The organism is Brachybacterium vulturis, from assembly GCF_002407185.1.
Taxonomy (GTDB): domain Bacteria; phylum Actinomycetota; class Actinomycetes; order Actinomycetales; family Dermabacteraceae; genus Brachybacterium; species Brachybacterium vulturis.
In genome coordinates this window covers 1,760,174-1,817,844 of the sequence record NZ_CP023563.1, presented here as the reverse complement: position 1 = coordinate 1,817,844, position 57,671 = coordinate 1,760,174, and the positions used below count along the sequence as shown (strand labels likewise).

Genomic DNA, 57,671 nt, shown 5'->3' with positions numbered 1-57,671 from the left:
AGACGGTGAACAGCTCCGCGTCCCGCTGGTCCTTGAGGTACCCGCGGAACTCCGACAGCGGGGAGACGTACTCGCGCGGGTCGAAGGGCGGAGCGATGTGGTCGCGGACCGCGTAGCGGATCGTTCCCGAGGGCGGATCCAGCAGGGAGTGCGCGGCGAGCGCGCCGCCTCCGGCGAGCGCCATGATCACCGCTCCCCCGATCACCCGACGACGCAGCACGGGGTTCTGCCAGGAGCCGGGCCGCACCGTGTCGGAGATGATGGTCGACTGCGCATCGGCGAGCCGAGCTCCCTCGAACCTCCAGGTCAGCCACGCCACCGAGATGATCGCGTAGAGCACGCCCCGCAGCACCGGCGAGACGGCCTGGTGGGTGCCGAAGACGATCGAGACCCCGAGCAGCGCGAGCGGGAACAGCCAGGCCAGCAGGTAGAAGCGGCTGCGCATCACCACGCTCATCCCCAGCAGCGTCAGCAGCAGGACGCTGATCCACACCACGGCGAGAACGCCCTGGGCGACGCCCACCGGCGGCGCCACCGTCAGCACCGACTTCCAGCTCGTCACGGGCGCCTCGAGCAGCTCCCACAGCGCGCCGGGGCTGGGGATGATCCCCCAGATCGCGCGCGTCGGCGCCGCGAACATCGGCCCGAACAGGAAGTAGACCAGCAGCACCAGCGGGGTGAGCCGCAGCGGTCCCCAGCGCCAGCGCGCGCCGATGAGGGCGATCAGCGTGCCGAACACCAGCGCCATGATCCCGGTCAACAGGTACTGGATCCCGCCGAAGATGTCGTGGAAGCCCAGCATGGCGAGGACGAACAGCGCGGCGAGCGCCGTGATGTCCAGGGCACGACGGCCGTGGGTGACGGTCGAGAAATAGCTCTGAGGGCGCTGGGCCGCGGCTCTGGTGCTGCTCATCGACCCACCGCCCGCAGCGCCTTGGCCAGGGTGTCGAGGGAGCCCAGGGTCACCACGTCGAGGCCACCGATCGCGGACCGCTTCACCTCGGCCTCGTCGACGCAGCGGATCGCGACGGCCATCACTCCGATCGGCAGCTGGTTGGCGGCGGAGTTCAGCTCCCGCGCCGTGGTGTGCGAGCCGACGACCATCATCACCGCGGAGGCGTTGGGGGCGAGATCAGCGGCCTTCTGCCCGAGCTCGTGGAAGGGGATCCGCTCCTTGAGCTGCTCGACGACCGTGTAGTCGTCCATCATCTGCCGCAGGGTCCGGGTGCTCTGGCGCTCATCGAGGGTGAAGGGCGTCAGCTCCTTCTCCTCCCGGAAGGTCTGGCCCGAGATCGAGGCCGCGATGGAGACCGCGAGCTCGAACTCGTCGACGCTGGCGTAGTGCTCGGCGAGGTTGTCCAGCGCCACCACCACGTGGGAGCGTCGGGTCTCCTCGAACTGGCGCACCATGAGCTTGCCGGTGCGGGCGGTGGTGCGCCAGTGGACGTGGCGCCGGTCATCGCCGGGTGCGTAGTCGCGCAGGGCGTGGAAGGCGATGTCAGAGCTCGAGAGGTCCGAGGAGGGCGTGCCCTCGAGATCGCGCAGGAAGCCGCTGGCCGCCTCGTCGAGCCGCACGGTGCGGGGGTGGACGAACAGTTCCTGCTCCTTCGCCCAGGTGACCTGCCGCCGCATCAGCGAGAGCGGGTCGTCGCGCACGGAGCGCACCGGGCCGACGACCAGGACGGCGCGTCGCTTGGTGGGCACGGCGAACAGCTCCTCGTGCTCGGCGTCCGCCGCCAGTCTCGGCACCATGAACTGCGCGGTCGCGGAGCCGACGGCGAGCTCGATGCGCGAGGGCAGGATCGTGCGCTGGGTGGGGTTGGCGACCTCGACCCGGCCGACGGCACGGGTGCCCACCACCACGCGATGGGTCTGCAGGTCGAGGGTGACCCGGTAGGACGCCTTGCCCAGCACGAACAGCGCCGCGATCGCCAGGGGCACGGTGAGTGCGAAGGCGATCACGTTCAGCTCGGTGAGGTGCAGGACGAGACCCGCGATCCAGCAGACGACGGTGACGGCGAGCACCGTCCAGCCGATGGGTGAGACAACGTCCAGCACGGGGTGGATGCGCCGCAGCCACAGTTCGACCACGCGATCGCGCAGACCGGCCAGCCCGGTGCTGGAGGCGCCGTCGGGCACAGTTCCCTGACCGCTCGCCGTACCGGGGGCGGAGGGCGTGCTGCCGGAGGACCGGTCGCTCCTGGACCGGAGGCGCCGCCGACGGGAGGCCGCCCGGGCATCCGCCTTGGCGGCGCTGCGGCGCTTCTTGGCCTCGGCCTTCGCCGCCTTCGCGTCGGCGGTGTCGGCGGGGACGGTGTGCGGGGAGCTCATGCCGTCTGCTGTCGCGCCTGAGGCGGTGCCACCTCGCTGAGGATCTTGGTCATGACGCTCTTGGCGGTGGTGCCCGCGAACTCGGCCTCGGGGTCGAGCACGAAGCGATGCAGCCAGACCGGCTCGACCAGGTGCTTGACGTCGTCGGGGATGACGTAGTGGCGTCCGTTGACCGCAGCCCACACCTTCACCGCCCGCATCAGGGCGAGCGCGCCACGGATGGACACCCCGACCCGCACCTCGGGAGCCAGGCGGGTCTCCTCCATCAAGCGGGAGACGTACTCGAGCACCGCCGGGTCGACGTGCACGGTGGAGGCCAGCTCCGTCATGTCGTTGACGGCCTGCAAGGAGATCCTCGGGGTGAGCTGGCTGCTGCGGTCGCGCAGCGCGGAGCCCTGGAGGATCTGCACGCTGGAGGCATGATCGGGGTAGCCGATCGAGGTCTTCATCAAGAAGCGGTCCAGCTGGGCCTCGGGGAGGCGGTAGGTGCCGGCCTGCTCGATCGGGTTCTGCGTGGCGATCACCATGAACGGGTTGCCGACCTCATGGGTGACGCCGTCGACGGTGACCCGCCCCTCCTCCATCACCTCGAGCATCGCCGACTGGGTCTTCGGCGAGGCACGGTTGATCTCATCGGCGAGCACTACGTTGGCGAAGACCGGGCCCTTGTGGAACTCGAAGGACTTGGTGTTCTGGTCGTAGATGGTCACGCCGGTGACATCGGAGGGCAGCAGGTCCGGGGTGAACTGGATGCGGGTGCTGGTGCCCTGGACGGTCGCGGCGATCGAGCGGGCCAAGGAGGTCTTGCCGGTGCCGGGGGCGTCCTCGAGCAGCACATGACCGGGGGCCATCATCGAGGTCAGCACCAGGCGCACCACCTCGTTCTTGCCGAGGACGGCCTGACCCACGCTCTGGACGAGCTTGTCGAAGGTCTCGGCGAACCAGTGGGCCTGTTCGGGGGTCATGCTCATGCGGGATGTGTGTCTTTCTGCTGGAAGGGGTGAGATGGGCGCTCCGGGACGAAGGGCGGGCTCGTCAGTATGGCCTGTAGATGCCGTCCGCGATCTTCACCCATTTGCCGTTCACGGTGGCTTCGACGGTCATCGGCCAGGAAGGCACGCCGCCGCGAACGTATCCGTAGAAGTTCGATCTCGGCGCCGAAGTCGCCGTACCGTTGCTGTCCGCCCGCAGCTCGATGGTCTTGTATCGGGTCTCCCCCTCGTTGGAGAACGCCACCCGGTATGTCTCCCCAGGCGTCATATTGCTCAAGGTGATGCGGAACCATTTGCAGTTGTTGTTCGAGCAGCCCTTGGTCCCCGGAGGGGTGTCCCCACCCCAAGAGACTTTGGACATCTTCGGGGTCCGCTGCCACGATCTCGCCTTCTGCGAATCCGATACCGTCGCGCTCTCCAGCCCTTCATCGATCGAGACATAGGCTTCAGCCTTGACCGACGAACCCGCCTTGACGTTCTTCGGCACCGAGATCGAGCCGTCCGTCGTGGTCCGGAACTCCCCGCCACCGATGCGGTAGTGGATGGTCCTGCCGGAACCGCCTCCATCACCGTGTGCAGTGAACGTGAAGGTCACCGGGCATTTGCTGGCACCGGTGCATTTCGCGCTCGACGACGAGATCGACGGTTTCGCAGGGCCCGTGTAGGGACGCACGGAGTTGGACTGCTTCGACAGGTCGCTCACCCCGCCGTTCGCCTCGAAGCCGTTGCGGGCCTCGACTGTGAACCGGTAGGAGGTGCCGTTGTTCAGGCCGGAGAGGGCCACGCTGGTCTGCGACGCGTCCACGGTCTTCGAGCCCCCCTTCCACCGCACCACGTACTTCGTGACCGTGGTGCCGTTGCCGTTCGCCGGTTCCCAGTGGACGGTCGCCCGGCCGTTCGGGCCCTCCCCCTTGCCCTCACTGGGCATGGTGGCGCGAACCCCGGCGGGGGCCGAGGGCTTCGCCCACGGCGTGACCGCGTTGGAGGATCCCGACGCATCGACCCCCCGGCCCACGGAGTTCACGCCGGTGTAGGTGAAGCTGTACTCGGTGTCGGGGTCCATCTCGAGGAACCTGGTGGACGTCCTCGACGCATCGACGGTCTGGGACTGGCCCGAGGAGGCCGTGATGATGTAGTCCGTGATCGGCTCGCCGTTGGCTTCCTTCGTCGTCATCGCCGGCCAGGTCACCTCGATGCCGCCGCCGCGCGGATCGTTGACCCGTTCTGCGGTCGGGGTGCCGGCCGGCACCATCGGCTTGCCCGCTGGGTGCTCCGGCCGTGACCACCCGGACCAGTCGGAGGGCTCCTCCGCCAGGTTGCTGGCCCGGATCCGGAAGCGGTAGTCCACGCCGTTGACCAGTCCCGGGAACACGGTCTGAGTGGTCCCGCCGGAGATCTCCTGTGCGGAGATCTCCTGGGTGGCGGTGTTCTGCAGCTGGACCTCATAGGTCTGGATCGCGGAGCCGCGGTTGACCGGCGGGGTCCAGGTGACCGTCAGCTGCTCGTCCCCCCGCTCCACGGCAGGGGCCGCTGGCTGCTCGGGTCGCACATCCGGTCGCGCCACCGCCGAGGCCACCGACGGATCCGACGGACCGACGTCGTTGGTCGCGACCACCTGGAAGGTGTACTCGGTATCGTTCGTCAGTCCCGTGATGGTGCATGAGGTGGAGGCGCACTCCTGGGAGACCGCAGGACCGCTCGCGGAGGAGACGGTGTATCCCGTGATCGGGGCGCCGTTGTCCACCCCGGCGTTGAAGGTCAGCTCCACGAATCCGTCGCCGACCTCCCCGATCCGCGGCGCCGACGGCGCCTCCGGATACCCGCGCACGGTCACCCGGATCTCCCCGGACGCCTCCCGGTCCGGATCCTCCGTGTCATCCAGGACCGTGTACTGGGCGGTGAGGATGCCGTGGAAGTCCTCGGCCGGAGTGATCGTGACCTGGTTCCCGGTCGGCGAGACTTCCCCCTCGCCGGAGACCAGTGACGCACTGGTCAGGGTCCGGTCGCCTCCCGGGAAGGGGTTCGAGTCGTTGGCGAGCACATCGACCTTCTCGGTCCGGCCCGCATCGATCGCCGCTTCGTCCAGGGCGGTGGAGATCTCGGGGCGCTGCGAGCCGCCCACGGTGAGCTGGACGGTGGCCGGGACGGCGGGGTTGGTGCCGTCCGTGACACTGACCGGCACGTCGACGACGGTGCCCTTGGCCGACTTCGACGCCGCGGTCGCGGTCAGGGTCGCGCCCTCCAGAGCGATGGTGACCCCCGGAACCGCCTCGTACTCGCCCAGGGCGTAGGTGAGATCGTCACCTTCAGGATCCTCGGCACCGGCCGAGAGGTCCAGGGTCGAGGCGGGGCCGCCCTGCTCGACCTCGAGCTGAGCGCCCTGGAACGTCGGCGGGAGGTTCGTCTCCTCGGGCGCGACCTCCACCGGGATCGCCAGTGTCGCAGTGGCCGCTGAGGGATCGCCCACGGCACCGTCGGTGACCTCCACGGTGATGGTGTCCTTGCCGGAGAAGCCCTCGGCCGGCCGGTAGACCAGGGTGGACTCGTCCGCCACCAGCTGGCTGCCGTCGCTGTGCAGTGCGGTGACCAGGCTGGGGTCGGTGATCTGCACGGACTCCGCCCCGGGGCGGACCCGCACGTTGTTCGGATCCGCGAGATCGATGGTCCCCTCGGAGCCGGCCTGGACCGTCAGGGGCGGCCCCACCCACACGGGAGCCTGCTTCGCGGTGCCGGGGACCCAGATGTAGCCGGCCGACTCCAGATCGTCGACATCGGTGATGAGGTAGCGGATCCGCTGCTGCTGCTCCTGCGGCACGATCCGGATGGTCCCGTCCTCACGCAGCTCGGCTCCCTCGAAGGTGCCGTCGATCTCGAGCTCGAGATCGTTGGTGCTGCCGTCGGGATCCGAGTCGTTGGCCAGCACGTCGACATCGATGAACTGCGTCTCCGGATCCATGACAGCTGCGGCCTCGACGAAGTCGTCCCGGGCCACCGGGGAACGCAGCGGCGCGTTGCTCGCCACCTTGATGGTGGCGGTCGCGGAGCTCTTCAGCTGACCGTCCGTCGCGGAGTACAGCACCGTGTGGGTGCCGGGCTCCGAGGGGGTGACGACGGTGAGGTAGCCATCCTCCTGCCCCTCGCCGGGTGGGATCTCCTTGATCTCGGTCATCGCCTCGACATCACTGCGGACGATCCCGAGATGGTCGCCCTCGGGATCGGTGTCGTTGTCCAGCACGGGGATCTGCACCTCGCGGTCGGGCCGCACCTCCACGACGTCATCGACCGCATAGGGGGCCTGGTTCGTGTCATTCGGGGCGGCCACCCCCACCAGCACTTCCGCGATCCCGATCGCGCCGTGGCGATCCATCACCTGGTAGCGGAACCGATCTGTGCCGCGCGAGTCGTCGTAGGGCAGGTATTCGATCCATTCCCCGTTCGCGCTGACGATCTCACCGAGCTCGGGCATCGGGCTGGCGATCCCGGTGAGCATCACCGAGTCGCCGTCGGGGTCGATGCCGGTCGTGGACACCGGGATCCTCACCGAGGTCCCGGCCACGGTCCGAGCGGTGAGGTTCTTGGGCTGGGGGGCGGTGTTCTCCGCGTCCCGCGGCACGATCGTGATGTACACCAGCGCGGAGCCGGTCCGGCCCGTCTCGTCGACCACCTGGTACTGCACGACCGCTTCGCCGCCGGCGTCGTCGTCCGCACGGAACCGGAGCTGGTCCTGGTTCGGTTCGGTGTGGCCGAGATCGTCGGCCCGGGAGGTCCCCATCTCGCTGCCGAGGTGCATATCGGAGCCGGTGGGCGAGATGTCGTTCGCGATCACGTCGATGTTGACCATGTCCCCGGCGCGCACCACCGCCCGATCCGGCACCGCCTCCGGATTCGCGAACTGGGTGTCCGTGCTCACCACCATCACCCGGATCGTGCCGGTGGTGGTCCCGGAGGAGTTCGCGACCTCGTAGGTGACCGGGACCGGTTCATCGGTGACCATCGCCCCGGGCTCCGCCTCCACCCGGACGAGATGGTGGTTCACGACGGTGGCCTTCAGCCCGCTCTCGGCAGGGACATCGATCGAGTTGACGACGAGGACGCCGCCGGTGGGGTCGACGTCGTTCTCCAGCGGGTCCAGCAGCGTGTCGGTGCCGGTGGTGACCGTGCCCATGTCATCGACCGCGACGGGTTTCAGCTCATCCGTCGTGGGCTCGACGATGTCCACCCGCACCAGACCGAGCGACGCGGTGCTGGCGCCGCTCGCTGCGACCGTGTACTCGAGGTAGTAGGTGCCCGGGGTGCTTCCGGTGATCTCGATGGTCCCGGCCTCCAGCGCAGGCTCGGCCTCCACGCCGTCGGTCTCGCTCACGCTGAGCAGTTCGAGGTTGCCCCCATTGGGGTTGAGGTCGTTGACCAGCGGCTTGATGGTGGTGCTGCGGCCGGCGACGACGCTGGCGTGATCCGCCGTGGTGATCGGCGCGAGGTCGGACTCGGTCACGGACTCGATCTCGACGATGCCCTCCGCGGCGAGGCCGTTCTCGTCGCGGAAGGTGAGCTGGATCTGTTTGGTGCCCGGGGCCAGGCCGGCGTCGTTGAAGGTGATCAGCCCATCAGGACGGAACGTGACCAGGTCCTCGGGGGGCACCGTGGCATTGGCGAGATAGAAGGCGTCGCCGTCGGGATCCTCCCAGTACGGCAGGATGTTGAAGCTGATCTCCTCACCCGAGCGGACCTGCACCTTCGTGATGGTCTTCTCGGCCGGCTCCGGTGGCGAGTTCTCGCCCTCCGCCCGCACCTCGAGGTTCACCCTCGCGGTGTCCGTGCCGCCCCGGCCATCATCGGCCTGATACGTGAAGGTGCCGGTGCCGGTGGCGTCGGCGGCGACCTCGATCTGCAGCTGGGTGCCGCCGCGGATCGGGGAGACGGTGCCGATGCTCGGCTGGTCGCCCTGCACTGCGACGGTGAGGATGTCTCCGTCGGGATCGGTGTCGTTCTTCGTCACCGGCAGCACGATGCTCTTGCCGGGCCGCACGCCGAAGGTGTCCTCGTTCGCCGTCGGAGGGCGGTTCTCCTCGTCTCGCTCGGCAGCCGTGTTGGTGATCGTGGTGGTGAGGGTCTCCTTCTCCTTCTCCTCCTCCTTGCTGGTCTGGATGTCCTGGTTGATCACCCAGTTGTCCACCAGCTGCATGCTGTCCATGAGCTCCCAGGACAGGCCGAACTTCTGGTCGTTCAGGACCACCAGATCCTGATTGACGCGCAGGGTGAGGTCGGCCGCGCTGTCCGCCTGCGGGATGCTCTCGGCGATGGGGTCCTGGCCCTCGCAGGCGCGGACGTAGCGCTTCGATCCGCCCCAGGCGCCGTACGCGCAGCCGTCGACCTGGGCCGGCTTGACGACGTCGGTGCCGGTGCCACCGGCATCGATCTGCAGTGCCTTCCCGCCGTCGAACGGGATGATGAACAGCGAGTCGACCGTGGAGACGACGAAGGTGTCCGCGGCGGGCCCGGACTGCTGCAGCTGCGCCTTCTCCAGGGAGGCGACCCCGTAGTCGGCGAGGCTGTACTCGTCCCCATCGGTGCCCACGCGCAGCAGCTGGTTCTCGCGGTCGAGGATCACCGGCCGATTCCCGACGGCGGAGAGCTGAATCGCCTCGGTCTTCTGAGAGACACCGGGAACCTCGATCGGGTCCTCCGCCGTGGTGTCCCGGGTGTCCGACGCCCGCGGGTAGGTCAGCAGGTTCGACCCGTCCAGGACGAAGACCACGCCTTCGTCCGAGACGGCGACCGGCCGCTGGCGGTTTCCGGCCTCGAGCACGGGTTCCACGGATCCGGGGCTGAAGGCCGCGGCCTGCTCCGGGGACACGATCCAGACCCGGCCGTCCGGAGCGGCCATCACGATGCGGTCTCCCCCGATCTTGACGGTCGTGCCCGTCGGCAGCTCGACCAGACCGTTGCGAGTGACCGACGCGGTGTTGATCGGCGTGAACCCACGCGGCCCGGTCTCCAGCACGGTGTATCCGGACTGGATGATGTCGAGGTCCTGGCCGGTCGAGGACAGCCGTGCATCGAGCTCACCGGCGTCGACGTTCAGCCGGCCGAGCAGGCCGAGCTGCTCGTTGGTGACCCAGACACCTCCGTTGGAGACCTCCACGTCGGAAGAGGACAGGCCCGGATAGCGGATCGCGAAGCCCGTCAGCACCAGCGCCACCACCGCCAGCACGGCCGAGGAGACGACGGTCAGTCGTCTCCCCGTGCGCCGCTTCGATCCAGCGGTGTCGGACATGCTCATACCCCCAGGGCCTGTTCGATTCGTGGCACGGGCGCCGCCGACCTCGCTGCGTCTGCCTGGAGACGCGCCCCCGAAGTCGAACCGGCCACATGCGCGACCTCGTACAGGGTACTCGCCGGGCGCTCAGGGCACCACGAGTCGCGGATCACGACGCCGTGCGCACAGTGCCCAGCGCGGTGCCGCAGCGGAGGCTCGGGGGCGGCTCAGCGACTCCGGCGCACAAGGGTGGTGGTGAAGCCCTCCAGCGCGTCGCGCACTTCCCCTGCCGGCAGTTCTGCCAGGATCGCGATCGCTTCATCGGCTGTCCGGCCTGCGAGCTGCCTGGTCTCCTCGAGCGCGGGGTCGGCACGCAGCAGTGCGACCAGCTCGTCGAGGGAGGACTCCGAGCTCAGGTCGCCGTCGAGACGCTCGATGATCTCCAGGCTGTGCGCATCCGGATGCTCCGCGGCCCGGCGCCGCACCAGCAGCGTCGGCATCGTGGGAACACCCTCGCGCAGATCGATGCCAGGAGTCTTCCCGCTGGTGGCGGCGTCGCTCTCGAGGTCCAGGACATCGTCTGCGAGCTGGAACGCCACCCCTACCTTCTCCCCGTAGCGACGCATCACCTCCGCTGTCCCCTCCGGGGCGCCGGACAGCGTCGCACCGAGGCCACCGGCGAGAGCGAGGAGAGAGGCGGTCTTGTCCGAAAGGACGGAGACGTAGTGCGCGAAAGGGTCCTCGCCCGCCTTGGGACCGACGGTCTCGTGAAGCTGACCCAGGCAGAGTCGTTCGAAGGTCTCCGAATGGAGCCGAACCGCCTCGGACCCGATCCGGGCGCTGAGCCCGCTCGCACGAGCGAAGAGGAAGTCGCCGGTGAGGATGGCGACGTTGTTCCCCCACAGGGCGTGGGCGCTGTCGGTGCCGCGTCGGGTGGGAGCGGAATCCATGACGTCATCGTGATACAGGCTCGCCAGATGCGTCAGCTCGACCAGGACCGCCGCATCCTGAACACCTTCGGCATCGACGTCGCCCAAGGACGCGGCGAGCAGCACCAGCATCGGTCGCACGCGCTTGCCGCCGGCGTCCATGAGGTGCCGGCCCGTCCACCGCATCATGTCATCGGAACTGGACACCGAATCACGCAGGCGGTGCTCGATGGCTCCGAGGCGCTCGACGATGCGGTCGGCGAGGTCCTCGTCGATGTCGGGGACGCCCGGCAGCGTGGACGGCATGGCTCTCCTGGAACTCAGCGGGGCACCGACCAGGTGCGCCCGAGGCGTGGTCTGCGTACGGCACGGGGCGGAAGGCCGCTCCGGGATCCTCCGACACCGGCTCGCAAGGCGGGACGGATCCGACAGCTGAGTCTACCGGGAGGCGAATGCATCGTGAGGGCCGAGGGGCCCGAGGTGAGCGGAAAGACGCACCACCCGCACCGCCGGCTGCTCCGCACCGAGTGCGGACTCCCGCTGCCCCGTGCGGGCATGAAAACGGGCATGAAAAAAGGGAGTGGAGGAGGCGAACACCCCGCAGGGGTTCCAGCACTCCTCCACTCCCAGTGAAGATGTCCGGCGGCGACCTACTCTCCCACACCCTTCCGAGTGCAGTACCATCGGCGCAATCGAGCTTAGCTTCCGGGTTCGGAATGGAACCGGGCGTTTCCTCGACGCTATGACCGCCGTAACACGATGAGACCAACCAGCCCCCACACCCCACACACCCCACAAGGGAATGCCCGGGTTGTCGAGGTTGTTTCTCGAGAACCGCACAGTGGACGCAAACACACACAGTAAACAACAAGCACGAAGAAATGTTGTTGTAAGTCATCAGCCATTAGTACCAGTCAGCTCCACACATTGCTGTGCTTCCACATCTGGCCTATCAACCCAGTCATCTACTGGGGGCCTCTCACACCCAAAGGGTGTATGGATATCTCATCTCGAAGCAGGCTTCCCGCTTAGATGCTTTCAGCGGTTATCCCTTCCCGACGTAGCCAACCAGCCATGCCCTTGGCAGAACAACTGGCACACCAGAGGTCAGTCCATCCCGGTCCTCTCGTACTAGGGACAGGACTTCTCAAATATCCAACGCGCGCAGCGGATAGGGACCGAACTGTCTCACGACGTTCTAAACCCAGCTCGCGTACCGCTTTAATAGGCGAACAGCCTAACCCTTGGGACCAACTCCAGCCCCAGGATGCGACGAGCCGACATCGAGGTGCCAAACCATGCCGTCGATATGAGCTCTTGGGCAAGATCAGCCTGTTATCCCCGGGGTACCTTTTATCCGTTGAGCGACACCCATTCCACAATGAGGTGCCGGATCACTAGTTCCTGCTTTCGCACCTGCCCGACATGTCTGTCTCGCAGTCAAGCTCCCTTGTGCACTTACACTCAACACCTGATTGCCAACCAGGCTGAGGGAACCTTTGAGCGCCTCCGTTACTCTTTAGGAGGCAACCGCCCCAGTTAAACTACCCATCAGACACTGTCCCTGATCCGGATCACGGACCGAGGTTAGGAATCCAGAACGACCAGAGTGGTATTTCAACAATGACTCCACACTCACTAGCGTGAATGCTTCCCAGTCTCCCACCTATCCTACACAAGCCGTCCCGAACACCAATATCAAACTATAGTAAAGGTCCCGGGGTCTTTCCGTCCTGCTGCGCGTAACGAGCATCTTTACTCGTAATGCAATTTCGCCGAGTTCGCGGTTGAGACAGTGGAGAAGTCGTTACGCCATTCGTGCAGGTCGGAACTTACCCGACAAGGAATTTCGCTACCTTAGGATGGTTATAGTTACCACCGCCGTTTACTGGGGCTTAAATTCTCAGCTTCGAACTCCGAAGAGCTCTAACCGGTCCTCTTAACCTTCCAGCACCGGGCAGGCGTCAGTCCGTATACAGCGTCTTACGACTTCGCACGGACCTGTGTTTTTAGTAAACAGTCGCTTCTCCCTGGTCTCTGCGGCCCTCACCGCTCTCACGGTTCGGGCCCCCCTTCTCCCGAAGTTACGGGGGCATTTTGCCGAGTTCCTTAACCACGATTCTCTCGAACGCCTCGGTATTCTCTACCTGATCACCTGAGTCGGTTTAGGGTACGGGCGACCGTATTCGTCACGCCGGAACTTTTCTTGGCAGTACAGGATCACTCACCTACGCCCATACGGGATCCCCATCACGTCTCACCCTCATGGCCCCAGCATTACCCGGGGCCGGGCTGCACGCTTAGACGGACTATTCCATTAAGTCCGCGGAAGCTACCTCTCTGCGTCATTCCTCGCGCTGACCTACTACAACTTTGGTTCCCAGCCTCACCACTCTCCACACCCCGAAGGGTATGGGAACAGCTCGGGTGGTTAGCATCGACTGCCTCGGTATGGGTCCTCCTACGATCGGTTCGGGAATATCAACCCGATGTCCATCGACTACGCCTGTCGGCCTCGCCTTAGGTCCCGACTAACCCAGGGCGGATAAACCTGGCCCTGGAACCCTTGATCAATCGGCGGACGGGTTTCTCACCCGTCTTTCGCTACTCATGCCTGCATTCTCACTCGTACAGCCTCCACCACTGGGTTCCCCCGCAGCTTCGCTGGCTGTACGACGCTCCCCTACCCACCCAGACACTAAGGTCTGAGTGACACAGCTTCGGCGGTGTGCTTGAGCCCCGCTAAATTGTCGGCGCAGAATCACTTGACCAGTGAGCTATTACGCACTCTTTCAAGGGTGGCTGCTTCTAAGCCAACCTCCTGGTTGTCTCAGCAACTCCACATCCTTTTCCACTTAGCACACGCTTAGGGGCCTTAGCTGATGTTCTGGGCTGTTTCCCTCTCGACTATGAAGCTTATCCCCCACAGTCTCACTGCTGCGCTCTCACGTACCGGCATTCGGAGTTTGGCTAAGGTCAGTAACCCGGTGGGGCCCATCGCCTATCCAGTGCTCTACCTCCGGTACGAAACACGCAACGCTGCACCTAAATGCATTTCGGGGAGAACCAGCTATCACGAAGTTTGATTGGTCTTTCACCCCTATCCACAGGTCATCCCCTCCATTTTCAACTGAAGTGGGTTCGCGCCTCCACGCGGTCTTACCCGCGCTTCACACTGCCCATGGATAGATCACTTCGCTTCGGGTCTAGAGCCGGCGACTGAACGCCCCGTTCAGACTCGCTTTCGCTACGGCTACCCCACACGGGTTAACCTCGCCACCGACCACTAACTCGCAGGCTCATTCTTCAAAAGGCACGCCGTCACCCCAAAAGGCTCCGACGGATTGTAAGCGCACGGTTTCAGGTACTATTTCACTCCCCTCCCGGGGTGCTTTTCACCTTTCCCTCACGGTACTTGTCCGCTATCGGTCAAGAGGTAGTATTCAGGCTTACCAGGTGGTCCTGGCAGATTCACACCGGATTTCACGGGCCCGGTGCTACTCGGGAACAGCATCACGCCATGCAGCAGTTTCGTCTACGGGGGTCACACCCTCTACGCCATCGCACTCAACACGACTTCGACTACCACTGCACGTCCACGCCGAACCGCCGGCAGACAGTTCTGATACGTCCCACAACCCCCAACCTGCAACCCCTGCCGGGTATCACACAGACCAGGTTTAGCCTCCTCCGCTTTCGCTCGCCACTACTCACGGAATCACTATTGTTTTCTCTTCCTGCGGGTACTGAGATGTTTCACTTCCCCGCGTTCCCTCCACACCACCTATACATTCAGTGATGGGTACCACGACATGACTCGTGGTGGGTTTCCCCATTCGGACATCCTCGGATCACAGCTAGGTTGTCAACTCCCCGAGGCTTAACGCAGACTCCCACGTCCTTCGTCGGCTCCTCTTGCCAAGGCATCCACCGTGCGCCCTTTAAAACTTACGGCAACACAAAGACTCTTCGCGCTCTACAAATATTGCTTACAAGATGCTCGCGTCCACTATGCAGTTCTCAAAAAACAACCCCACACCCACACCACCCCGCCATAGCGGCAGCGATGCAAGGGAGGACCAGCCACACACCCCAGAAAAGACCCACCCGAAGGTAGGCCTCGTCGGGGCCGCGTGCAGCCTCACAACCCAATAGCGTGTCTCCACCTCGAACCAGTCACACCACTCGTTCCAGACCCGAAGGCCGTACTGGAGCCGGTATCACCAGCGAAGTGCCCATTCATTGATGTTCCACCCTTGAGCAACCATCCCCACCACACTCGGGTGAGAAAATGGCCACCATAATTGGTGATGCTCCTTAGAAAGGAGGTGATCCAGCCGCACCTTCCGGTACGGCTACCTTGTTACGACTTAGTCCCAATCACCGATCCCACCTTCGACAGCTCCCTCACGAGGATGGGCCACTGGCTTCGGGTGTTACCGACTTTCGTGACTTGACGGGCGGTGTGTACAAGGCCCGGGAACGTATTCACCGCAGCGTTGCTGATCTGCGATTACTAGCGACTCCGACTTCATGGGGTCGAGTTGCAGACCCCAATCCGAACTGAGGCCGGCTTTTTGGGATTCGCTCCACCTCACAGTTTCGCAACCCATTGTACCGACCATTGTAGCATGCTTGAAGCCCAAGACATAAGGGGCATGATGATTTGACGTCGTCCCCACCTTCCTCCGAGTTGACCCCGGCAGTCTCCTATGAGTCCCCACCATCACGTGCTGGCAACATAGAACAAGGGTTGCGCTCGTTGCGGGACTTAACCCAACATCTCACGACACGAGCTGACGACAACCATGCACCACCTGTGCACCAGTCCGAAGAAAACCCCATCTCTGGAGTCGTCCGGTGCATGTCAAGCCTTGGTAAGGTTCTTCGCGTTGCATCGAATTAATCAGCATGCTCCGCCGCTTGTGCGGGCCCCCGTCAATTCCTTTGAGTTTTAGCCTTGCGGCCGTACTCCCCAGGCGGGGCACTTAATGCGTTAGCTACGACGCGGAGAACGTGGAATGTCCCCCACATCTAGTGCCCAACGTTTACGGCATGGACTACCAGGGTATCTAATCCTGTTCGCTACCCATGCTTTCGCTCCTCAGTGTCAGTAATGGCCCAGAGACCTGCCTTCGCCATCGGTGTTCTTCCTGATATCTGCGCATTTCACCGCTACACCAGGAGTTCCAGTCTCCCCTACCACACTCTAGCCTGCCCGTACCCACCGCACGCCCGAGGTTGAGCCTCGGGTTTTCACGGCAGACGCGACAAGCCACCTACGAGCTCTTTACGCCCAATAATTCCGGACAACGCTTGCGCCCTACGTATTACCGCGGCTGCTGGCACGTAGTTAGCCGGCGCTTCTTCTGCAGGTACCGTCACTTTCGCTTCTTCCCTACTGAAAGGGGTTTACAACCCGAAGGCCGTCATCCCCCACGCGGCGTCGCTGCATCAGGCTTTCGCCCATTGTGCAATATTCCCCACTGCTGCCTCCCGTAGGAGTCTGGGCCGTGTCTCAGTCCCAGTGTGGCCGGTCGCCCTCTCAGGCCGGCTACCCGTCATCGCCTTGGTGAGCCATTACCTCACCAACAAACTGATAGGCCGCGAGTCCATCCTTCACCGATAAATCTTTCCAGCACCCGCCATGCGGCAGGAACTCATATCCGGTATTAGCCACGATTTCCCGAGGTTATCCCGAAGTGAAGGGCAGGTTACTCACGTGTTACTCACCCGTTCGCCACTAATCAGACAGGGCAAGCCCCGTCGTCATCGTTCGACTTGCATGTGTTAAGCACGCCGCCAGCGTTCGTCCTGAGCCAGGATCAAACTCTCCATGAAAAAACATGAAAAACAATATCCTGACAAAATAACCAAACAACCAGCAAATTAAACTGCTGTATCATCCGTATACTTGCCATTCAAACAAATGGCATCAATAAACAGACACGCTATTGAGATATCAAGCAACACGCGCACATCCATCTCGTCCCGCTGCTGCGGTTCGAGTCAGAGGCTCGGAGTGCCGGGGGAAGGATTCCTCCGACGAATTTTTGCTTCGTCGTCCCGGCGCGAATCACCACTCTAGCAGTGTTTCGCGGCCCAGTCCAACTCCGCGGGGCGTGTCCCCGGTCTCGTTCGGATCGGCGTGCGATCCTCCCGGCGACCTGGTCACCCGCGCCGTCCCGGTCTCCCGATCCAGCGGCCCTCAGCCGTCCCGCTCCGCGTCGTTCCGTCCGCTCTCCGTGAGGAGGCTTCCGGCCCGCCGTGTCTGCGTTCTCGCTGCTGACAAGAAAGAACATTACGGGTCGCCCGGGGGTCCGTCAAGCCGGCCGATTCGCCCGTCGACCACCTCCCTGCAAGTGTATTCGTGCAGGTCAGCGGCGCTTTCCTGGTCCGCGGAAAGCGCTCGCGCGCCACGATGTGACCCACGTCTGAGAGGGGGGTCACCGACCCTTATCGTCGACTTGACAGTTTCGGTGGCGGTCCCGTAGCTCCGCCGGCTCCGTTGCTCGGTCATCATCCTCCGGCCCGGATGCGTCACCGGTGCGTGGTGCGCTCGGAATGCTCCTCGAGAACGGGACGAGCCCCGGATGACGTCAGGTGGACGTCTCCCGGGGCTCGTGCGTCGGCGCGGTGGCCGGCCTGCGAACTATCGCTGGGCGAGGCGGATCATCGCCGCGTTCTTGCGACCGCGACGCAGCAGCAGATGCCCGCCCGGCAGAGCTGTCAGGTCACCTGCTTCGCTCTGCAGGTCCTCGGAACTGATCTTCTCGCCATTGACGGAGAGCCCTCCGCCGTCAGCATCCCGACGCGCCGCGCCCTTGGAGGCGGCGATCCCCGCTTCGAGGAATGCCTCCACCAGTGGGGTGGTGGGCGAGATCGTGGCCCCGGGCAGTTCGCGCGCGATCGCCTGCAGCGTCGGGCCGTCGAGCTCGCGCACGTCTCCGCGGCCGAAGAGCACCGCAGCCGCGGCCTTCGCCTGGGACGTCGCCTGCTCACCATGGACCATCGTGGTGAGGTCGTCGGCGAGCAGCTTCTGCGCGGTGCGCTGATGCGAGGACTCCGCGGTGACGTGCTCCAGCTCCGCGATCTCCTCGCGGGTGCGGAACGTGAAGTACTTCAGGTAGTTCACCACGTCCGCATCGGCCGCATTGAGCCAGAACTGATGGAAGGCGTACGGGCTGGTGAGCTCGGCGTCCAGCCAGACGGCCCCGCCCTCGCTCTTGCCGAACTTCGAGCCGTCCGCCTTGGTGACCAGGGGCGTGGTCAATGCATGGGCGTCATGGCCCTCGACCTTGTGGATCAGGTCGACTCCCGCGAGGAGGTTCCCCCACTGATCGTTCCCGCCGTACTGGAGGGACACCCCGTGCCGGCGGTGCAGCTCGAGGTAGTCGATGCCCTGGAGCACCTGGTAGCTGAACTCGGTGTAGCTGATCCCCTCATCGCTCTGCAGTCGCCGCGCCACGGTGTCCTTGGCGAGCATGGTGCCCATGCGGAAGTGCTTGCCCATGTCACGCAGGAAGTCCAGAGCACTCATCTGCCCGATCCAGTCGAGGTTGTTCACCATCGTCACGGCGAACTCGCCCTCGAGGTCGAGGAACCGGGAGATCTGCCCGCGCAGGCTGTCCACCCATTGCCCGACGATCTCGGAGTCGTTGAGCACCCGCTCGCCGGACATCCGAGGATCGCCGATCAGACCGGTCGCTCCGCCCACCAGAGCGTAGGGATGGTGGCCGGCCAGCTGCAGGCGGCGCATGGTGAGCACCTGCGTCAGGTGGCCGACGTGGAGCGATGCCGCCGTCGGGTCGAAACCGCAATACAGGCTGACCGGTCCGTCCGCCAGAGCGCTGCCGAGCGCCTCGCGCCCGGTGGTCTGCACGACGAGTCCTCGCCAGGCGAGCTCGTCCAGGACGGAATGCATCGTTCGGTTCCTCTCGGTGGGGCACGGGACACCCGTGTGCGGGGCCCGACGGTCATCATCCCATCTCCCGGCGGCGGGGCGTGGCTCCGGCCCTGACCCGGCCCGAGCCGGCGGGCCGAACGCCGGGCCCGGTCCGGGGCCGGTGCGGGTCAGCGGTCGCGGGTGAAGCGACGCAGGGCAGCGGCTGCCGCGTCCGCGGCGTCCTCCTGCTCCGCGACGCGCACCGGTGCGGTGCCGCCCTTGGCGTCCCGGGAGGCGATCGAGCCGTCCACCGAGAGCACGGAGCGGACGGACCCGTCGAGATGCTCGGAGACCGAGGTCAGCTCCTCATCGGTGAGATCCCACAGCTCCTTGCCCTGCTCCTCGGCGACCTTGACGCAGGCCCCGGAGATCTCGTGCGCCGAGCGGAAGGGCACCCCGCGACGCACCAGGTGATCCGCGATGTCCGTGGCGAGCGAGAAGCCCTGTGGGGCGAGCTCGGCCATGCGCTCGGTGTGGAACACCAGCGTCGCCATCATCCCGGTGAAGGCCGGCAGCACCAGATCGAGCGAGTCGACCTGGTCGAAGACCGGTTCCTTGTCCTCCTGCAGGTCGCGGTTGTACGCCAGCGGCAGCGCCTTGAGCGTGGTCAGCAGGCCCACGAGGTCACCGACCACCCGGCCGGCCTTGCCGCGGGCGAGCTCGGCGATGTCCGGGTTCTTCTTCTGCGGCATGATCGAGGAGCCGGTGGAGTAGGCGTCATCCAGGGTGATGAACGAGAACTCCTTGGTGTTCCACAGGATGATCTCCTCGGCGAGACGCGACAGATCGATCCCGATCATCGCCAGGACGAAGGAGAACTCGGCGGTGAGGTCGCGGGAGGCGGTCCCGTCGATCGAGTTCCACACCGAGTCCGAGAAGCCCAGCTCCGCCGCGACCGCCTGGGGGTCCAGGCCCAGGCTGGAGCCGGCCAGCGCGCCGGAGCCGTACGGGGAGCTGTCGGCCCGCTCGTCCAGATCCCGCAGCCGCTCCACGTCCCGCAGCAGCGGCCAGGCATGGGCCAGCAGGTGGTGGCTGAGCAGCAGCGGCTGGGCGTGCTGGAGGTGGGTGCGGCCGGGCATCGGGGCGCCGTGCACCTCCCGGGCCCGTCCCACCAGCACGTCGACCAGATCGAGCACCTGGTCGCCGATCGCGCGGGCCTGATCGCGGAGGAACAGCCGGATCAGGGTGGCGATCTGGTCGTTGCGCGAACGGCCGGCGCGCAGTTTGCCGCCGAGCTCCGTGCCGGCCCGCTCGATGAGGCCGCGCTCGAGGGCCGTGTGCACATCCTCGTCCTCGGGCGCGGCGGCGAAGGTGCCGGAGGCAACATCTGTGGAGAGCCGGTCCAGCGCGTCCTGCATGGCGGTGAGCTCGTCATCGCTCAGCAGTCCGGCGGCGTGCAGCACGTTCGCGTGGGCCTTGGAGCCCCGCAGGTCGTACTGCGCCAGGCGCCAGTCGAAGTGCGTGGACACCGACAATGCGGCCAGGGCCGCCGCCGGGCCGGAGCCGAAGCGTCCGCCCCACAGGGAGGCGTTCTCCGTCGCGGCCGACGGATCGGCGGCGGTTGCCGGGCCCGAGCCGGCCGCCGACCCCGCACCGTCCGCGGCGGCCGACGACCCGGTCGGCGCGGTGCCGTCCTGGCTCATGCCCGCCCCTCGCCGGCGTCGAGGTCCTCGCCGTTGCCGAAGGCGACGTCGCGTGCCGCGGCCTGCTTGGCGGCCAGGCCGTAGATGTCGATGAAGCCGCGGGCGCTGCCCTGGTCGAAGGTGTCGCCCTCGTCGTAGGTGGCGAGGTGGAAGTCGTACAGGCCGGTCTCGGTGCGGCGGCCGGTGACGGTCGCGCGGCCGCCGTGGAGGGTCATGCGGATGTCGCCGCTGACGTAGCGCTGGGTGTCCGCGATGAAGGCGTCCAGGGACTTCTTCAACGGCGAGAACCACTGGCCGTCGTAGACCAGGTCGGTCCAGCGGTCGCTGACGGTCCGCTTGAAGCGGGCCTGCTCGCGTTCGAGGGTGACGCGCTCGAGCTCCTGGTGGGCGGTGATCAGCGTCATCGCGCCGGGAGCCTCGTAGACCTCGCGGGACTTGATGCCCACCAGGCGGTCCTCGACGATGTCGATGCGGCCGATGCCCTGGGCGCCGGCGCGGCGGTTGAGCTCCTGGATCGCCTCGAGCGCGGACACCTTGCGACCATCGATGGCGACCGGGATGCCGCGTTCGAAGGAGATGACGACCTCGTCGGCGACCGGCGGGAAGGCGGGGTCGTCGGTGTAGCTGAAGACGTCCTTGGTGGGCTCGTTCCAGATGTCCTCGAGGAAGCCGGTCTCGATGGCGCGGCCCCAGACGTTCTGGTCGATCGAGAAGGGGTTGTGCTTGGTGGTCTCGATCGGCAGGCCCTTGCGCTCGGCGTACTCGATGGCCTTGTCACGGGTCAGGGCGAGGTCGCGCACCGGGGCGATGCACTTGAGCTCGGGGGCCAGCGAGGTGATCGAGACCTCGAAGCGGACCTGGTCGTTGCCCTTGCCGGTGCAGCCGTGGGCGACCGTGGTGGCGCCGAACTTCTTGGCGGCCTTGACCAGGTGCTTGGTGATCACCGGGCGGGAGATCGCGGAGACGTTCGGGTAGGCGTCCATGTACAGCGAGTTCGCCTGCAGCGCGGCCATGCAGTACTCGTCGGCGAACTCGTCGCGGGCGTCGGCGACGTAGGCCTCGACGGCGCCGCAGTCCAGGGCGCGCTGGCGGATGACCTCCAGGTCCTCGCCGCCCTGGCCGACGTCCACCGCGCAGGCGATGACGTCGGCCCCGGTGGCGTCGTGGATCCAGCCGATGGCGACGGAGGTGTCGAGGCCGCCGGAGTAGGCGAGGACGATCTTTTCAGTCACGGGAGTTGCTCCTAGTCGTGGGTGGTGCAGTCGTACGGGGTGAGGTCGTGGGTGGTGCGGGGTGTCGGTCAGGGGTGTCGAGGGCGCCGTGCGCCCGAGGTTCACAGGGGTGGGGCGTCCTGCTCGGAGGCATATCGTCGGCCGTCCGCGAGGTCGAGCAGGCGCTCGGCGAGCCGGTCACCTCCGGCGGGGTCCCGGGAGACCAGCAGCACGGTGTCGTCCCCGGCGATCGTACCGAGGACGTCGGGCATGACGGACCGGTCCAGCGCGGAGGCGAGATACTGCGCACCGCCGGGCGGGGTGCGCACCACCACCAGGTTGCCGCTGGCCTCGGCCGAGACCAGCAGTCCTTCCGCCAGGCGCGGCAGTCGCGCCTCGAGCAGCTCGCTCTCGGGCGCCGGACCGGCCGGCCGCGGGGACCCGCCCTCCGGCGGGAGCCGGTAGACGAGGCTGCCGGCCGAGCCGCGGACCTTCTCCGCCTGCAGCTCGACCAGGTCCCGTGACAGCGTGGCCTGGGTGACCTCGATGCCCTCGGCGGTCAGCAGCTGCGCGAGCTGGGACTGGGAGGACACCTCCTGGTGGGTCAGCAGCTGGACGATCCGCTGCTGGCGGGAGGTCTTGGTCTGCGGCAGGGCGCCGCGCCGTAGGTCGCTCATCGCCGCTCCCGCGCCGGCAGCGCATGGGACGCCGTGGCCTCGTCGGGGTGCTCGAGCAGCCAGGCCAGCAGGGCCTTCTGGGCGTGCAGGCGGTTCTCCGCCTCGTCCCAGACCACGGAGGCCGGGCCGTCGATCACGGAGGCGGCGACCTCCTTGCCGCGGTAGGCGGGCAGGCAGTGCAGGAAGAGACCGCCGGAGAGCCCCATCAGCTCCTCGGTGACCTGGAACGGGGCGAAGGTCGCCTCGCCGCGACCGGCCTCGCCCTCCTGTCCCATGGAGACCCAGGTGTCGGTGAGCACGGCGGAGGCACCGGTGACCGCCTCGCGGGGATCCGTGGTGACGGTGATGGAGCCGCCGGTCGCGGCGGCGATCTCCTCGGCGCGCGCCCGGATATCGGGGTCCGGCAGGTGGCTGGCGGGGGCGGCGATCCGCACGTCCATGCCGGCGGTCGCCCCGCCGAGGAGGTAGGAGTGGGCCATGTTGTTCGCGCCGTCGCCGAGGTAGGCCAGGGAGCGACCGGCCAGTGCGGCGTCGCCCGCTGCCAGTCCCCCGGTGTGCTGGGCGATCGTCTGCAGGTCCGCGAGGATCTGGCAGGGGTGGAACTCGTCGGTCAGGGCGTTGATGACCGGGACGGTGGCGACCGCGGCCATCTCCTCGATGCGCTCCTGCCCGAAGGTGCGCCACACGATCGCGGAGACCATCCGGGTGAGCACCTGCGTGGTGTCGGTGATGGACTCGCCACGGCCCAGCTGGCTGGACCCGGCCTCCACCACCAGCGGAGCGCCGCCGAGCTCGGCGACGCCGGTCGTGAAGGAGATCCGGGTGCGGGTGGAGGACTTGTCGAAGATGATCGCGACGGTGCGCGGCCCCGCCAGGGGGCGCCGGGCGAAGCGGTCGCCGGCGAGCTCGAGGGCGAGGGCGAGGACCTCCTTCTGCTCGGCCGGGCTCAGGTCGTCGTCGCGCAGGAAATGGCGGGGCATCTCAGTGCTCTCCCTTCGGGATCGAGGCAGCGGTGGCGGCATCCGACGCGCTGACGGCATCGAGCAGGCCGGGCAGGGCGGCGGTGAACGTCGCGAGCTGCTGGTCGGTGATGATCAGCGGCGGGGCCAGGCGCAGGGTGGACTCATCGGGCGCGTTGACGATGAAGCCCGCCGCGAGCGCGGCGGCGGCGAGCTGCTTCGCGATCGGTGCGCGCAGGGCGATGCCGAGCAGCAGGCCGGCTCCGCGCACCCCCTCGATCAGCGGGTGCTCCAGGGCGAGGATCTCGCGGGTCAGCTGCGCGCCGACGGAGCGGACGTGCCCGAGCAGGTCGTCCTCCAGGATCGTGCCGAGCACGGCCAGGCCGGCGGCGGAGGCCAGCGGGTTGCCGCCGAAGGTGGTGCCGTGCTGGCCGGGCTGGAGCAGTTCGTGCACCTGGGGGCCGAAGCTGATCACGGCTCCGATCGGGAAGCCGCCGCCGAGGCCCTTGGCGAGGGTCATGACGTCGGGCTGGAGGTCCTCGATCGCCTGGTGGGCGAACCAGTGACCGGTGCGGCCCACGCCCGTCTGCACCTCGTCGAGGATCAGCAGGGTGCCGTGCTCCCGGGTGAGGCGGCGCAGAGCGCGGAGGTACTCGGCGCTCAGCGGGCGCACCCCGGCCTCGCCCTGGATGGGTTCGGCGAACACGGCGGCGACGTCCCCGGGGGCGAGGGCGGCGGCGAGGGCCTGCTCGTCCCCGGCGTCGAGGAACTCGACCCCGCCGGGCAGCGGCTCGAACGGGGCGCGGTAGGCCTCCTTCGAGGTGAGCGCGAGCGCGCCCATGGTGCGGCCATGGAAGGAGCTGGTCAGCGCGAGGATGCGGGGCCGACCGGTGCGGCGGGCGATCTTGAAGGCGGCCTCGTTCGCCTCGGAGCCCGAGTTCGCGAAGAACACCCCGGAGCCCTGCGGCGCCTGCGCGAGCTCGAGCAGCTTCTCGGCGAGCTCGATCTGCGGGGCGGAGGCGAAGAAGTTCGAGACGTGGCCGAGGGTCTCGGCCTGCTTGGTGATCGCGGACAGCAGCGCCGGGTGGGCATGGCCGAGGGCGTTCACGGCGATCCCGGCGAGCAGGTCGAGGTACCGGGTCCCCTCGGTGTCCCACACGTGCACGCCCTCGCCCCGGGCGAGGACCCTCTGCGGGGTGCCGAAGACCGGCAGCAGCGCTCGGTCGTAGCGTCCGGCGTAGTCGCCGCTCGTCCCCTCCGACGGGATGGTCTGCTCAGACATAGTCGTCCCTCCTCACCATGGTGCCCACGCCCTTGGTCGTGAACACCTCCAGCAGCACGGCGTGCTCGATGCGGCCGTCGATCATCGCGGCGGTGCGCACTCCGGCGTCGACCGCGCCCAGCAGCGCCTCGGCCTTCGGGATCATCCCGGCGGTCAGCGCGGGCAGCATCGCCCGCAGCTCGGTCGCAGAGATCTCGGGGATCAGCGATCCCCGATCGGGCCACTCGCGGTACAGGCCCTCGACGTCGGTGAGCATCACGAGCTTCTCCGCGTCGAGCCCTTCGGCGAGCGCGGCGGCGGCGAGGTCCGCGTTGATGTTCAGCACCTCCCCGGTGGGATGCCCGGTGGCGTCCACCTCGGGGGCGATCGAGGAGATCACGGGGATCCGGCCCGCCTCGAGCAGGTCGCTGATGGCGGTGATGTTGACGTCCTCGACGGCACCGACGTGGCCGAGGTCCACGTCCTCGCCATCGACCACGGTGCCGCGGCGGGTGGCGGTGAACAGTCGGCCGTCCTCCCCGGACATCCCGATCGCGAAGGGGCCGTGGTGGTTGACGAGCCCGACGAGCCGGCGACCCACCTGTCCCACCAGCACCATGCGGGCGATCTCCATGGTCTCGGAGTCGGTGACGCGCAGGCCGCCGCGGAACGTCGACTCCTTGCCGACGCGCTCGAGCATGGCATTGATCTGCGGCCCGCCGCCGTGGACGACGACCACGTGGATGCCGGCCAGGCGCATGAAGACGACGTCGGCGGCGAAGCCGCGGCGCAGCTCCTCGTCGACCATGGCGTTGCCGCCGTACTTGACCACCACGATCTTTCCGCGGAAGCGCTGCATCCAGGGCATCGCCTCGATGAGGACCTCGGACTTCTCGCGCGCCTCGGTGCGGGCGGCGTCGAGCTGCGCGAGGGGGTTCTTGCCCACCAGCGGAGCGTCCGCCGGGGCGATGCCGGCGGCGGGATCGGCCGCGTCCGCGGAGGTGGCCGCGGCGGGGTCGGGAGGGGTCGGGGCGGTGCTCATGAGGAGTAGGCGCTGTTCTCTTCGACGTAGTCATGGGTGAGGTCATTGGTCCAGATGTCCCCGGTGGCGATGCCCGCGCCGAGGTCCACCTCGATGAGGGTCTCGCGCGGGGTCATGTCCACCTCGGAGCGGTCGCGGTGGGCTCCCCCGCCGCGGCACACCTCGACACCGTTGACGGTGACGGAGAGGTCCTGGACCGCGAAGGGGGCGACGGCCTCGGGGACGCAGCCGGCGGCGGCGACGATCCGGCCCCAGTTGGGGTCGTTGCCGAAGATGGCGGCCTTGACCAGGTTCGAACGGGCGATCTCGCGGGCCACGGCGAGCGCGGCCTGCTCGCTGCTCGCGGCGCGCACGATCACGTGGACGTCGTGGCCGGCGCCCTCGGCATCGGCGACCAGCTGCCGGGCCAGGTCCGCGCTGACGGCCCGCACGGCCTCGGTGAGCTCCTCGAGGGGGGCCGCGATGCCGCTCGCCCCGGAGGCCAGCAGGATCACGGTGTCGTTGGTGGACATGCAGGCGTCGGAGTCCACCCGGTCGAAGGTGGTGGCGGTGGCCGCCCGCAGCGCGGCGTCGGCGGTGGCGGCGTCCACGTCCGCATCGGTGGTGAGCACCACCAGCATGGTCGCGAGCTGGGGGGCGAGCATGCCCGCGCCCTTCGCGATCCCGCCCACGACGACACCGGATCCCGTGGTGGCCGCGGCGGTCTTGGGGACGGTGTCGGTGGTCATGATCGCCCGCGCAGCGGACTCGTCGGCGTGCTCGCCGGCATCCAGCTGTCCGGTCGCGGCGGTGATGCCCCTCAGCAGCGGCTCCATCGGCAGCCGCTCCCCGATCAGCCCGGTCGAGCAGACCAGCACGTCCTGGGCGGAGATCTCCAGCTGCGCGGCGAGGTGCTCGGCGGTGCGGTGGGTGTCGGCGAAGCCCTCGGGGCCGGTGCAGGCGTTGGCGCCGCCGGAGTTCAGCACCACTGTGCGGGCACGGCCATCGGCGACCGCCTCGCGGGACCACAGCACGGGCGCCGCCTGGACGCGATTGGCGGTGAAGACCGCGGCGGCGGTGTCACGGGGACCGTCGTTGACGATGAGGGCGAGGTCCGCGCTGCCGGAGGACTTGATGCCGGCGGGCAGGCCGACGGCGCGGAAGCCGCGGGGGCGGGTGATCGACACGGGTGCTCCTGGAAGAGGTGTGGTCGCGGGATGCGGAAGCAGGGGGAGGCTCGTCGGACGGCGCCGGACGCCTCCGGCGAAACGGTCTCAGGGGGCCAGGGCGGTGCGGGTCAGTCCCGTGGCCTCGGGCAGGCCGAGCGCCAGGTTCAGGGACTGGATCGCCGCGCCGGCGGTGCCCTTGACCAGGTTGTCCAGGGCCGAGATCACTGTGGCCTGACCGCTGCGGCGGTCCACCACGGCCCCGATGCGGAGCGTGTTCGCGCCGGCGACCTCACCGGTGGAGGGGAAGACACCCTCGGGCAGCACGGTGATGAAGTGCTCCTCGGCGTAGTCCGCCTGCAGGGCCGCGAGGAGATCGGCGGTGGAGGTGCCCTCGGCCACCGGCGCCGTGCACACGGCGAGGATCCCCCGGCTCATCGGCACCAGCACGGGGGTGAAGGCGAGGCGCTGGCCGTCCCTCCCGGTGGCGCGGCGCAGGTTCTGCAGCACCTCGGGGACGTGGCGGTGGCTGCCGCCCACGGCGTAGGGTGCCGCGCTGCCGTGGGCCTCGCTGAACATCAGGTGCTGCTTGGCGGCGCGACCGGCGCCGGAGTATCCGACGGGGAGCACGGCGCTCAGCCGCTCGGCGTCGAGCAGTCCGGCCCGCAGCAGGGGCGCGAGGGCGAGGGAGACGGCGGTGGCGTTGCAGCCGGGCACCGCGATCTCGCGGGCCCCGACCAGGTGGTCGCGCTGGCGGGTGCCGTCGGCCAGCGGCAGCTCGGGCATGCCGTAGGTCCAGGTGCCGGAGTGCTCGCTGCCGTAGTAGTCGCTCCACTCCTGGGCGCTCTCCAGGCGGTGGTCGGCCCCGAGGTCGAGCACCAGCACGTCCGGGTCCTCGGCGCGCAGCGCGGCGGCGATCTGCCCGGACTGGCCATGGGGCAGGGCGAGCACGACCACGTCGTGACCGCGCAGGGTGTCCACGCCGGTCTCGACCAGCACCGGGTCGTGGCCGAGGTCGAGGTGCGGGGCGACCTCGGAGAGATGCCTGCCGGCGCTCGAGTGCGCGGCGACGGTCGCGACCTCGAGGCCCGGATGCCCGGCGAGCAGGCGCAGCGTCTCTCCCCCGGCGTACCCGGAGGCGCCGACGACGGCGATGCGAGGACGGCGCGCGGCACCGCCCGCAGGGGTCGCGGGAGCCTCGCTGGACAGGGGCGCGTCGCCCGGAGTGGAAGCCATGCCGGAAGTATATACAACCAACTGCATGATCAGCCACTCGGGATGCCCTCGATCGACGTCACGACAAAGACACGACGAGATGGCATTGACGCGAGATCCCCTGGAGCGGTTAAGCTCTGGTTCACCGGTTAAGTAGCGTGCTTCACACATCCCATGATCCCGAGGCTCGGCAGTGCCACTGGCGGCACACGACAGGAGAAGCAGTGACCACGAGTGCGACATCGACGTCGCCGGCGAGCGCAGCGCCCGCCCTCGACGAGACACCATCCCGCGGGCGACGCCGCGTCCCCCCGAACCTGATCTTCCTGGCCAAGCGAGCCGTGACCTACCTGGCGGTGTTCCTGGTATCGGTGGTGCTGAACTTCGTGCTGCCGCGCCTGATGCCCAACGACCCCGCCCAGTCGATGATCCGCGACATCTACGACAAGACGGGCCAGCGCCCGTCCGAGTACCAGATGTCGATCATCCACAACATGTACGGGGACCCCAACGCCTCGATCTGGGAGCAGTTCTGGAACTACCTCGTCCAGCTCGCGCACCTGGACCTGGGACGCTCGATCATGTACTACCCGATGAAGGTCACGGACCTCATCGTGCAGGCCCTGCCGTGGACCGTGTACCTGGGCCTGGTCTCGACCCTGCTGGGCTGGCTCATCGGCACCTACCTCGGGGCGCGGCTGGGCTGGCGGCCGGGCCGGCTGCTGGACACCATCGTCACTCCGTTCGCGATGTTCTTCTCCTCGATCCCGCCGTTCTGGCTGGGCCTGCTGCTGGTCTGGTACCTGTCGTACTCGAAGGGCCTGTTCCCGGCACAGGGCGCGGTGAACCAACGGGTCCGCCCCGCCGAGCTGACGAATCTCGACTGGGTCCTGAGCATCGCCTACCACTCGCTCCTGCCGCTGGTCTGCCTGATCGTGGTCGGCTTCACCGGCTGGCTGTTCAGCATGCGCAACATGATGATCACCACCGTCAATGAGGACTACGTCCACCTGGCCCGCGCCAAGGGGCTCACCCCCGAACGCGTGCGCAACGCCTACGCCGCCCGCAACGCGCTGCTGCCCAACGTCACGGGCCTGGCGATGTCGATGGGCGGGGTGCTGATGGCGGTCGTGCTGGCCGAGGCCGTGTTCATCTACCCCGGCCTGGGCGGCCTGATCGGGGCCTCGACCGCGGTGCGCGACTACCCGCTGATGCAGGCGCTGCTCCTGATCGTCATCGTGCTCAGCCTGATCTTCAACTTCATCGCGGACAGCGTGTACGTGCTGCTGGATCCGCGCACCCGGGAAGGGAGCTGAGATGCTGCGACGATTCCTCGGAAACCCGAAGGTCGGCATCGGCCTGGCCATCATCGGCCTGTTCACCCTGGTCGCGCTTCTGGGCAAGCCCTTCGCCGCCGAGATCATGGGCCGCACCCCGCAGTCGATCTTCCCGGAGGCGATGGGAGCCTCGCCGAGCTGGACCCATCCGCTGGGCACCACGTCCTCCGGACAGGACGTGTTCACCTGGATGCTCTACGGCACCTACAACTCGATGTTCGTGGGCTTCGCGTCCGCGATCATCGCCTCTGCGATCGGGATCGCCATGGGCACCGCCGCCGGATTCCTGGGCGGCGCCGTGGACCGTCTGCTCAACGGCATCATCCTGATCTTCCAGAACCTTCCCTCCTTCCCGGTCCTGATCATCGCGGCGACCTTCTGGCGCGAGATGCCGCTGCTCGTGGTGTCGGTGCTGATCGGGCTGTTCGAATGGACCGGCGGCGCCCGCCGCATCCGCGCCCAGGCGCTGAGCCTGCGCGGCCGCGACTTCACCACCGCCCTGCGCACGATCGGCGAGTCCAAGCTCCGGATCGTCTTCGTGGAGGTCATGCCGCATCTCTTCGGGATCCTCTCCCCCATCTTCCTCACGCTCATCGCCGCCGGCGTGGGCATGCAGGCCTCGATGGCGATGCTCGGCATCGGCAACGCCGCAGAACCCAGCTGGGGGCTCATCATCAACTACGCCTTCGGCATGAACGCCCTGTTCCGCGGGATGTGGTGGTGGTTCGTACCTCCGGGGCTGTGCCTGGCGCTGCTGGGCTTCGCCACCACGATGGTCAACTTCGGCCTGGATGAGATCACCAACCCGACCCTCAGCACGAGGCGGATGACGCTGATGCGCAGGTTCCTCAAGCAGAACCGTCGGATCACCCCGCGCGCCGACGCCTCGACCACTCCGACGGGAGCCGTCTCATGACCACCGCGACCACGCACACCGCCGACCAGGACGCCCGCACCGTCGCCGAGGCCCCGCTGGTCCCGGTGGAGACCACGCAGCAGATCATCGAGCGCCTCGAGGGCTCACCGCTGCTGCTCGAGGCGGAAGGGCTCGACGTCACCTACGTCGTCGAGGAGGGCGAGGTCCCGGCCTGCCGCGACATCGACATCCAGCTCCGCCGCGGAGAGATCCTCGGCATCGCCGGCGAATCCGCCTCGGGGAAGTCCACCCTCCTCAATGCGCTCTCCCGGCTGCAGCGGCCCCCGGCGGTCACGAGCGCCGGCTCGGTGCGCTTCCATCCCGACGGCGGCGACCCCGTGGACCTCACCGCGCTCAGCGAGGACCAGCTGCGTCGCTACCGCTGGGACTCCCTCTCGATCGTCATGCAGTCCGCGATGGCGTCTTTGAACCCGGTGCTCCGCCTGGAGACCCAGTTCATCGACGTGATCATGGAGCACGACCGCTCGATGACCAAGGCCTCCGCCCGGGCTCGCGCCGGTGAGCTGCTCGAGATGGTGGGCATCCCCTCCGGCCGGCTGCGCTCGTACTCCTACCAGCTCTCCGGGGGCATGCAGCAGCGCGCCCTGATCGCCCTCTCGCTGGCCTCGAATCCCGAGGTCGTCTTCATGGACGAGCCGACCACCGCCGTGGACGTCGTGATGCAGCGGCAGATCCTCACCCAGATCCTCCAGCTCCAGGCGACCCTCGGCTTCGCGATCGTGTTCGTGACCCACGACCTCTCCCTGCTGCTGGAGATCTCCGACCGGATCACGATCATGTACGGCGGGCGCATCGTCGAGGTGGGGATGCCCGAGCAGCTGTACTCGGCGGCGCAGCACCCCTACACCCGCGGACTGCGCGCCGCCTTCCCGCCCCTGTCCGAGCCGGTGCGTCGGCTGCGGGGGATCCCGGGGAACCCGCCGGACCTGCTGGATCTGCCCACCGGATGCTCCTTCGCCCCCCGGTGTCCGCTCGTGATGGACCGCTGCCGCACCGAACGACCGGAGCTGGTGAGCACGGCGACCGGCGTCGTGGCCTGCCATCGTGCCGGCGAGGGCGTGGACGAGGTGCTGCCGGACGCCGCTGCGACCGGGGCGACGCGGAGCGCCGCCGAGACGTCCGCCTCCGCGAGGGCGACCACCGAGCACCAGACCCCCACCCCGACGGAGGATGAGCGATGAGCATCGCGAGCCCGAGATCCCGATCGACTCCGACGACGCCGGAGGGCGCCGGCCACCCGGTCTTCGAGGCCCACGACCTGTCGGTGCACTTCCGTGTCGACAGTCCCGAGGGCAAGGTCACCGTCCGTGCCCTGGACGGGATCGATTTCACCCTCCGCGAGGGTGAGATCGCCGCGCTGGTGGGCGAATCCGGGTCGGGGAAGACCACCCTGGCCCGCGTGTTCTCCCTGATCCACGCACCGACAGGGGGTGACGTGCGGGTCGGCGGCGTGCCGCTGAAGAAGGCTGCGAAGGACGAGCGGCGCTACTACCGCGACGTGCAGCTGATCTTCCAGGATCCCTTCGCGTCGCTGAACGCGCTGAAGAAGATCCGCCACATCGTGGAGCGCCCGGTGCGGATCCACCGCCTCGCCGCCGGTCGCCGGGCGATCGCCGAGAAGGTGACCGAACTGCTGGAGCGGGTGAACCTCACCCCGGCCTCGCGCTACATCGACCGCTATCCGACCGACCTCTCCGGCGGGCAGCGTCAGAGGGTGGCGATCGCGAAGTCCCTCGCGGTCAACCCCAAGGTGCTGCTGGCCGACGAACCCACGTCGATGCTCGACGCCTCGATCCGCCTGGAGGTGCTGAACCTGCTCTCCGACCTGCGGGAGAGCGAGGGCCTCGCCGTCCTCTACATCACCCACGACATCGCCAGCGCCCGCTATGTCTCGGATCGGATCCATGTCATGTACGGCGGCCGGATCATCGAATCCGGGCCGACCGAGCAGATCGTCTCCGACCCCGTGCACCCGTACACGCGCCTGCTCATCGATTCCGCGCCGGATCCCGCGCACTTCAAGGGATCGGGACATTCCGCAGCGCTGAGGAGCTCGACGGCCGCTCCGGTGGACAACTCGATCGAGGTGGTCGGCTGTCGCTTCGCGAATCGCTGCCCGCTGGTCCGCCCCGAGTGCACGAGCGCACCGATCCCCCGCTCCTTCGGACCGGACGGCCGCGACGTGCTGTGCGTCCTGGCCGATGAGCGCCCCGACTTCACCTGCCCGACCCCCACCCCCGCCGCAGATGCGGCACGTTGAGAAGGAACGATCAAGGATGATCTCACCGAAGATGACCCGTCGCAGTGTGCTCGGCGCTCTCGGCATCGGCACTCTCGCCGCCACCGCCGCGGCCTGTTCGAGCGACAGCGGAGGCGGCGCGGGAGGCGGCGGAGGCGGCGAGGGCGCCCTGTTCGTCGTCGGCGCCACGGTCACCGCCACCAATCAGTTCGCCAGGAACTTCAACCGCTACGGCGGCGGCGATACGGCGCCGGGGCTCGACCTCGTCTACGAGCCGCTGTTCCGCCTGTCCTCGAAGGACGGCGGGCAGCTGCTGCCGATGCTCGCCGAGTCCGCAGAGCACTCCGAGGACGGCACGGAGGTCACCTATCACCTCCGCAAGGGCGTGACCTGGTCCGACGGTGAACCTTTCACCTCGAAGGACGTGCTGTTCACGCTGGGCTCGATCTACGGGACCCCGAACCCCGAGCCCGCGGAGGACGAGTTCGTGTGGCTCTCCGCGCCGATCGAGACCCCGGACGATCACACCGTGACCGTGAAGTACAACGAGGACCAGCGTCAGCAGGAGGTGAATCTCGCCCTCTACTACCCGATCGTGCCTGCGCACATCTACCAGGACGGGGACCTGCTGGAGTTCCCCCAGGACATCATGGAGGACCCCATCGGCACCGGACCGGCGACCCTGGAGTCCTTCGACACCCAGCTGGTCACGTTCGCGATGCGCGAGGACTACTGGGGCGGCACCTCCGAGGTCGGCCAGCTGCAGTTCGTCCCTTCCGGCCAGGCAGGGAATATCGAGACCCAGATCAGCCAGGGCGAGGTCGACTTCGCGGAGGGCGGCGCGCCCGGCGTGGTCAACGGCTTCATCGGCATGGCGGAGACCAACAAGTACGCGTGGATCGCCGATGGCGCCTCGGAGGGGATCATCTTCATGACCGCCCGTCCCGAGTCGCCGATGGCCGACGAGAACATCCGCAAGGCCTTCCGCGCCGCGGTCGACTACACCTCGGTGATGGAGGCCTCCGGCATCGGCTACACCATCCCCAACGCCGCGGGCGTGGACCCCGTGATCAACGAATCGCTCCAGCAGCCTGAGTTCAACGAGCCGATGACGCTGGACGCCGAGACGGCGAAGGCGGCGCTCGAGGAGTCCGACTGGAGCGTGAACGCGGCCGGCAACCTGGAGAAGGACGGCACGGAGCACCCGCTGAGCCTGCAGATCCAGAACGACAACCCGACCTTCATGGTGACCATGCCGATCGTGGTCTCCAACTGGCTGGAGCACCTCGGTGTGAAGGTCGCCTTCGACCCGAAGCCGAAGGACGTCATGGACACGATCCTCTCCACCGGAGAGTTCGACCTGGTCGCCACGGGGCTGGGCTATCCCGGCTCCCCCTGGTCGAACTACACGATGTACGACCAGCCGATCCTCCCCATCGAGGAGGAGACGACCAATGGCAACTGGGGCCGCTGGGCCTGGGACGAGGAGGCCGAGGAGAAGATGCAGATCCTCGTCTCCACCCTCAACACTCCGGAGACCCAGGAGCAGATCGCCGAGGGCGTCCAGGGCGTCCAGCAGGCCTTCCTCGAGCAGGCGCCGCATGCTCCCGTGCAGGGCGGCGGCACCGGCGTCATGTACTCGGAGGTGAACTGGAACGGCTTCCCGGATCCGGCCGACGTCGACTACTTCCCGCGGGTGACCGGCATGGGCAACATGACCCAGCTGCTGATGGCGATCAAGCCCGTCGGCTGAGCCTCGCCTCCGGCGGTCCGCCGCTGCGGCCGACGGGGCCGACCCTCCTGCGAGGGTCGGCCCCGTCGGCCGTTCTTCGGTGCGGTCCGCCGGCTGCTGCGGGGACCGTGGGTGTCAGCTGCCCCGCAGGTGCTGCGAGAGCAGACGCGTCCAGGGGTACTCGGTCGCGGTGATCTCGTCATCGAGGAAGGCGACCCCGTCGCGATCGATGGCATAGGAGAACACCCCGGCCTTGGTCTCGCCCGCAGGCTGCCACTGCGCATAGGCCAGGGCCCGGGAGTCCTCGACGGGCTCGGAGGTGTCGTCCCAGCGGTTGAGGTCGAACTCCTCGTAGAAGGAGAATCCGATGAGGTAGCGCTCGGCCGGGATCAGGGGGGCGAAGGTGTCCCAGGTGGGCTGCAGCGTCTCGAGCTTCCGTCCGTAGGCCTGCACGAGCACGTAGTCGTACAGCTCCGCGGTGTCGCGGAAGACGGGCTCGTCTCCGCCCAGGTTGGTGTCGTAGATCAGCAGCGAGTCGGTGCCGGACTCCTTGCCGAGCAGCCGCGACAGCTCGTGGAAGACGGCGGCGGCGCGGTCGGCGGCGGCCGGCTCGAGCCGGTTCTCCATGTCGACGTCCAGGCCGTCGAGGCCGTGCGCATGGACGAGCTCGCCCACCAGCTTCTCGGCGAGGGCGCGGTGGCCGCTCGGGGTGTCGGGGAACGCCGGGTCGAGGAGGGTGCCGATGTCGGTGGTGCGCACCACGGCGGTGCCGCGCTCATGCAGCGCCGGCACGTACTCCTCGCGCAGCACGTCCCAGAACGGGTTCTCGGGCGGGGTGAAGTCCGGGAACACGAAGGCGACATCGACCTCGGCGGGGATGTCGCCGAAGCAGTTGGGCTTCGCGGGGTCCGCGACCCGGTCGTGCCAGGTGCGGAAGTAGGCCATCTGCAGGTCGGTGCGGGGATACGGGCTGGCGGCCATGGCGGCTCCTCGGTGCTTGAACGGTTGAGTGCCCATCGTTCCATGTCGGGGTCGAGGGGGGAAGCACCACAGCGGGAGGCGCCGGGCCCGGACCGGCCTGCAGGCACCGGTCCCGTGGTGGGCGTGCGGGACTCAGCCGCGCCGCATGACGCGGGCGAAGGGCTCCAGCCAGGTGTCCAGCAGCTCCCAGGTCTCCTGCTCCCCCAGCACGTCGGGAGCGTCGCACCAGGCGGACAGCGATGCTCCCAGCACCGGGTCGGGCGTTCCCGCGGGGACGGGCGCCACGTCCAGGTGCTGGTCCTGGGCGGCCAGGCCCATGAAGCGGCGCGGGGCGAAGGTGTCCTCGAGCAGGCCGAAGCGGCGGCGGCCGTGGGGCTCGGGCAGGCCGTCCCCGGAGAGCACGAAGTACAGCAGGTCCCCGTTCGAGTTCACGACGCGGTGGCCGGAGTCGAGGTAGTCATGGACCGAGGGGGTCCACTCCCGCCACCGGACCCACACATCGACCACCACGTCCGAGGAGATCGGCACCTGCGGCTGCTCGGAGGCCGGGACCACGTGGTCGTTCCACAGCAGCGGGATCCGGCCGAGCTCCTCCGCCCGGGCGGCGAGGGCGTTGACGAACAGCGCATAGGAGTCCAGCGCCGTCGCTGCGGGCCCGATCTCGCGCCGGGCGTGCTCGACGAGGCTCGGGAAGCGCTCGGGGTGCTGCTCGTCCTCGCCCTCCCAGGGCGCGGCGAAGAACTCGTCCCCGCCCAGGTGGATCGCGTCCCCCGGGAACAGCTCGGCGGCCGCCTCCAGCAGGGCGAGCGCGAACTCCAGCGCCTCGGGGCGGGAGACGTCCAGTCGGTCCTCGTGCACTTCACCGTGCCGGTCCGTCAGCCGCAGGTGCTCGCGGCCCACCAGCAGCGCTGCGGCGTGGGAGGGGAGATCGATCTCGGGGATCAGCGCGACCCCGGCCGCAGCGGCCGCCTCGACGATCCGGGCCACGTCGGCGCGGTCCCACGCGTCCGCGGCGGCGAGCTCCTCGAATCCCGGCAGCTGCACCCCGACGCGGTAGGTCTCGGTGAGGTGGAGGTGCAGCGCCGTGAAGCCCAGCGCGGACATCCGCCCCAGCAGGCCGATGACCCCGTCGGCGCTGAAGGCCTTGCGGCCCACGTCGAGGTTCAGCCCCACGTAGTGCGCGGTGGCCAGCCCGCTTCGAGGGACCGTGCCGGGGCCGGTCTGTCTGCTCATGATGCGCTCCCTCTCGGGTTCTGTGCGTTCTTCGCGTGTCGAGGGCGGGGTGCTCATGCGCGCAGCACACCTCCGACGGCCGTCTCGACCGCAGCGATGCAGCGCCGGCGGGCCGCACCGATCTGCTCGGCGGTGAGGGTGCCCTCGACCGAGCGCAGGCGCACCGCGAAGGCGAGCGACTTCTTCCCCTCGCCGATCTGCTCGCCGGTGAAGACGTCGAAGAGGTGGACGTTCTCGGCGAGGTCGCCGATGCCCACCACGATCGCGGCCTCGACGGCCGCGGCCGGGACGTCCTGCTCGACCACGAAGGCGAAGTCCTCCTTGGCCACCGGGTAGGTGGGCACCGGGCTCGCAGCCACCACGGCCGGGGCCGCGGCGATCAGCGCCTCGAGGTCGAGCTCGAGCGCACTGGTGCGCGCAGGCACGCTGAACTCCGTGACCACGGCGGGATGCAGTTCACCGGCGTGACCGATGACGGTGCTGGTCCCGTCGGCCGCGAGCACCCGCAGCTCACCGGCACGGCCGGGGTGGAAGGGCGCGTGCTCGCACTGGCGCACCTCGAGCTGCGCACCGACGGCCGCGGCAGCGCGGCGGGCCAGGTCGAAGGCATCGGCCCAGCCCCAGGGGGCGACCGCCCCCTGCCAGGAGTCCGGGCCCGAGGACCCGCCGACCACGGCGGCGAGGCTGCGGGTCTGGAGCGGCAGGGTGGCGAGCACCTCCTCGAGCTCGGCGTCCGTGGGGCGCCGCGCCGCGGCGGGCACCGGGGCCCGGGACCCTTCGCCGCGGGAGAGCGCGGTGGTGCCGAGCTGGAAGATCGCCACCGACTCCTCGCCGCGGCCGAGGTTCCGCCGGGCGATGGGCAGCAGGGTCTGCAGCAGGGAGCTGCGCATCAGCGGTTCGTCGTCGGCCAGCGGGTTCAGCAGGCGCACGGCGTCGCGGCGGGCGTCCGCGGCCTCGTAGCGCAGGGCGTCGAAGATGCCCTCGCCCACGAAGGGGTAGGAGGTGACCTCGATCAGGCCGGCCTCGGCCAGCGCCCGGTTCGCGGCCCGGCGGGCGCGCTGGGCCCGGGTGAGGCCGCGGCCCCCGGGGGCGGTGGGCAGCAGCGAGGGGATCGTCTCGTAGCCGACCAGCCGGGCGATCTCCTCGATCAGGTCCTCGCGGATGGTGAGGTCCGGGCGCCAGGACGGCGGGGTCACGGCGAGCGTGCCGTCGGATCCTTCCTCCACGCGGCAGCCGATCATCTCGAGGCTGCCGCGCACCTGCTGGGGCGTGTAGGCGATGCCGACCACGCGCTCGGCGTCGCCGAGCGGGAGCGCGATCGGGGCGGCCGGCGTCGGCGCGCCGCCCTCGTCGGTGATCGACGAGGCGATCTCACCGCCGCCGAACTCCACGATCAGCTGGGCGGCACGGTGGGCGGCCACCTGCGGCAGCTGCGGGTCCACGCCGCGCTCGAAGCGCTTGGAGGCCTCCGAGGGCAGGCGGTGGCGACGTGCGGAGTGAGCCACCGAGATCGGGTCGAAGGTCGCCGCCTCGAGCACGATGTTCGAGGTGCGGGGCGAGACCTCGGTGGACTCGCCGCCCATCACCCCGGCGATGCCCAGCAGGCGGGCGCCCTCGCCGCCGTCGCTGTCGGTGATCAGCAGGTCCTCGGGATCCAGCGTGCGGGTGACGTCATCGAGGGTGGTGAGCTGCTCGCCGGGCTCGGCCCGGCGCACCACGATCGGAGCCACCACCTCGTCCGCGTCGTAGGCGTGCAGCGGTTGACCGAGATCGAGCATGACGTAGTTGGTGACGTCCACGATCAGCGAGATCGGGCGCATGCCGGCCAGGGTCAGGCGGCGGGCCATCCAGCGCGGTGTCTGCGCCGCAGGGTCCACGCCGTGCACCTCGAGGGCCACGAAGCGGGAGCAGCCCTCGGCGCCCTGGAGCGGGGCCCGGTCGCGCAGCTGCACGGCCGTCCCGCCGACCGGGGCCTGCGGGATCTGCACGGAGGCGGCCGGGTCGGTGAAGGAGGCGCCGGTGGCGTGGGAGTACTCGCGGGCCACGCCGCGCATCGAGAAGCAGTACCCGCGGTCCGGGGTCACATTGATCTCGACGACCTCGTCCGCGAGGCCAAGCAGGGCGATCGCGTCGTCCCCGGGCTCACCGGTCAGACCCTCGGCGTGGCCGCGGCCCAGCACGATGATGCCGTCCTCGCCGGAGGGGTCCTCCCCCAGGCCCAGCTCCTGGCCGGAGCAGATCATGCCGTCCGAGGTGTGGCCGTAGGTCTTCCTGGCGGCGATCGCGAAGTCGCCGGGCAGCACGGTGCCGGGCAGGGAGACCACGACGAGATCGCCGTCGACGAAGTTGTGCGCGCCGCAGATGATGCCGCGGCTGGGGCGCTCGGCACCGGGCTGGGGGTCCGCGGGGTCGTCGAGCTCCTCGTTGTGCTCGGGGCCGACGTCCACGCGCACCCAGTTGATCGTCTTGCCGTTCTTCTGCGGCTCCTTGACGAGCTCGAGCACGCGGCCCACGACGAGGGGCCCGGTCACCTGAGCGCCGAACAGCGCCTCCTCCTCGAGACCGATGCGGGAGAGGTCGGTGGCGACCTGCAGGGCGGAGACGTCGGCGAGCGGGCCGGTGTGCTCGGCGAGCCAGGTCAGGGGAATGCGGGGCATCTCAGATCTCCGTACCGTAGTGCTGGGAGAAGCGGACGTCGCCCTCCACGATGTCGCGCATGTCCGCCACGCCGTTGCGGAGCATGAGGATGCGCTCGATGCCGAGGCCGAAGGCGAAGCCCTGGTACTCCTCGGGGTCGACCCCGGCCGCGCGCAGCACGTTCGGGTGGACCATGCCGCAGCCGCCCATCTCGATCCACCCGGTGCCGCCGCACACCCGGCAGCTCGGGTCCGCGTCATGGTCGAGGCCGTGGCGCGCCTCGCAGCGGAAGCAGCGGAAGTCCATCTCGGCGCTGGGCTCGGTGAAGGGGAAGTGGTTGGGGCGCAGACGCGTGATCGGCGTGCCGCCGAAGATGTGCGCGGCGAAGGCGTCGAGGGTGCCCACGAGGTTCGCCATGGTCAGGTCCTTGTCGATCGCGAGACCCTCGACCTGGTGGAACATCGGCGAGTGGGTCGCGTCGATCTCGTCGGCCCGGTAGACGGTGCCCGGGCAGGCGACGTACAGCGGGGCGCCGCGTTCGAGCATCGCCCGGATCTGCACCGGGGAGGTCTGGGTGCGCAGCAGCATCCCGGACCCCTCGGGCGCCACGTACAGGGTGTCCTGCAGGGAGCGGGAGGGGTGCTCGGGATCGGCGTTCAGGGCATCGAAGTTCAGCCAGGAGGACTCGATCTCCGGGCCCTCCTCGATCTCCCAGCCGATGCCGACGAAGAAGTCGTTGATCCGGTCCTGCAGCACCGTCAGCGGGTGCGAGGCGCCGCGGGGGCGCAGATCGGTGGGGAGGGTGACGTCGACGGTCTCCGCGGCGAGCGCCGCCTCCTCCTCCGCAGCGGTGAGCTCGCTCTGCCGTGCGGCGAGCTGCTTCTGGACCCGGCCCTTGCCCTGGCCGACCAGCTTGCCGGCGGCGGCCTTCTGGTCCTTGGGCAGGTCCTTGATGGCGCGGTTCGCGCTCGAGAGCACGCTGGCATCGCCCACGTGCGCGATGCGGACCTGCTTGAGCTCGGCGGTGGTGGCGGCCGCGGCGATCGCGGCGAGGGCGGCATCGACGGCGTCGCCGATGGTCGCCTCGTCGATGACCGGAGCGGCGGGAGTCGAGGGGGACTCGGACACGGGTATCGCTTTCGTCCAGGGGGCAGGAGGGTGCATGCGCCGCGGTGCGGGAACTGCGGGCGCGGGCACCGCGGACCATTCTAGGAGCCCCGACGGTCCTCGCGTGCGCGGGCGGTCCGCACGGCGAGACGGCATACCCTCGACGGCCCTCGATGCGCCGCTCACGGCTAGGCTGGCGGGGAACCCCCGACCTCGAAGGAGGCCACTGTGACCTGGACCGTGAAGGGCGTCGTCGCCCGTGCTGAGAAGCAGCCCGCAGAGCTGCTCGACATCGTGATCCCCGACCCCGGACCGCATGACGTCGTCGTCGACATCGCGGCGACCGGCGTCTGCCACACCGACCTCGCCTACCGCGACGGCGGCATCAATGACGAGTTCCCCTTCCTGCTGGGACATGAGTCCGCCGGCCGCGTCTCCGCGATCGGCGGGTCCGTCACCCATGTGGAGGTCGGCGACTACGTGGTGCTGAACTGGCGCGCCGTCTGCGGCGAGTGCCGGGCCTGCAAGAAGGGCGTGCAGCAGTACTGCTTCGACACCCACAACGCCTCGACGCCCATGACCCTCGTCGACGGCACGGAGCTGACCGCGGCGCTCGGCATCGGCTCCTTCGCGGAGAAGACCCTGGTCCATGAGGGCCAATGCACGAAGGTCTCCGAGGACGCCCCCGCCGAGGTCGCCGGCCTGCTGGGCTGCGGTGTGATGGCGGGCATCGGTGCGGCGATCAACACCGGCCAGGTCCAGCGCGGGGAATCCCTCGCGGTGATCGGACTGGGCGGCGTGGGCTGCGCCGCGATCGCCGGCGCGAAGCTCGCCGGCGCCACCACCATCATCGGCCTGGACGTGGACGAGAAGAAGCTCGCCGCCGCGACGGAGCTGGGCGCCACCCACACCCTGCACACCGCGGGCATGTCCCCGCAGGAGGTGGCCGAGAAGGTCCAGGAGCTCACCGACGGCTTCGGCGCGGACGTGGTGGTCGACGCCGTCGGCATCCCGCAGACCTACGAGACCGCCTTCTACGCCCGCGACCTCGCCGGCCGGGTGGTGCTGGTGGGCGTGCCGCGTCCGGGGGTGGAGCTGACGCTGCCGCTGCTGGACGTGTTCGGTCGCGGCGGGGCGCTGAAGTCCTCCTGGTACGGGGACTGCCTGCCCGAACGGGACTTCCCGTACCTGATCGACCTGTTCCTGCAGGGCCGCCTGCCGCTGGACCGCTTCGTCACCGGCCGCACCGACCTCGCCGGCACGGACGCCGCGCTGGACGCGCTGCACGACGGAGACACCCTGCGCACCGTGGTGGAGGTGGCCCGATGACCGCTCGACTCGCACACGCCGTCACCTCCGGCACCTTCAGCCTGGACGGTGAGACCCATCAGGTCGACAACAACGTGTGGGTGCTCGGCGACGACGAGCAGTGCGTCGTCTTCGACGCCCCGCACGACGTGGAGACCGTCGAGGACCTGGTCGGCGACCGGGAGTGCGTGGGCATCCTGCTCACCCATGCCCATGACGACCATGTGCGGATGGCGCCCGAGCTGTCCGAGGCGCTCGAGGCGCCGATCCTGCTGAACCCCGCCGACCGGGAGATCTGGCAGCTCACCCACGGCGATCTGCCCTGGGACGATCACGTCGCCGACGGGGACATGTTCACGATCGCCGGGGTGAACCTCGAGGCGATGCACACCCCGGGTCACTCCCCCGGCTCCACCTGCTACTACTCCGAGGAGCTGGGTGCGGTGTTCAGCGGCGACACCCTGTTCCAGGGCGGCCCGGGCGCGACCGGACGCTCCTTCTCCTCACGGGAGACGATCGAGGAGTCCGTGCGCGAACGGCTGTTCGCGCTGCCGGAGGACACGGTGGTGCACACCGGTCACGGACCGGACACCACCATCGGTGCCGAGAAGCGGGCCGCGCAGGGCGACTGGCTCTGAGTCCCGCTCACCTCGCCGCGTGAGCGGCTCCGGCGCGTTCCGCGTCATGGACGGCGGCGGTCATCTCCGATGGCTGCCGCCGTTCTGCATGCGGTGATCATCCCGCCTGCCGGTCCCCTGCTGCGCCTGCACGTGCACCCGCACCCGCACCCGCACCCGCACGAACGTCACGACGGTTCACGAAACCGCAGTTCAGCACGCATTCGAGGTTATCCACAGCCCCGTCGTGCGTCGGACTCCCCTTGTAGAACAGGACACGTATTCGACGCACCGGCGCGACGGACGCGGCGCGGACCACGAGGGGGGTGAGAGGCGATGGGCGAGTTCGACGAGGATCCGGCACCGCTGCTGCTCGCGCCCCCGAGCCGCGAGTCGGCGGCGGCGTTGTCCCTCGCGGCGGCGCGGCGGCGACGGCGCCGTGCGGCGACCCGTGAGAACGTGCGCCGGGTGAGCGCGCAGCGCTCCCCTCGCACGGCCCGGCTGCTGGCCGAGCTCTGGGACTCCGGCGCGCAGGACTCCCGCCGTCTCGCCGAGCGGTACCGTGCGATCCTCGAGACGACGCATGATCCGCTGGCTCCCGGGGAGCTGTCCCGCGATGCCGTCGCGATGGAGGAGCTGCACCTCTCCCTCGCGATGCGCTGCACTCGGAACCAGGCGGCGAGCATGATCCGTGAGGCCCACCGCATCGGCACGCTGCTCCCCCTCTCCCTGACCCGTCTGGGCCGCGGCGAATTCCCGGTCGCCTGGTTCGAGAAGCTCCTGGAGCGCACTCGAGGGCTCGAGGACGATGCGCTGCGGGTGCTGGACGTCGAGCTGTCCGGGATCGATCTCGCCGTCGCGCCGGAGGCGTTCTCCCGCCGTCTCGGCCATCTGCTCACCGCCGCGATCTCTCGCAGCCGGGTGCGCGAGGACGCGCGTCCGGAGAACCGACGGCGCGTGGTGATGGATCCCCCGCGCCCGGACGGCACCGGATGCCTGCGCATCATCGGCCCGCTCCCCGAGATCCTCGATCTCGCCCGGCGGCTGGACCGCTCCGCCCATGCCGTCCAAGACGCCCAGCGCTCGGCCTTCCTGCAGGGCACACCGCTGCCGGTCGATCCGGGAGGGTTCGTCGAGGCGACCGGGTCGATCCCGCCGCTGGCGCGGGCCTGCTACGACATCCTCATGAGCACCCGGCTCGAGACCGCGGGCATCGAGGTGCCCGCGCCCCGCTTCCGCATGAACGTGACCGTCCCGATGCTGACGCTGCTGGGCGAATCCGACGCCCCGGGGATGCTCGACGGCACGACTCCGATCCCTGCCCAGATGGCGCGGGAGCTCGCCGGGGGCGAGGACACCTGGTACCGGATCCTCACCGACGCCACGACCGGGAGCTATCTCCCCGTTCCCGCCGACCGCTATCGACCCACCGCTGAGCAGCTCGCGCACCTGCTGCTGCGACACCCCACCTGCGCGGTGCCCGGCTGCGCACGTCCCTCCTCCTTGCTCTCCGAGGCAGACCACATCGAGGAGTTCGACCACGAGAGGCCCACCGAGGGCGGGTCGACCGAGGTGTCGAACCTGCATCAGCTGTGCCGCGAGCACCACCGGTTGAAGACCCTCGGGCTCATCGACCCGGTGCGCGACGACGAGGCGGGAACCACCTGGTGGGACGCCTCGGGACTGCTCATGAGCATGCAGGAGGACGGCAGGGAGCTCGCCACCGATCAGGTCGTCGCGGAGATGACCGCCGCCTGGGAGCAGTACGAGGGTGGGCGGCTGATGCGCGCGGCGGCGGCATCCCGCCGGCACCGGGTGGCGGAGCAGGGCCTCGCCCCCGGCGACGAGTGCACCGGACCCGACGGCGAGGAGGGCTGGTGGGTCGGTCATGACGGCGATCTCCACCCGCCCGGTGATCCGCCGCCCTATTGATCAGGCGGACGGGTCCGATGTCGTCGACGCGGGCCGCTCACCGTCGCCGCGCCCGCTCCCGCTCCGACCGCCGTCGCCGCGCTCATCGTCGCCGCGATCGCTGCCGCCCCGACCGCCGTCGCCCCGCAGGCTCGCGAGGTATGCGTTGTACGCCGCGAGCTCGGCCCCGCCATCGCGCTCCGCCTTGCGGTCGTACTGGCGCGCTCGGCGGTCATCGGACTGCATCCACATCGCCGCGACGATGATCGCGTAGCCGACGGTCGGGACCTCCGAGATCGCCCACATGATGGTGCCGCCGCGCACCTGGATCAGCTCGAGCCGGTTCAGCGAGTACATCCCCAGCTGGGTGTACCAGTCCTCCGCGACCAGCCAGGTCGCCGAGACCATGGCCACCCCGAAGAAGGCGTGGAAGGCGAGGGTGACCAGCAGGGTGATCAGCTTCAGCACCGGGTTGATCGGCTTCTGGGAGGGGTCGATGCCGATCAGCACCCAGGCGAACAGGTAGCCGGAGGCGAGGAAGTGCACCGTCATCAGCACATGGCCGAGGTGGTGCCGCATCGCCATCTCGAACAGGGGCGAGAAGTAGAACAGGATCAGCGAGCCGACGAAGATGAACCCGGCCACCGGCGGGGAGGAGACCACACGGGAGTAGCCGGAGTGCAGGGCGGCCAGCACCCATTCGCGGACGCCGCGGGAACCGTCGGTGCGGGGCGCGACCGCACGGGACAGCAGCGTGACCGGGCCGCCCAGCACCCACAGCGGCGGCACGATCATCATCATCGCCATGTGCTGGATCATGTGCGCGTCGAAGCGGAACTTGCCCCAGGCGGCCGCGCCGCCGTTCAACACCCAGGCGAAGGCGAGGCAGCCGGCGAGGAAGCAGGCCGTGCGGATCCACGGCCATGCGTCCCCGCGACGGGTCAGTCGCACCACGCCGGTGAGGTACAGGCCCGCCATGGTCACGGCCAGGGCGAGGGCGATCCAGTCGGGCTGGACCACGGTGAACAGGGCCGCGGGCGAGAACTCCCGCTCCGGCGGGAGGTAGCCCACCAGGGACAGCACCCGCAGCTCCCCCACGGCGGGGATCTCCTGCGGGACGGGTGGGGCGGAGCGGCCCAGCGCGATCGAGGCCCCGATCACCATGGCCATGATCAGGCCCTCGCTCATGGCGAGGTGGCGGAACCGGACCCGCTCGCCCAGGCGGTGCCGCTGCAGGGCGCCCAGCAGGGCGAGGGTGAGCAGTCCGATCGCCTTGAACAGCACCACGCGGCCATAGCCGGTGGTGAGCAGCTCCGTCCAGTGCGACATCCGGATCCAGGCGCTGATCAGCCCGCTGAGCGCGAGGCCGGTCACGGCCGCCAGCGCCCAGGGCGAGAACCGGCGGATCGCGGTGGCCATCTGCGTCTCGTCCATCCGGGCGCTGAGCAGGAAGAGCACCAGCAGACCACCGGCCCAGACGCTGACCGCCACCAGGTGCACGGACATGGCATTGACGGCGTTGATGTGGTCGAGGCTGGAGCCGGCATGCCCGGCGAGCCCCAGCGCGGCGGCGCCGAGCCCGGCGAAGGCCAGTCCCCAGCAGGCCAGCACCGTGGAGCGCGCGAGCGTGAAGGCGAGAGCGGACAGCGCGGCGAGGACGGTGATGCCGAGCTGGATCCGGCCCAGCTCCCCGCCCAGCGCCACGGCCCAGACGTCGAGGTCGGTGCCGGCGCCGGTGGCTTCCAGCCCTCCCAGGGGCACCAGGGCCAGGGAGGCGACCGCCCACAGCAGCGCCCCCGCGGCGCCGAGGCGCACGGCCCGACGGCGCAGCGGATCCAGGGTGGTCACCTTCCGGCGGCCGGGCCCCGGCAGCAGCAGCACCGCGGTGCCGCCGGCCCCGATGGCGAGCAGCAGGCCCAGGTGGTGGACGGCGCGCACCGCCGGTAGTCCCCAGGTGACCAGTGGAGAGGCGGGGACCAGCTCAGCGGGGACGAGGGCCCCGGTGGCGGCCATGCCCGTGAGGGCGGCGGCGACGGTGAGGAGCAGGAGGAGCGGAAGGGTGAGGGCGCCGGCGCGCTGGGAGACGGCGTTCATGCCCCTGCCTGTCGGCGGCGGAGCGTCTCGAAGAGGCAGACGGTCGCGGCGGTGTGGACGTTGAGCGACTCGGCCTGCCCGGCCAGGGGGATCCGCACGGTCAGCGGGGCGGCGGCGAGGGTGGCCTCGTCCAGTCCGTGCGCCTCATTGCCGAGGATCCAGGCGATCCGCGCGGGCAGCTCGACCGTGAAGAGCTCGGAGGCGGCGTACCCGCTGGTCGCGGCCGCGGTGAGGGAGGTGGCGGCGAGCTGTGCGAGCAGGTCCTCGATCTCGGCGCCGGTGATCACGGGCAGGTGGAACAGGCTGCCGGCGGCTGCGCGCACGGCCTTCGGGGAGTACGGATCGGCACTGGTGCGCGTCAGCAGCATCAGATCGGCGCCGGCGGCGTCGGCGGTGCGGATCAGGGTGCCGACATTGCCGGGGTCCCGGACCTCGTGCAGCACGACGACGGTGACCGCCCCGCCCGACGGCAGCGCGCCCAGGGCTGCTCCGGCGGCTGCGGGGTCCTCGGCGGGCAGGGCGCCGACGGCGACGACCCCCTGCGGGGACACCAGGGCACCGGAGGGGTCGGCGCTGCGAGGGGTGTCCGCGTCCCCCTCCCCCGAGGCGCCGGTCGCCGCGGCGTCGCGCACCAGGGCGCGCAGGATCTTCTCCTCGACGGTGCGTACGGGCGCACCGGCGGACCGGGCCAGGTCGACCAGCTCGGGATGGTCATCGGCCGCGCGCGCGGTGAGGAAGACCTCGCGAGCCAGCTCGGGGCGGTGCGCCAGCAGCGAGCGGACGGACTGCGGCCCCTCGATGCGGAATCGCCCCTGCTTGCGACGCGCAGAGCGCCCGGCCAGTGCCGCCACCTTCCGCACCCGCTCGGAGCGGGGGGAGGTGAGCGGCGACTGGTCCGGACGCTCATTCATCGCAGTTCTTCGCAGATCGTGCCGCGATGTCAGGCTGCCGGCGCGTTGACGTCCTCGGGGAGGGCGTTCTTGGCGACCTCGACCAGGGCGGCGAATGCCGGGGCATCGTTCACGGCGAGCTCGGCGAGCATGCGACGGTCCACCTCGACACCGGCGAGGCCGAGGCCCTGGATGAGACGGTTGTAGGTCATGCCGTTGGCGCGGGCCGCAGCGTTGATGCGCTGGATCCAGAGCTGGCGGAAGTTGCCCTTGCGCTTCTTGCGGTCGCGGAAGTTGTAGGTCTGCGAGTGCAGCACCTGCTCCTTCGCCTTCCGGTACAGACGCGAGCGCTGGCCGCGGTAGCCGCTGGCCTGCTCGAGGATTTCCCGACGCTTCTTATGGGCGTTGACCGCCCGCTTCACGCGTGCCACGTGATACTCCTTCGATCGTACGTTCAGGGGCGCGGGAGCCGTGCTCCCGCGTGGGCGGTCAGCGGCCCAGCAGCTTCTTCATGCGCTTGACGTCGGCCTTGGCGACAGTGGTGTCGCTGCCCAGGCGGCGCTTGCGGGTGGAGGACTTGTGCTCCAGCAGGTGGCGGGCGTTGGCCTTCTCGCGCATGAGCTTGCCCGAGCCGGTGACGCGAATGCGCTTCTTGGTGCCCGAGTGGGTTTTGTTCTTCGGCATCTGCCTGTTCTCCTTGTGACGTTTCTCAGGACTCGGAGCCGGTCTCGGCTCCGGTCTCGGTGGAGGGCTTCGCGCTCTCGACCCTGGCGGCAGCCTTCTCAGCATCGGTCTTGCGCTTGCGGGCCTCGGCCATGGCCTGGGCCTTCTTCTTGTGAGGCCCGAAGACCATCACCATGTTGCGGCCGTCCTGTCGCGGGTGCGACTCGACGAATCCGAACTCCGCGACGTCCTCGGCCATCCGCTGCAGCAGCTTCACGCCGCGCTCGGGGCGAGCCTGCTCGCGCCCGCGGAAGCGGATGATGACCTTGACCTTGTCGCCGCCGTCGAGGAACTTCTCCACGTTGCGACGCTTGGTGTCGTAGTCGTGGGTATCGATCTTCAGGCCCATCCGGATTTCCTTCTGGACCGTGTTCGCCTGGTTCTTGCGCGACTCACGGGCCTTCAGGTTGGCTTCGTACTTGTACTTGCCGTAATCCATGAGACGAGCGACCGGCGGGTTCGCACCGGGCGCGACCTCGACCAGGTCGAGGTCTGCTTCCTGGGCGAGACGCAGGGCGTCCTCGACACGGACCTCGCCGACCTGCTCGCCGGCGGGCCCGACCAGGAGGACCTTGGGGACCCTGATCTGACCGTTGATGCGCTGTTCGCTGATGTTGGCTCCTCACCTTGTTTCGAGTCGGAAGACGACGAAGGCCCCCGCATGTCATGCGGAGGCCCCAAGGTGCACGCGCCACGGCACGGATCGGGCATTGCTGCCCGCTCGCCGTGCGGTGAGGCACGGCTGCGATACTGACCCAGCGGCTGTTCGTCGCGAGCCGGAGAGCTCACGGGCGGATCGCCACGAGGTGGGAAGGGACTCCACTTGAGGAACGGATGGCGAGGGTCTCGACCTGTTCCAGTCGTCTATCCTAGCAGGAGTGCGCCCACCGTCCAGGTGATGTGCGTCGCGCCCATCAGCTGCGACCAACGAGGAGTTTTGGTGGAGACCGACCGTCACGCATCCGACGGGGACGACCGGCACGGGTACAGCTACGGCGAGGACCCGCTCGAGGCCGCCGGCACCGGGGGGCCCCGGGCCGCGGACTCCGGGGCCGCGGACGTGGCCGATCCCGCCGGGGCCGCGGCGTCGGCCGATCCCGCCGACGGCGCCGATCCCTCGACCGGGACCCACCCCGCCACCGGTCCTCGCGACGCCACCGCACCGCGCGCCGTCCTGCGCCCGATCCCGGAGGGGTTCCCGACCCCGCCGCCGCGCCCCGCGCGCCCCAACCGGCGACCGGCTCCCCCGCCCGAGCAGCCGGCGACCTCGGGCCGCCCGCGCGGTCTGCTCATCGCCGGGATCTCCCTCGCCGCCGTCCTGCTGCTGATCGTCGTGGTGGGCGGCGGCGTGCTCGCCGTGCGCTCGTTCTCCTCCGCCGACCCCGCCCCCTCGGCGGCCGAGGATCCAGGATCCCCGAGCACCGCGGAGCAGTCCGGGCCCGGGAGCACCGAGATCGGTGAGGTGGTGCTCACCGAGGTGAGCACCGAGGTCGGCGTCCGCTCCATCGGCGGGTCGAGCTCCCGGATGGATCCCGAGGGGGAGTTCGTCATCGTCACCTTCGAGGTGGAGAACCCGAGCTCCACCGCCCTGCGGATCGGGGACAACGTCTCGCTGGAGACCGCCGACGGCACCTTCCCGGCGGATCACGACGCCACCCTCGAGCACACTGCCGGGTCCACCGCGTTCGGTGTGATCCCGCCCGATGGCTCCCAGATCTTCCATGCCGTCTTCGACGTCCCGATCGGCGCCGAGCCGACCGGCCTGCACCTCGACCTCGCCGACATCGGCGAGAGCGGCACCCTGCCGCTGGGCGGCTGACCCCGCCCCGACGACCCGGCGTCTCGCTCCTCGAGGCGCTCGCACCGCGCGGTGCCGACTCGCACCGCACCCGACCCCGGAGGAATCCCCTGTGACCGATCATCAGCACACCGACCACCACGACCACGCCGAGGAGGCGTCCGAGCCCCAGGAGCTGCGGGACATCGCCGAGGTCTCCTCGGTCGAGATCATCACCTCTGCCTGCGTGCACCTGATGAGTGCCGCGGCGGTGAAGGTGGGGCTCGCGGAGGACGAGGCCTCCGAGCAGTACCAGGACCTCGCCGAGGCGCGGAAGCTGATCAATGCTCTGGCGGGCCTGGTGACCGCGGCGGCCCCGGAGATCGGCAACGAGCACGCCCGCTCGCTGCGCGACGGGCTGCGCTCCCTGCAGCTGGCCTTCGCCGAGGCGCTGCCCTTCCCGGACGCCCCCGGCGAGGCCCCGGGCGAGAAGTACACCGGTCGCGTCTCCTGACCCTGCGCCTGCCCGGCGGGTCGCTCGCGCCCAGCACGCCGGCTCCGCCCGGCGGGTCTGCGGTCGCGGGACGGGCCGGCGGCCCGGGGCTCAGGAGCCGAGCACGAGCCGCAGCGAGCTGATCCGCTCCGCGACGATCTCCTCGGCACCGAGCCGTGCGGTGACCGCATCGACCACGGAGCGGACCTCCTCGGCGGTGAGGCCGGGACGCAGCTGGAGGTGGAGGTCCACCTCGGCGCGCTCCCCGGCCCGGGCGGTCAGCTCACGCACCTGGGCGGATGCCTCGTGCCCGAGGCGTTCCAGCGCCCGGCCCAGCTCCGGATCCAGGTGCGGAGGGAGCCATTCCCGGCCCTGTGCCAGCGCCCACAGCACGGAGCGGGGCAGCAGGACCGGTCCCCCGTCCTCGCCCGGGGTGGCGGGGTCCAGCAGCAAAGCGGTGCATCCCTCCTGCACTGCGGCCTGTGCCGCCTGCGGGGCGATGACCGGCACCGGCCGGGCATCCCCGCGCCAGGTGCTCAGCGCGGTGACCGAGGTGAACAGCGGGAGCACGGTGGTGCCATCGGCCGCGGTGATCGAGACCATGGCCATGTCGGCGCCGTTGTCCCCGGTCAGGCCGTGCGCAGTGGTGCCCGTCTCGGTGGCGACCGCCATGATCGGCACCAGCACCCGCGCGCTGCTCAGGGCGGCCACCAGACGCTGCCGGTGCGGGTCCTGCCCGGCGCGATGCGCGGCGAGCGCCTCCGCCAGGTGCTCGGGTGTCCGGCCGTCGTCCCCGGGGAAGGGGCTGACGGTGTAGTCGCGCCCCTCCCAGCTCACCCCCGCGGTGTCGGCCAGCGGCGACTTCTCCCGGAAGTGGGCGGGCAGCGTGCGTCGTGCCTGATCGCCAGGGGTCGCGGACGGGTCCTCGCCGTCGGGGCCGGGCGTCCTCGCCCGGGACCCCGGTGCGTCGTGCGGGGCCTCGATGCCGTCCCCGGCCTCCGCGCCCTCGGCCGGGGTCCGGTGGCTGCGCTTCCGCCACCACGGGGTCATGGGCGGCCCGCGACGTCGAGCGCCTCACCCATCGTGAAGGCCTGTGCGTACAGGGCCTTCCCGACGATCGCGCCCTCGACCCCGGCCGGGACCAGCTCGCGCAGCGCGCGCAGGTCCTCGAGGGAGGAGATCCCACCGGAGGCGACGACCTTCGCGTCGGTGCGGGAGCACACATCGCGCAGCAGGTCCAGGTTCGGGCCGCGCAGGGTGCCGTCCTTGGTGACGTCGGTGACGACGTAGCGCTGGCAGCCGGCCTCGTCGAGCCGCTCGAGGGTCTCCCAGAGGTCGCCGCCCTCGCGGGTCCAGCCGCGGGCGGCCAGCGTGGTGCCGCGCACGTCGAGGCCGACGGCGATGCGGTCCCCGTGCTCGGCGAGGACCTCCGCGGTCCACTCCGGGTTCTCCAGGGCGGCGGTGCCGAGGTTGACGCGTCGGCAGCCGGTGGCCAGGGCCGTGGCGAGGGACTCGTCGTCACGGATCCCGCCGGAGAGCTCGACGTTCATATCGACGGCGGCGACCACCTCGGCCAGCATCGCGGCATTGCTGCCGCGGCCGAAGGCCGCGTCGAGGTCGACCAGATGCAACCAGCTCGCACCGCCGGTCTGGAAGGTGAGCGCGGCGTCCAGGGGGGCGCCGTAGACGGTCTCGGAGCCCGCTTCGCCCTGGACGAGTCGGACGGCCCGGCCGTCCTGCACGTCGACGGCGGGGAGCAGCTCGAGCACGGGAGCGGTCATAGGGGTGCCTCCTGGAAGCGATGGTGCGGGCCTCGGCCCGGCACGGGTGGGGTCTGTGGAGAGGTCGTCGCTGCGGGGTGCGCGGCGACCGGACGGGCGGGCTCAGCCGGCCTGGATGCGCCAGATCGAGATGCCGAAGCAGATCAGTCCGAGCAGCAGCAGTCCGACGGCCGCCCACCAGGGCTTCTTCGAACGGTAGAACGACCAGGCACCGCCGAGCAGCATCCCGCCGGCGAACAGCGTCAGGAACGCGAAGAACATCCCTCATTCCTCCCGGTCGTAGCGCGGCAGGGTGCGCAGCCAGTTGGCCAGCAGGGCGGCGCCGGCGTCCCCGGACTTCTCGGGGTGGAACTGGGTGGCGCACAGCGCACCGTTCTCGACGGCGGCGATGAAGCGGTCGCCGCCGTGCTCCGACCAGGTCACCAGCGGTGCGGTGAGCGAGCCGATCTGCTCCATCTCCCAGCGCCGGGCGGCATAGGAGTGCACGAAGTAGAACCGTTCCTCGGTGACGCCCGCGAACAGGGTGGAACCCTCGGGCGCCTCGACCGTGTTCCAGCCCATGTGCGGGACGACGTCCGCCTCCAGCCGGGTCACCTCACCGGGCCACTGGCCGAGTCCGGCGGAGCGCTCGCCGTGCTCGTCCCCGGCGTCGAACATGACCTGGAGCCCCACGCAGATCCCGAGGACCGGCCGACCTCCGGCCAGGCGCCGCTCGACGAGCCGGTCTCCCCCGACAGCCATGATCTGGGCCATGGTGGCGGCGAAGGCGCCGACGCCGGGGACGACCAGTCCGTCGGCCGCGAGCGCCATTTCACGATCGGCGGTGAGCTCGACCGCGGCTCCGGCGGCCTCGAGGGCACGCACCACGGAGCGCACGTTGCCCGAGCCGTGGTCCAGCACCACCACCCGGGGTGCGGAGCCCTGTTCGCCCGCTGCCGGCTCTGCGCGGGCGCTCTGCGCCGGCCCGGGCGCCGTCGTCACTTGCGCTTCTTCCCGGAGGCGATCCACTCCAGGGCCTGGGCGCGGCTGAGCGCGGAGGGATCCAGCCCGTCACCGAGCTCGGCGAGGTCGGTCGCGCCCAGCAGCAGCTCCTCGACGACGTCGTCGACCGCTCCGAGGACGATGGCGGGCGAGATGTCCTCGCCGCGCTCGCCGTACTTGTAACGGGTCGCGGTCATGCGGTCGCCGCGGCGCCAGAACAGCACGATCCCGTTGCGCTGCAGCGCGGCCGAGGTGATCGCGGCGAGGTCGTGCGCGGCGGTCTCGGCGAGCGGGCCCGCCGCGATGGCGCCGGTGCTGGAGTCGAGGGTGCGGGTGCCGGTGGGGATGTCGATCCCGTCGGTGCGCGCCTCCCGGCCCAGCCGGATCACGCCGGCCAGCGCCTTCGCGGTGACGACGGAGGTCGCGATCACGGCGACGGTGGGCTCTGCGTCCTCCTCCGCGGGCTCGGTCAGCACATCCTCGACGGTCAGCGGCGGCTCGTCGAGGGAGATCCCCTCCATGAGGCGCGCGAACTCGGCGTCGATGTCGTCGGCGGGACGACGTCCGTCCTCGTTCTGGTCTCCGGTCCCGCCGGTGCGGGGATCCTCGGGGTCGACGGTGCTCACAGTGCTCCCTTGGTCGAGGGGACGTCGAGGACGCGGTCATCGTAGGCGCAGGCGGCGCGCAGTGCACGGGCCAGGGCCTTGAACTGGGCCTCCACGACATGGTGGGGGTCCCGCCCTTCGAGCAGGCGGATGTGCAGGCAGATCGCGGCGTGGTGGGCGATCGACTCGAAGACGTGCCGGGTCAGCGACCCGGTGAAGTGCCCGCCGATCAGGTGCAGGGCCTGCGCCTCGCTCTCCCCGGAGTGGACGCAGTAGGGGCGACCGGAGAGGTCCACGACGGCCTGGGCCAGGGTCTCGTCCAGCGGCACCAGCGCATCGCCGAACCGGGCGATGCCCTGCTTGTCCCCGAGGGCCTCGCGCAGCGCCTGGCCGAGCACGATCGAGGTGTCCTCGACGGTGTGGTGGGCATCGATGTGGGTATCGCCCGTCGCCTTCACCACGAGATCGAAGCGGGCGTGGGTGCCCAGCGCGGTGAGCATGTGGTCGAAGAACGGCACCGTGGTGGAGATATCGACCTGGCCGGTGCCGTCGATGTCGAGGCTCAGCTCGACCGAGGACTCACGGGTGGTGCGGCTGATGCTCGCGGTGCGGGGGCGACGCGCGAGCGGACTCTGCGCGGCGGCGCTCTGGGTGTCGGTCATCGGGGGTCGGCCTCCTCGAGGGCGGTGCGGAACGCGGCGTTGTCCTCGGCGGTGCCCAGGGAGACGCGCAGCCAGCCGGCGGGGCCGACGGCTCGGACGAGGACGCTGCGGGCGAGGAGGGCCTCGAACACGGCGTCACGATCGGTGAAGCTGCGGAACAGGATGAAGTTCGCATCCGACGGGGCGACCTCGTGGCCGCGCGAGCGCAGATGCGCGGCGAGCGCGTCCCGCTCGGTCCGCAGCAGCGCCACCTTCCCCAGCAGCTCCTCGCGGTGGGCGAGCGCCGTGCGGGCGACCGCCTGGGTGACGGCGGAGAGGTGGTAGGGCAGGCGCACCACGCGGACGGTGTCCACGATCGCGGGGTCGGCGACCAGGTAGCCCAGGCGCGCGCCGGCGAGCGCGAAAGCCTTGGACATGGTGCGCGTGACCACCAGGTTCGGGTGCCTCGGCAGCAGCGTGAGCGCGCTGGGGACGCCGTCGCGGCGGAACTCGCCGTAGGCCTCGTCCACCACCAGCAGGCCGCGGCTGGGGGCGAGAGCCGCCGCGGCCGCCTCGACGACCTCGAGCTCCAGCGCGGTGCCGGTGGGGTTGTTCGGGCTGGTCAGCACCACGATGCTGGGGTGGTGCGCAGCGATCGCCGCGGTGACCGCCTCGGCGGTGAGTGCGAAGTCGGGGGCGGGGCCGCGCTCGGCGGTGACCCAGTCGGTGTAGGTGTCGCGGGCGTACTCGGGGTACATCGAGTAGTGCGGGGTGAACCCCAGTGCCGTGCGGCCGGGGCCGCCGTAGGCCAGCAGCAGCTGGTGCATGACCTCGTTGGAGCCGTTCGCGGGCCAGACGGCGTGCCCCTCGGGCGCCGGGATCCCGGATTCGGCGGCGAGGAACTCCCCGAGCTCGGTGCGCAGTCCCAGCGCCTCCCGGTCCGGGTAGCGGTTCAGGCCCACGGCGGCCTCCGTCACGGCCGCGCCGATGGCGGCGGCGAGCTCGGGCGAGGGGCCGTAGGGGTTCTCGTTGACGTTCAGCGCATGCGCGACCTCGAGCTGGGGGGCGCCGTAGGGGGCGGCTCCGGCGATGCCGTCGCGCGGGGCGGGCAGCGCAGAGGGCTCGAGGGTCGGAGCGGGGTTCGCGGGCATGGCCTCCATGGTAGTTCGCAGCGCTCGATGAGGACCGGGGCGTCCGCCCGGGGACTCCTCACATCTGCGACATCTCCGCGTGGGTCACAGCCTCACCGACATCTCGGTCTCGGGCTGAGGACTGGACGGTGAGAGGCAGGACGGCTGCGTCAACGGCCGATGTGCTCGGGACCGTTGCCGGGAACCATCGCAGGGAGGTCGTCAGGATCACCGTCCTCGACCACGTGACGCCCGGGGACGACGGTCTAGTCTGGAGCGATGTTCCGTTCTCTGGGTGCCCTGGTCGGTGACCTGCTGGTCGTGCTGCTGTTCGTCGCCGTAGGCCTCGTGCAGCACGGCACGGCGCTGACCACGCAGAACCTCGCCCTGGTGGGCTGGCACTTCGCGCTCGGCGTGCTGCTGGGCCACCTCGCGATCCGTGCCTGGCGCGCGCCCTTCCGGATCTGGCCGCACGGGGTGTTCGTGTGGGCGATCACGCTGGCGACCGCCATGGCGCTGCGCACCCTGTTCTCCGCCGGCACCGAGGTGTCCTTCGTCATCGTCACCGCCGTGGTGACGGCGGTGGGGATGCTGGGCTGGCGCGCGGTGGCGCTGTACGCCACCCGCGGCGAGCGACGGACGCCCGCCGCCGCACCGGCGCCGGTGGGCGACTCCTCCGTCTGACCGGGGCGCGGCCGCGCCTGCTGCCTCCACTGCGACCTCAGGCACCTCTGGGCCGACGGGAGCGGTGCGGTGAGCAGCACTCGGTGCGCGCCCTTGCGGTCCGGCGGTCCGAGCCCCGGGGCGCGAGGACCGGCCCACTCACTGCCTGCTGCTGATCACCCGGTCGATCTCGAGCCCGTGGCCGCAGGGGTACAGCGGATCGTCTGTGCCGCCGGGGACGTCCTCGGGGGCGACGCGCACCGCCGCCATCGAGCGCGGCAGCTCGATCGGCAGTCGGCCCCGCGCCGGGATCACGCCTGTGATCGCATCGACCCAGGCCGCGCCCGAGACGCCGAAGCTGCCGGTGAGCGCGTCGCAGTGCTCGATGATCCCGGTGAGCACCGCGGCCCGGTCCAGGTCCACGTCCAGGATCACCGGGCAGGCCGCCCGGATCCGGTCCAGCCGGTGCGCGAGTCCGGGCGGGAACTCGAGATCCCCCTGGTGGAACCAGGCCTCGAGGAAGAGGTCGTCCCGCGGCTGGAACGGCGCGCCGATCCGCACCAGCGCGAGGTCGGCCTCCGCCGGTGCGGGCACCTGCTCCCCCAGTGAGGCGACGACCTCCTCGGGAAGCCCCTCGGCATAGATCCGGGAGCGGGCACCGTCGGTGAGCAGCGGCAGCACTGCGCCGTCGTCGTGCAGGACGACGACGCTGCGCGCCTGCGCCTCGTGTCCCCGGCGGCGGGCCTCCGCGGTGCCGACCAGGGCGTCGGCCGCGGACTCGTCGACATAGGGGTCATCGAACAGGCCGAGGCGGAACTTCGCCCGCAGGAGCCTCCGGGCGGAGGCGGTGACACGCTGCTCGCTCACCTGCCCGTCGCGGACGAGGTCCAGCAGCAGTTCGGTGCACTCCTCGCCGCCGAACTGGTCCGCCCCGGCCTCGAGGATGCGCTGCATGCGCTGGGAGGGGGTGAGCTCCTCGACGCCCCAGGCGCGGGCCGGGAGCACCTGCTCGCCGACGTGGTTGTCGTTGACCAGCTCCCAGTCGCTGACGATCACGCCGTCGAAGCCGAGCTGCTCCCGGAGCAGGCCGGTGAGCACCTGGCGGTTGAAGCCGAAGCCGACCTCCTCGATCGCCTCGCCACCGATCTCGAGCCCGAGGGGACGGCCGTAGTACGGCATGATCGCCTCGGCACCCTGCTCGACGGCCACCCGGAAGGGCAGGAGGTGGTCCTCGAACCGCCCTCCCGGGTAGATCTGGTCCTGGCCGTACGGGAAGTGGGCGTCCTCGCCGTCCTTCTGCGGGCCGGCGCCCGGGAAGTGCTTGACCGTGGACTGCACCGACGGCTCCCCGTCGGCGCCGCGCAGTCCCTCGAGGGCGGCGGCGACCAGGCGGGCCACCAGCTGCGGATCCTGACCGAAGCATTCGCGCTGCCGCGCCCAGCGCGGTTCGGTGGCGAGGTCCGCGACGGGGTGCAGCGCCGCCCGGATGCCGACGGCGGTGTACTCGCGGCGCGCCGTCTCCGCCCACTCGCGCACCAGTGCGGGATCGGCGAGGGCGCCCAGGCCCAGCGGCTCCGGCCACAGGGAGAAGAACGAGGTCACCCAGGAGGTGCCGGCGTTCTGCGCTCCGCCGTGGCGGGGATCGGTGGAGATCGTGACCGGGATGCCGTGCGGGGTCCGCTCGGCGAGCCGCTGCAGACGGTTGTGCCAGCGGGCGGCGGCGCCGGCGCTCTCCAGTCCGTGCACGTTGAAGTGCGTCATGTGCTTAGCCAGCACCACCTCCTCGGTGCCGGACTTGGAGATCGCACCGGGACCCTCCAGCAGCGTGCCGTCCGGCCCGGTCTCGATCACGGTGTGGAACATGAGCCCCACCTGCTCGGCGAGCGAGAGCCGGCCCAGCAGGTCCTCGGTGCGCTCCTCGGGGCTGCGGCGCGGGTCCTCGAAGGGGTCCATCACGCCGTTGCCGTTCAGGTCCCGGTAGCGGGTGCCGTCGACCGAGTCGACGAGCCGGGGGCGGGAGCGATCAGCCGTGGGCACGGAAGACCTCCTGCTCGATGACGGGGCGCAGCTGCGAGGCGACGTCGTCGGTCGCGAACCATTCGTGCAGCTGCTCGTCCAGCAGCACGGTGCCGAGTGCGCCGAGGATCATCGACTGGTCCAGCGACAGGTGACGCCGGGCGATGATGCCCGATCCCACCGCCACCGCGTCGTGGAAGCCGCCGGGGCCGTAGGCGCCCAGCTCGGTCTC

Annotated in this window: 43 protein-coding genes and 3 rRNA genes (2 of these 46 running past the window's edge); 11 read left to right on the top strand and 35 right to left on the bottom strand. The window is 69.6% G+C overall.

The features are described 5' to 3' along the window. The 17 genes from CFK38_RS08140 to argC all read right to left on the bottom strand — a co-directional run. Window positions 1-913, bottom strand: the 5' portion of a protein-coding gene (locus CFK38_RS08140; RefSeq protein ID WP_096802630.1) for a transglutaminase domain-containing protein. It extends 1,598 nt beyond the left edge of the window; the window shows 913 of its 2,511 coding nt (coding positions 1-913); the start codon lies at window positions 911-913; its stop codon lies off the left edge, out of view. Beyond that, the gene (locus tag CFK38_RS08135) at window positions 910-2,331 is read right to left on the bottom strand and encodes a DUF58 domain-containing protein (RefSeq protein WP_096802629.1); all 1,422 of its coding nucleotides are present in this window, start codon (window positions 2,329-2,331) and stop codon (window positions 910-912) included. Before CFK38_RS08135 ends, CFK38_RS08140 begins: the two co-directional genes overlap by 4 nt. Next, window positions 2,328-3,302 (bottom strand): AAA family ATPase, encoded by a 975-nt coding sequence (locus CFK38_RS08130; protein WP_157773415.1) that lies wholly within the window; start codon window positions 3,300-3,302, stop codon window positions 2,328-2,330. The genes CFK38_RS08135 and CFK38_RS08130 overlap by 4 nt, the downstream gene beginning before the upstream one ends. 64 nt (window positions 3,303-3,366) lie before the next feature. Then, entirely contained in the window at window positions 3,367-9,597 is a 6,231-nt protein-coding gene (locus CFK38_RS08125) for an Ig-like domain-containing protein (RefSeq protein ID WP_096804271.1), read from the bottom strand. A 209-nt stretch (window positions 9,598-9,806) separates the two neighbouring features. Then, window positions 9,807-10,814, bottom strand: a complete 1,008-nt coding sequence (locus CFK38_RS08120) for a polyprenyl synthetase family protein (protein ID WP_096802627.1) — start codon at window positions 10,812-10,814, stop codon at window positions 9,807-9,809. 331 nt (window positions 10,815-11,145) lie between these two features. Next, window positions 11,146-11,262 (bottom strand): 5S ribosomal RNA (rrf, locus tag CFK38_RS08115). Window positions 11,263-11,393: 131 nt separating this feature from the next. Further along, window positions 11,394-14,462, bottom strand: a 23S ribosomal RNA gene (locus tag CFK38_RS08110). A gap of 367 nt (window positions 14,463-14,829) precedes the next feature. Then, window positions 14,830-16,349, bottom strand: a 16S ribosomal RNA gene (locus tag CFK38_RS08105). The 16S, 23S and 5S rRNA genes sit together here, the layout of an rRNA operon. 811 nt (window positions 16,350-17,160) lie before the next feature. Then, window positions 17,161-18,432, bottom strand: a complete 1,272-nt coding sequence (gene tyrS / locus CFK38_RS08100; protein ID WP_096802626.1) for a tyrosine--tRNA ligase — start codon at window positions 18,430-18,432, stop codon at window positions 17,161-17,163. A gap of 149 nt (window positions 18,433-18,581) precedes the next feature. Further along, window positions 18,582-20,096 (bottom strand): argininosuccinate lyase, encoded by a 1,515-nt coding sequence (gene argH, locus CFK38_RS08095; protein WP_096802625.1) that lies wholly within the window; start codon window positions 20,094-20,096, stop codon window positions 18,582-18,584. Further along, entirely contained in the window at window positions 20,093-21,328 is a 1,236-nt protein-coding gene (locus CFK38_RS08090; RefSeq protein ID WP_096802624.1) for an argininosuccinate synthase, read from the bottom strand. Before CFK38_RS08090 ends, argH begins: the two co-directional genes overlap by 4 nt. A gap of 101 nt (window positions 21,329-21,429) precedes the next feature. Next, complete coding sequence (locus CFK38_RS08085) at window positions 21,430-21,984, bottom strand: arginine repressor (RefSeq protein ID WP_096802623.1); 555 nt, start codon at window positions 21,982-21,984, stop codon at window positions 21,430-21,432. Beyond that, window positions 21,981-22,964: an ornithine carbamoyltransferase gene (gene argF / locus CFK38_RS08080; protein WP_096802622.1), complete on the bottom strand. Its 984-nt coding sequence runs from the start codon at window positions 22,962-22,964 to the stop codon at window positions 21,981-21,983. The genes CFK38_RS08085 and argF overlap by 4 nt, the downstream gene beginning before the upstream one ends. A 1-nt stretch (window position 22,965) precedes the next feature. Next, the gene (locus CFK38_RS08075; RefSeq protein ID WP_096802621.1) at window positions 22,966-24,225 is read right to left on the bottom strand and encodes an acetylornithine transaminase; all 1,260 of its coding nucleotides are present in this window, start codon (window positions 24,223-24,225) and stop codon (window positions 22,966-22,968) included. After that, window positions 24,218-25,246, bottom strand: a complete 1,029-nt coding sequence (argB, locus tag CFK38_RS08070; protein ID WP_096802620.1) for an acetylglutamate kinase — start codon at window positions 25,244-25,246, stop codon at window positions 24,218-24,220. The genes CFK38_RS08075 and argB overlap by 8 nt, the downstream gene beginning before the upstream one ends. Continuing rightward, entirely contained in the window at window positions 25,243-26,412 is a 1,170-nt protein-coding gene (argJ, locus tag CFK38_RS08065) for a bifunctional glutamate N-acetyltransferase/amino-acid acetyltransferase ArgJ (protein WP_096802619.1), read from the bottom strand. Before argJ ends, argB begins: the two co-directional genes overlap by 4 nt. Before the next feature lie 87 nt (window positions 26,413-26,499). Continuing rightward, window positions 26,500-27,627: an N-acetyl-gamma-glutamyl-phosphate reductase gene (gene argC, locus CFK38_RS08060; protein ID WP_157773414.1), complete on the bottom strand. Its 1,128-nt coding sequence runs from the start codon at window positions 27,625-27,627 to the stop codon at window positions 26,500-26,502. 203 nt (window positions 27,628-27,830) lie between these two features. Between argC and CFK38_RS08055 the strand changes: the two genes are divergently transcribed. Genes CFK38_RS08055 through CFK38_RS08035 form a run of 5 tightly spaced genes read left to right on the top strand, consistent with a single transcriptional unit; the run spans window position 27,831 to window position 33,872 of the window. Next, a complete protein-coding gene (locus CFK38_RS08055; RefSeq protein ID WP_096802617.1) occupies window positions 27,831-28,922 on the top strand; it encodes an ABC transporter permease in 1,092 nt (363 codons plus the stop codon). Window position 28,923: 1 nt separating this feature from the next. Next, window positions 28,924-29,859, top strand: coding sequence for an ABC transporter permease (locus CFK38_RS08050; RefSeq protein WP_096802616.1), 936 nt, complete (start codon window positions 28,924-28,926; stop codon window positions 29,857-29,859). Next, a complete protein-coding gene (locus CFK38_RS08045) occupies window positions 29,856-31,061 on the top strand; it encodes an ABC transporter ATP-binding protein (RefSeq protein WP_096802615.1) in 1,206 nt (401 codons plus the stop codon). The genes CFK38_RS08050 and CFK38_RS08045 overlap by 4 nt, the downstream gene beginning before the upstream one ends. After that, complete coding sequence (locus CFK38_RS08040) at window positions 31,058-32,140, top strand: ABC transporter ATP-binding protein (RefSeq protein WP_096802614.1); 1,083 nt, start codon at window positions 31,058-31,060, stop codon at window positions 32,138-32,140. The genes CFK38_RS08045 and CFK38_RS08040 overlap by 4 nt, the downstream gene beginning before the upstream one ends. A 16-nt stretch (window positions 32,141-32,156) precedes the next feature. Beyond that, the gene (locus CFK38_RS08035) at window positions 32,157-33,872 is read left to right on the top strand and encodes an ABC transporter substrate-binding protein (protein WP_096802613.1); all 1,716 of its coding nucleotides are present in this window, start codon (window positions 32,157-32,159) and stop codon (window positions 33,870-33,872) included. Between the two features lie 114 nt (window positions 33,873-33,986). Here the strand turns inward: CFK38_RS08035 and CFK38_RS08030 are convergent, their stop codons facing one another. The 4 genes from CFK38_RS08030 to pheS all read right to left on the bottom strand — a co-directional run bounded on the left by CFK38_RS08030 (window position 33,987) and on the right by pheS (window position 39,830). Further along, complete coding sequence (locus tag CFK38_RS08030) at window positions 33,987-34,832, bottom strand: EndoS/ChiA family endoglycosidase (protein ID WP_096802612.1); 846 nt, start codon at window positions 34,830-34,832, stop codon at window positions 33,987-33,989. A 132-nt stretch (window positions 34,833-34,964) separates the two neighbouring features. Beyond that, on the bottom strand, window positions 34,965-36,065 hold the full coding sequence (locus CFK38_RS08025) for a family 20 glycosylhydrolase (RefSeq protein WP_096802611.1): 1,101 nt from the start codon (window positions 36,063-36,065) through the stop codon (window positions 34,965-34,967). A gap of 53 nt (window positions 36,066-36,118) precedes the next feature. Further along, complete coding sequence (pheT, locus tag CFK38_RS08020; protein WP_096802610.1) at window positions 36,119-38,722, bottom strand: phenylalanine--tRNA ligase subunit beta; 2,604 nt, start codon at window positions 38,720-38,722, stop codon at window positions 36,119-36,121. A gap of 1 nt (window position 38,723) precedes the next feature. Further along, window positions 38,724-39,830 (bottom strand): phenylalanine--tRNA ligase subunit alpha, encoded by a 1,107-nt coding sequence (gene pheS, locus CFK38_RS08015; RefSeq protein ID WP_096802609.1) that lies wholly within the window; start codon window positions 39,828-39,830, stop codon window positions 38,724-38,726. Between the two features lie 207 nt (window positions 39,831-40,037). On the opposite strand from pheS, the gene CFK38_RS08010 reads away from it, so the two are divergent. From CFK38_RS08010 to CFK38_RS08000, 3 genes are all read left to right on the top strand, one after another. Further along, window positions 40,038-41,138 carry an S-(hydroxymethyl)mycothiol dehydrogenase gene (locus CFK38_RS08010; RefSeq protein ID WP_096802608.1) on the top strand — a complete coding sequence of 367 codons (1,101 nt, stop codon included), beginning with the start codon at window positions 40,038-40,040 and terminating at the stop codon, window positions 41,136-41,138. Continuing rightward, window positions 41,135-41,755: an MBL fold metallo-hydrolase gene (locus CFK38_RS08005; RefSeq protein WP_096802607.1), complete on the top strand. Its 621-nt coding sequence runs from the start codon at window positions 41,135-41,137 to the stop codon at window positions 41,753-41,755. The genes CFK38_RS08010 and CFK38_RS08005 overlap by 4 nt, the downstream gene beginning before the upstream one ends. A 315-nt stretch (window positions 41,756-42,070) precedes the next feature. Further along, the gene (locus CFK38_RS08000; protein WP_096802606.1) at window positions 42,071-43,666 is read left to right on the top strand and encodes an HNH endonuclease signature motif containing protein; all 1,596 of its coding nucleotides are present in this window, start codon (window positions 42,071-42,073) and stop codon (window positions 43,664-43,666) included. Here CFK38_RS08000 and CFK38_RS07995 read toward each other — a convergent pair whose 3' ends face one another. From CFK38_RS07995 to infC, 5 genes are read right to left on the bottom strand one after another with little or no spacing between them, the layout of a single operon-like run. Continuing rightward, the gene (locus CFK38_RS07995; RefSeq protein WP_096802605.1) at window positions 43,667-45,739 is read right to left on the bottom strand and encodes a bifunctional copper resistance protein CopD/cytochrome c oxidase assembly protein; all 2,073 of its coding nucleotides are present in this window, start codon (window positions 45,737-45,739) and stop codon (window positions 43,667-43,669) included. Further along, complete coding sequence (locus tag CFK38_RS07990) at window positions 45,736-46,650, bottom strand: TrmH family RNA methyltransferase (RefSeq protein ID WP_096802604.1); 915 nt, start codon at window positions 46,648-46,650, stop codon at window positions 45,736-45,738. Before CFK38_RS07990 ends, CFK38_RS07995 begins: the two co-directional genes overlap by 4 nt. A gap of 29 nt (window positions 46,651-46,679) precedes the next feature. Continuing rightward, window positions 46,680-47,060, bottom strand: a complete 381-nt coding sequence (gene rplT, locus CFK38_RS07985) for a 50S ribosomal protein L20 (RefSeq protein WP_096802603.1) — start codon at window positions 47,058-47,060, stop codon at window positions 46,680-46,682. A 58-nt stretch (window positions 47,061-47,118) separates the two neighbouring features. Next, the gene (rpmI, locus tag CFK38_RS07980; RefSeq protein WP_096802602.1) at window positions 47,119-47,313 is read right to left on the bottom strand and encodes a 50S ribosomal protein L35; all 195 of its coding nucleotides are present in this window, start codon (window positions 47,311-47,313) and stop codon (window positions 47,119-47,121) included. A gap of 25 nt (window positions 47,314-47,338) precedes the next feature. Next, complete coding sequence (gene infC, locus CFK38_RS07975; RefSeq protein WP_245851289.1) at window positions 47,339-47,917, bottom strand: translation initiation factor IF-3; 579 nt, start codon at window positions 47,915-47,917, stop codon at window positions 47,339-47,341. 375 nt (window positions 47,918-48,292) lie between these two features. Here infC and CFK38_RS07970 point away from each other — a divergent pair, with 375 nt between their 5' ends. Together CFK38_RS07970 and CFK38_RS07965 are read left to right on the top strand one after the other, a co-directional pair. Continuing rightward, window positions 48,293-49,171, top strand: a complete 879-nt coding sequence (locus CFK38_RS07970) for a hypothetical protein (RefSeq protein WP_096802600.1) — start codon at window positions 48,293-48,295, stop codon at window positions 49,169-49,171. 91 nt (window positions 49,172-49,262) lie between these two features. Next, window positions 49,263-49,643: a DUF1844 domain-containing protein gene (locus CFK38_RS07965; RefSeq protein ID WP_096802599.1), complete on the top strand. Its 381-nt coding sequence runs from the start codon at window positions 49,263-49,265 to the stop codon at window positions 49,641-49,643. A gap of 90 nt (window positions 49,644-49,733) precedes the next feature. On the opposite strand, the gene CFK38_RS07960 is transcribed toward CFK38_RS07965, so the two are convergent. The 7 genes from CFK38_RS07960 to CFK38_RS07930 form a co-directional block, all read right to left on the bottom strand. Beyond that, complete coding sequence (locus CFK38_RS07960) at window positions 49,734-50,672, bottom strand: SseB family protein (RefSeq protein ID WP_096802598.1); 939 nt, start codon at window positions 50,670-50,672, stop codon at window positions 49,734-49,736. Further along, on the bottom strand, window positions 50,669-51,403 hold the full coding sequence (gene priA, locus CFK38_RS07955) for a bifunctional 1-(5-phosphoribosyl)-5-((5-phosphoribosylamino)methylideneamino)imidazole-4-carboxamide isomerase/phosphoribosylanthranilate isomerase PriA (protein WP_096802597.1): 735 nt from the start codon (window positions 51,401-51,403) through the stop codon (window positions 50,669-50,671). Before priA ends, CFK38_RS07960 begins: the two co-directional genes overlap by 4 nt. A 102-nt stretch (window positions 51,404-51,505) precedes the next feature. Next, window positions 51,506-51,664, bottom strand: a complete 159-nt coding sequence (locus CFK38_RS17290) for a hypothetical protein (RefSeq protein ID WP_096802596.1) — start codon at window positions 51,662-51,664, stop codon at window positions 51,506-51,508. A 3-nt stretch (window positions 51,665-51,667) separates the two neighbouring features. Continuing rightward, window positions 51,668-52,384: an imidazole glycerol phosphate synthase subunit HisH gene (gene hisH, locus CFK38_RS07945; RefSeq protein WP_096802595.1), complete on the bottom strand. Its 717-nt coding sequence runs from the start codon at window positions 52,382-52,384 to the stop codon at window positions 51,668-51,670. Next, window positions 52,381-53,010 carry a hypothetical protein gene (locus CFK38_RS07940; RefSeq protein WP_096802594.1) on the bottom strand — a complete coding sequence of 210 codons (630 nt, stop codon included), beginning with the start codon at window positions 53,008-53,010 and terminating at the stop codon, window positions 52,381-52,383. Before CFK38_RS07940 ends, hisH begins: the two co-directional genes overlap by 4 nt. Then, window positions 53,007-53,651 carry an imidazoleglycerol-phosphate dehydratase HisB gene (hisB, locus tag CFK38_RS07935; RefSeq protein WP_096802593.1) on the bottom strand — a complete coding sequence of 215 codons (645 nt, stop codon included), beginning with the start codon at window positions 53,649-53,651 and terminating at the stop codon, window positions 53,007-53,009. Before hisB ends, CFK38_RS07940 begins: the two co-directional genes overlap by 4 nt. Next, window positions 53,648-54,781 carry a histidinol-phosphate transaminase gene (locus CFK38_RS07930; RefSeq protein WP_157773413.1) on the bottom strand — a complete coding sequence of 378 codons (1,134 nt, stop codon included), beginning with the start codon at window positions 54,779-54,781 and terminating at the stop codon, window positions 53,648-53,650. The genes hisB and CFK38_RS07930 overlap by 4 nt, the downstream gene beginning before the upstream one ends. A 258-nt stretch (window positions 54,782-55,039) precedes the next feature. Between CFK38_RS07930 and CFK38_RS07925 the strand changes: the two genes are divergently transcribed. Beyond that, entirely contained in the window at window positions 55,040-55,444 is a 405-nt protein-coding gene (locus CFK38_RS07925; protein WP_096802591.1) for a DUF3054 domain-containing protein, read from the top strand. Window positions 55,445-55,582: 138 nt separating this feature from the next. Here CFK38_RS07925 and CFK38_RS07920 read toward each other — a convergent pair whose 3' ends face one another. Continuing rightward, window positions 55,583-57,460 carry a glycoside hydrolase family 3 protein gene (locus tag CFK38_RS07920; protein WP_245851262.1) on the bottom strand — a complete coding sequence of 626 codons (1,878 nt, stop codon included), beginning with the start codon at window positions 57,458-57,460 and terminating at the stop codon, window positions 55,583-55,585. Next, window positions 57,447-57,671: the 3' end of a glucoamylase family protein gene (locus CFK38_RS07915; RefSeq protein WP_157773412.1), read on the bottom strand. It continues 1,326 nt past the right edge of the window; only the last 225 of its 1,551 coding nucleotides appear in the window; its start codon lies beyond the right edge, outside the window; it ends in the stop codon at window positions 57,447-57,449. Before CFK38_RS07915 ends, CFK38_RS07920 begins: the two co-directional genes overlap by 14 nt.

Excerpts from the sequence above, each read along its gene's own strand:
- CFK38_RS08035 (WP_096802613.1), top strand. The coding sequence starts at position 32,157 with ATGATCTCACCGAAGATGACCCGTCGCAGTGTGCTCGGCGCTCTCGGC.
- argC (WP_157773414.1), bottom strand. The coding sequence starts at position 27,627 with ATGGCTTCCACTCCGGGCGACGCGCCCCTGTCCAGCGAGGCTCCCGCG.
- tyrS (WP_096802626.1), bottom strand. The coding sequence starts at position 18,432 with ATGCATTCCGTCCTGGACGAGCTCGCCTGGCGAGGACTCGTCGTGCAG.
- CFK38_RS07990 (WP_096802604.1), bottom strand. The coding sequence starts at position 46,650 with ATGAATGAGCGTCCGGACCAGTCGCCGCTCACCTCCCCCCGCTCCGAG.
- CFK38_RS07925 (WP_096802591.1), top strand. The coding sequence starts at position 55,040 with ATGTTCCGTTCTCTGGGTGCCCTGGTCGGTGACCTGCTGGTCGTGCTG.
- argB (WP_096802620.1), bottom strand. The coding sequence starts at position 25,246 with ATGAGCACCGCCCCGACCCCTCCCGACCCCGCCGCGGCCACCTCCGCG.
- CFK38_RS07960 (WP_096802598.1), bottom strand. The coding sequence starts at position 50,672 with ATGACCCCGTGGTGGCGGAAGCGCAGCCACCGGACCCCGGCCGAGGGC.
- CFK38_RS08135 (WP_096802629.1), bottom strand. The coding sequence starts at position 2,331 with ATGAGCTCCCCGCACACCGTCCCCGCCGACACCGCCGACGCGAAGGCG.
- CFK38_RS07995 (WP_096802605.1), bottom strand. The coding sequence starts at position 45,739 with ATGAACGCCGTCTCCCAGCGCGCCGGCGCCCTCACCCTTCCGCTCCTC.
- CFK38_RS08050 (WP_096802616.1), top strand. The coding sequence starts at position 28,924 with ATGCTGCGACGATTCCTCGGAAACCCGAAGGTCGGCATCGGCCTGGCC.
- CFK38_RS08085 (WP_096802623.1), bottom strand. The coding sequence starts at position 21,984 with ATGAGCGACCTACGGCGCGGCGCCCTGCCGCAGACCAAGACCTCCCGC.
- pheT (WP_096802610.1), bottom strand. The coding sequence starts at position 38,722 with ATGCCCCGCATTCCCCTGACCTGGCTCGCCGAGCACACCGGCCCGCTC.
- CFK38_RS08045 (WP_096802615.1), top strand. The coding sequence starts at position 29,856 with ATGACCACCGCGACCACGCACACCGCCGACCAGGACGCCCGCACCGTC.
- CFK38_RS08005 (WP_096802607.1), top strand. The coding sequence starts at position 41,135 with ATGACCGCTCGACTCGCACACGCCGTCACCTCCGGCACCTTCAGCCTG.
- CFK38_RS08025 (WP_096802611.1), bottom strand. The coding sequence starts at position 36,065 with ATGAGCAGACAGACCGGCCCCGGCACGGTCCCTCGAAGCGGGCTGGCC.
- CFK38_RS08075 (WP_096802621.1), bottom strand. The coding sequence starts at position 24,225 with ATGTCTGAGCAGACCATCCCGTCGGAGGGGACGAGCGGCGACTACGCC.
- CFK38_RS08125 (WP_096804271.1), bottom strand. The coding sequence starts at position 9,597 with ATGTCCGACACCGCTGGATCGAAGCGGCGCACGGGGAGACGACTGACC.
- CFK38_RS08040 (WP_096802614.1), top strand. The coding sequence starts at position 31,058 with ATGAGCATCGCGAGCCCGAGATCCCGATCGACTCCGACGACGCCGGAG.
- CFK38_RS07930 (WP_157773413.1), bottom strand. The coding sequence starts at position 54,781 with ATGCCCGCGAACCCCGCTCCGACCCTCGAGCCCTCTGCGCTGCCCGCC.
- CFK38_RS08000 (WP_096802606.1), top strand. The coding sequence starts at position 42,071 with ATGGGCGAGTTCGACGAGGATCCGGCACCGCTGCTGCTCGCGCCCCCG.
- argF (WP_096802622.1), bottom strand. The coding sequence starts at position 22,964 with ATGCCCCGCCATTTCCTGCGCGACGACGACCTGAGCCCGGCCGAGCAG.
- CFK38_RS17290 (WP_096802596.1), bottom strand. The coding sequence starts at position 51,664 with ATGTTCTTCGCGTTCCTGACGCTGTTCGCCGGCGGGATGCTGCTCGGC.
- priA (WP_096802597.1), bottom strand. The coding sequence starts at position 51,403 with ATGACCGCTCCCGTGCTCGAGCTGCTCCCCGCCGTCGACGTGCAGGAC.
- rpmI (WP_096802602.1), bottom strand. The coding sequence starts at position 47,313 with ATGCCGAAGAACAAAACCCACTCGGGCACCAAGAAGCGCATTCGCGTC.
- hisB (WP_096802593.1), bottom strand. The coding sequence starts at position 53,651 with ATGACCGACACCCAGAGCGCCGCCGCGCAGAGTCCGCTCGCGCGTCGC.
- CFK38_RS08120 (WP_096802627.1), bottom strand. The coding sequence starts at position 10,814 with ATGCCGTCCACGCTGCCGGGCGTCCCCGACATCGACGAGGACCTCGCC.
- CFK38_RS08130 (WP_157773415.1), bottom strand. The coding sequence starts at position 3,302 with ATGAGCATGACCCCCGAACAGGCCCACTGGTTCGCCGAGACCTTCGAC.
- argH (WP_096802625.1), bottom strand. The coding sequence starts at position 20,096 with ATGAGCCAGGACGGCACCGCGCCGACCGGGTCGTCGGCCGCCGCGGAC.
- CFK38_RS08030 (WP_096802612.1), bottom strand. The coding sequence starts at position 34,832 with ATGGCCGCCAGCCCGTATCCCCGCACCGACCTGCAGATGGCCTACTTC.